General features: G+C 68.5%; 51 protein-coding genes and 5 pseudogenes (2 of these 56 running past the window's edge). 31 read left to right on the top strand and 25 right to left on the bottom strand.

Features of this window, described 5'->3' with window-relative positions; translation table 11 throughout:
- The 3 genes in view from A6A40_RS26880 to A6A40_RS26870 are tightly spaced (at most 16 nt apart) and all read right to left on the bottom strand, a layout consistent with a single transcriptional unit that may run on beyond the window.
- On the bottom strand, positions 1–1,582 hold the 5' portion of the coding sequence (locus A6A40_RS26880) for an ABC transporter ATP-binding protein (protein ID WP_108548875.1). 128 nt of this gene lie to the left of the window's left edge; only the first 1,582 of its 1,710 coding nucleotides appear in the window; the start codon lies at positions 1,580–1,582; its stop codon lies beyond the left edge, outside the window.
- On the bottom strand, positions 1,579–2,385 hold the full coding sequence (locus A6A40_RS26875; RefSeq protein ID WP_108548874.1) for an ABC transporter permease subunit: 807 nt from the start codon (positions 2,383–2,385) through the stop codon (positions 1,579–1,581). Before A6A40_RS26875 ends, A6A40_RS26880 begins: the two co-directional genes overlap by 4 nt.
- A 16-nt stretch (positions 2,386–2,401) precedes the next feature.
- Positions 2,402–3,166 (bottom strand): ABC transporter permease subunit, encoded by a 765-nt coding sequence (locus tag A6A40_RS26870; protein ID WP_108548873.1) that lies wholly within the window; start codon positions 3,164–3,166, stop codon positions 2,402–2,404.
- A gap of 272 nt (positions 3,167–3,438) precedes the next feature.
- Here A6A40_RS26870 and A6A40_RS26865 point away from each other — a divergent pair, with 272 nt between their 5' ends.
- The 3 genes and pseudogenes from A6A40_RS26865 to A6A40_RS26855 all read left to right on the top strand — a co-directional run.
- Positions 3,439–5,715 (top strand): VTT domain-containing protein, encoded by a 2,277-nt coding sequence (locus tag A6A40_RS26865; protein WP_108548872.1) that lies wholly within the window; start codon positions 3,439–3,441, stop codon positions 5,713–5,715.
- Positions 5,712–6,521 carry an endonuclease/exonuclease/phosphatase family protein gene (locus A6A40_RS26860; protein ID WP_108548871.1) on the top strand — a complete coding sequence of 270 codons (810 nt, stop codon included), beginning with the start codon at positions 5,712–5,714 and terminating at the stop codon, positions 6,519–6,521. Before A6A40_RS26865 ends, A6A40_RS26860 begins: the two co-directional genes overlap by 4 nt.
- 252 nt (positions 6,522–6,773) lie before the next feature.
- Positions 6,774–7,992 (top strand): annotated as a pseudogene (locus A6A40_RS26855) (polyhydroxyalkanoate depolymerase); the annotation flags it as partial.
- Positions 7,993–8,048: 56 nt separating this feature from the next.
- Here the strand turns inward: A6A40_RS26855 and eat are convergent.
- The 3 genes from eat to A6A40_RS26840 are packed head-to-tail and all read right to left on the bottom strand — an operon-like array spanning position 8,049 to position 11,667.
- Positions 8,049–9,461, bottom strand: coding sequence for an ethanolamine permease (gene eat, locus A6A40_RS26850; protein ID WP_108548870.1), 1,413 nt, complete (start codon positions 9,459–9,461; stop codon positions 8,049–8,051).
- A 50-nt stretch (positions 9,462–9,511) separates the two neighbouring features.
- Entirely contained in the window at positions 9,512–10,276 is a 765-nt protein-coding gene (gene eutC / locus A6A40_RS26845) for an ethanolamine ammonia-lyase subunit EutC (RefSeq protein ID WP_108548869.1), read from the bottom strand.
- Positions 10,273–11,667, bottom strand: coding sequence for an ethanolamine ammonia-lyase subunit EutB (locus A6A40_RS26840; protein ID WP_108548868.1), 1,395 nt, complete (start codon positions 11,665–11,667; stop codon positions 10,273–10,275). Before A6A40_RS26840 ends, eutC begins: the two co-directional genes overlap by 4 nt.
- 289 nt (positions 11,668–11,956) lie before the next feature.
- Between A6A40_RS26840 and A6A40_RS26835 the strand changes: the two genes are divergently transcribed.
- Positions 11,957–12,145 (top strand): hypothetical protein, encoded by a 189-nt coding sequence (locus tag A6A40_RS26835; protein WP_236784068.1) that lies wholly within the window; start codon positions 11,957–11,959, stop codon positions 12,143–12,145.
- Positions 12,146–12,170: 25 nt separating this feature from the next.
- Here A6A40_RS26835 and A6A40_RS26830 read toward each other — a convergent pair whose 3' ends face one another.
- On the bottom strand, positions 12,171–12,947 hold the full coding sequence (locus A6A40_RS26830) for a DUF1194 domain-containing protein (RefSeq protein WP_108548866.1): 777 nt from the start codon (positions 12,945–12,947) through the stop codon (positions 12,171–12,173).
- Positions 12,948–13,317: 370 nt separating this feature from the next.
- On the opposite strand from A6A40_RS26830, the gene A6A40_RS26820 reads away from it, so the two are divergent.
- From A6A40_RS26820 to A6A40_RS26805, 5 genes and pseudogenes are all read left to right on the top strand, one after another.
- On the top strand, positions 13,318–15,156 hold the full coding sequence (locus tag A6A40_RS26820; RefSeq protein ID WP_236784067.1) for a hypothetical protein: 1,839 nt from the start codon (positions 13,318–13,320) through the stop codon (positions 15,154–15,156).
- A gap of 113 nt (positions 15,157–15,269) precedes the next feature.
- Complete coding sequence (locus A6A40_RS26815; RefSeq protein ID WP_108548865.1) at positions 15,270–15,905, top strand: LysE family translocator; 636 nt, start codon at positions 15,270–15,272, stop codon at positions 15,903–15,905.
- Positions 15,906–16,217: 312 nt separating this feature from the next.
- Positions 16,218–17,976: pseudogene (locus A6A40_RS31895) on the top strand (putative bifunctional diguanylate cyclase/phosphodiesterase); the annotation flags it as partial.
- Between the two features lies 1 nt (position 17,977).
- On the top strand, positions 17,978–18,242 hold a 265-nt coding region (locus A6A40_RS31890), incomplete at its 5' end, for an EAL domain-containing protein (protein WP_236784066.1).
- Positions 18,243–18,512: 270 nt separating this feature from the next.
- Positions 18,513–20,021: an acetyl-CoA hydrolase/transferase family protein gene (locus tag A6A40_RS26805; protein ID WP_108548863.1), complete on the top strand. Its 1,509-nt coding sequence runs from the start codon at positions 18,513–18,515 to the stop codon at positions 20,019–20,021.
- Between the two features lie 61 nt (positions 20,022–20,082).
- Here A6A40_RS26805 and A6A40_RS26800 read toward each other — a convergent pair whose 3' ends face one another.
- A complete protein-coding gene (locus A6A40_RS26800) occupies positions 20,083–20,268 on the bottom strand; it encodes a hypothetical protein (RefSeq protein WP_108548862.1) in 186 nt (61 codons plus the stop codon).
- Positions 20,269–20,598: 330 nt separating this feature from the next.
- On the opposite strand from A6A40_RS26800, the gene A6A40_RS30600 reads away from it, so the two are divergent.
- Entirely contained in the window at positions 20,599–21,699 is a 1,101-nt protein-coding gene (locus A6A40_RS30600; RefSeq protein ID WP_146191653.1) for a hypothetical protein, read from the top strand.
- A gap of 129 nt (positions 21,700–21,828) precedes the next feature.
- Here A6A40_RS30600 and A6A40_RS31885 read toward each other — a convergent pair whose 3' ends face one another.
- The 13 genes and pseudogenes from A6A40_RS31885 to A6A40_RS31035 form a co-directional block, all read right to left on the bottom strand.
- Entirely contained in the window at positions 21,829–22,776 is a 948-nt protein-coding gene (locus tag A6A40_RS31885) for an ATP-binding response regulator (RefSeq protein WP_335645212.1), read from the bottom strand.
- Positions 22,777–22,835: 59 nt separating this feature from the next.
- Positions 22,836–23,615, bottom strand: a 780-nt coding sequence (locus A6A40_RS31880; protein WP_236784065.1) for a PAS-domain containing protein, incomplete at its 3' end; no start/stop codon positions are given.
- Positions 23,616–23,618: 3 nt separating this feature from the next.
- Positions 23,619–24,917 (bottom strand): nitric oxide-sensing protein NosP, encoded by a 1,299-nt coding sequence (nosP, locus tag A6A40_RS26785; protein ID WP_236784064.1) that lies wholly within the window; start codon positions 24,915–24,917, stop codon positions 23,619–23,621.
- A gap of 15 nt (positions 24,918–24,932) precedes the next feature.
- Positions 24,933–25,310 carry a DUF779 domain-containing protein gene (locus A6A40_RS26780; protein WP_108548859.1) on the bottom strand — a complete coding sequence of 126 codons (378 nt, stop codon included), beginning with the start codon at positions 25,308–25,310 and terminating at the stop codon, positions 24,933–24,935.
- Between the two features lie 92 nt (positions 25,311–25,402).
- Entirely contained in the window at positions 25,403–26,923 is a 1,521-nt protein-coding gene (gene adh / locus A6A40_RS26775; RefSeq protein WP_108548858.1) for an aldehyde dehydrogenase, read from the bottom strand.
- Positions 26,924–27,093: 170 nt separating this feature from the next.
- Complete coding sequence (locus A6A40_RS26770; RefSeq protein ID WP_108548857.1) at positions 27,094–28,095, bottom strand: formate dehydrogenase subunit gamma; 1,002 nt, start codon at positions 28,093–28,095, stop codon at positions 27,094–27,096.
- Positions 28,096–28,160: 65 nt separating this feature from the next.
- Positions 28,161–29,333, bottom strand: a 1,173-nt coding sequence (locus A6A40_RS32365) for an aldehyde dehydrogenase family protein (protein WP_335645208.1), incomplete at its 3' end; no start/stop codon positions are given.
- 64 nt (positions 29,334–29,397) lie between these two features.
- Positions 29,398–29,704 (bottom strand): annotated as a pseudogene (locus tag A6A40_RS31870) (molybdopterin dinucleotide binding domain-containing protein); the annotation flags it as partial.
- 1 nt (position 29,705) lies between these two features.
- Positions 29,706–31,570 (bottom strand): annotated as a pseudogene (locus A6A40_RS26755) (molybdopterin-dependent oxidoreductase); the annotation flags it as partial.
- A gap of 1 nt (position 31,571) precedes the next feature.
- Positions 31,572–31,853, bottom strand: a 282-nt coding sequence (locus tag A6A40_RS31865; protein WP_236784063.1) for a twin-arginine translocation signal domain-containing protein, incomplete at its 3' end; no start/stop codon positions are given.
- A gap of 19 nt (positions 31,854–31,872) precedes the next feature.
- On the bottom strand, positions 31,873–32,097 hold the full coding sequence (locus A6A40_RS26750) for a hypothetical protein (protein ID WP_108548856.1): 225 nt from the start codon (positions 32,095–32,097) through the stop codon (positions 31,873–31,875).
- Positions 32,094–32,702: a TorD/DmsD family molecular chaperone gene (locus tag A6A40_RS26745; RefSeq protein WP_108548855.1), complete on the bottom strand. Its 609-nt coding sequence runs from the start codon at positions 32,700–32,702 to the stop codon at positions 32,094–32,096. The genes A6A40_RS26750 and A6A40_RS26745 overlap by 4 nt, the downstream gene beginning before the upstream one ends.
- A 137-nt stretch (positions 32,703–32,839) precedes the next feature.
- Complete coding sequence (locus tag A6A40_RS31035; RefSeq protein WP_167562534.1) at positions 32,840–33,016, bottom strand: hypothetical protein; 177 nt, start codon at positions 33,014–33,016, stop codon at positions 32,840–32,842.
- 135 nt (positions 33,017–33,151) lie between these two features.
- On the opposite strand from A6A40_RS31035, the gene nadA reads away from it, so the two are divergent.
- The 3 genes from nadA (at position 33,152) to nadC (ending at position 36,783) form a co-directional block, all read left to right on the top strand.
- Positions 33,152–34,201: a quinolinate synthase NadA gene (gene nadA / locus A6A40_RS26740; RefSeq protein WP_236784062.1), complete on the top strand. Its 1,050-nt coding sequence runs from the start codon at positions 33,152–33,154 to the stop codon at positions 34,199–34,201.
- A 114-nt stretch (positions 34,202–34,315) separates the two neighbouring features.
- Positions 34,316–35,965 (top strand): L-aspartate oxidase, encoded by a 1,650-nt coding sequence (locus tag A6A40_RS26735; RefSeq protein ID WP_108548853.1) that lies wholly within the window; start codon positions 34,316–34,318, stop codon positions 35,963–35,965.
- Positions 35,950–36,783: a carboxylating nicotinate-nucleotide diphosphorylase gene (gene nadC / locus A6A40_RS26730; protein ID WP_108548852.1), complete on the top strand. Its 834-nt coding sequence runs from the start codon at positions 35,950–35,952 to the stop codon at positions 36,781–36,783. Before A6A40_RS26735 ends, nadC begins: the two co-directional genes overlap by 16 nt.
- 44 nt (positions 36,784–36,827) lie before the next feature.
- Here the strand turns inward: nadC and A6A40_RS26725 are convergent, their stop codons facing one another.
- The gene (locus A6A40_RS26725) at positions 36,828–37,382 is read right to left on the bottom strand and encodes a carbonic anhydrase (RefSeq protein ID WP_108548851.1); all 555 of its coding nucleotides are present in this window, start codon (positions 37,380–37,382) and stop codon (positions 36,828–36,830) included.
- A 564-nt stretch (positions 37,383–37,946) separates the two neighbouring features.
- Entirely contained in the window at positions 37,947–39,119 is a 1,173-nt protein-coding gene (locus A6A40_RS26715; protein WP_108548850.1) for a mandelate racemase/muconate lactonizing enzyme family protein, read from the bottom strand.
- Between the two features lie 172 nt (positions 39,120–39,291).
- Here A6A40_RS26715 and A6A40_RS26710 point away from each other — a divergent pair, with 172 nt between their 5' ends.
- The 5 genes from A6A40_RS26710 (at position 39,292) to A6A40_RS26685 (ending at position 43,646) form a co-directional block, all read left to right on the top strand.
- Positions 39,292–40,284 carry a LysR family transcriptional regulator gene (locus tag A6A40_RS26710; protein WP_108548849.1) on the top strand — a complete coding sequence of 331 codons (993 nt, stop codon included), beginning with the start codon at positions 39,292–39,294 and terminating at the stop codon, positions 40,282–40,284.
- Positions 40,285–40,494: 210 nt separating this feature from the next.
- Positions 40,495–40,725, top strand: a complete 231-nt coding sequence (locus A6A40_RS26705; RefSeq protein WP_108548848.1) for a hypothetical protein — start codon at positions 40,495–40,497, stop codon at positions 40,723–40,725.
- A gap of 94 nt (positions 40,726–40,819) precedes the next feature.
- A complete protein-coding gene (locus A6A40_RS30830; protein WP_158279378.1) occupies positions 40,820–41,449 on the top strand; it encodes a hypothetical protein in 630 nt (209 codons plus the stop codon).
- A 323-nt stretch (positions 41,450–41,772) separates the two neighbouring features.
- Entirely contained in the window at positions 41,773–42,666 is an 894-nt protein-coding gene (locus A6A40_RS26690; protein ID WP_108548847.1) for a hypothetical protein, read from the top strand.
- Entirely contained in the window at positions 42,663–43,646 is a 984-nt protein-coding gene (locus A6A40_RS26685; RefSeq protein WP_236784061.1) for an acetyltransferase domain-containing protein, read from the top strand. Before A6A40_RS26690 ends, A6A40_RS26685 begins: the two co-directional genes overlap by 4 nt.
- 45 nt (positions 43,647–43,691) lie before the next feature.
- On the opposite strand, the gene A6A40_RS26680 is transcribed toward A6A40_RS26685, so the two are convergent.
- Entirely contained in the window at positions 43,692–44,144 is a 453-nt protein-coding gene (locus tag A6A40_RS26680; protein ID WP_108548845.1) for a MarR family winged helix-turn-helix transcriptional regulator, read from the bottom strand.
- Positions 44,145–44,635: 491 nt separating this feature from the next.
- Between A6A40_RS26680 and rimO the strand changes: the two genes are divergently transcribed.
- The 7 genes from rimO to A6A40_RS26650 all read left to right on the top strand — a co-directional run bounded on the left by rimO (position 44,636) and on the right by A6A40_RS26650 (position 51,317).
- A complete protein-coding gene (gene rimO, locus A6A40_RS26675; protein WP_108548997.1) occupies positions 44,636–45,955 on the top strand; it encodes a 30S ribosomal protein S12 methylthiotransferase RimO in 1,320 nt (439 codons plus the stop codon).
- 22 nt (positions 45,956–45,977) lie between these two features.
- The gene (locus tag A6A40_RS26670) at positions 45,978–46,325 is read left to right on the top strand and encodes an HNH endonuclease (protein WP_108548844.1); all 348 of its coding nucleotides are present in this window, start codon (positions 45,978–45,980) and stop codon (positions 46,323–46,325) included.
- A 54-nt stretch (positions 46,326–46,379) separates the two neighbouring features.
- Complete coding sequence (locus tag A6A40_RS31030; protein ID WP_167562533.1) at positions 46,380–46,547, top strand: hypothetical protein; 168 nt, start codon at positions 46,380–46,382, stop codon at positions 46,545–46,547.
- Positions 46,548–46,667: 120 nt separating this feature from the next.
- Entirely contained in the window at positions 46,668–46,919 is a 252-nt protein-coding gene (locus A6A40_RS26665) for a hypothetical protein (RefSeq protein ID WP_042690341.1), read from the top strand.
- A gap of 151 nt (positions 46,920–47,070) precedes the next feature.
- Positions 47,071–47,496, top strand: coding sequence for an OsmC family protein (locus tag A6A40_RS26660; RefSeq protein ID WP_108548843.1), 426 nt, complete (start codon positions 47,071–47,073; stop codon positions 47,494–47,496).
- A 237-nt stretch (positions 47,497–47,733) separates the two neighbouring features.
- Entirely contained in the window at positions 47,734–48,945 is a 1,212-nt protein-coding gene (locus A6A40_RS26655) for an ABC transporter substrate-binding protein (RefSeq protein ID WP_108548842.1), read from the top strand.
- An 8-nt stretch (positions 48,946–48,953) separates the two neighbouring features.
- Positions 48,954–51,317, top strand: coding sequence for an ATP-binding protein (locus A6A40_RS26650; protein WP_236784060.1), 2,364 nt, complete (start codon positions 48,954–48,956; stop codon positions 51,315–51,317).
- A gap of 34 nt (positions 51,318–51,351) precedes the next feature.
- Here A6A40_RS26650 and A6A40_RS26645 read toward each other — a convergent pair whose 3' ends face one another.
- Positions 51,352–51,597, bottom strand: a complete 246-nt coding sequence (locus tag A6A40_RS26645; protein WP_174718555.1) for a hypothetical protein — start codon at positions 51,595–51,597, stop codon at positions 51,352–51,354.
- 252 nt (positions 51,598–51,849) lie between these two features.
- On the opposite strand from A6A40_RS26645, the gene A6A40_RS26640 reads away from it, so the two are divergent.
- The 6 genes and pseudogenes from A6A40_RS26640 to paaE form a co-directional block, all read left to right on the top strand.
- Positions 51,850–52,677, top strand: coding sequence for a Crp/Fnr family transcriptional regulator (locus tag A6A40_RS26640; RefSeq protein ID WP_108548840.1), 828 nt, complete (start codon positions 51,850–51,852; stop codon positions 52,675–52,677).
- Between the two features lie 367 nt (positions 52,678–53,044).
- Complete coding sequence (paaA, locus tag A6A40_RS26635) at positions 53,045–54,058, top strand: 1,2-phenylacetyl-CoA epoxidase subunit PaaA (protein ID WP_108548839.1); 1,014 nt, start codon at positions 53,045–53,047, stop codon at positions 54,056–54,058.
- Between the two features lie 24 nt (positions 54,059–54,082).
- On the top strand, positions 54,083–54,370 hold the full coding sequence (gene paaB, locus A6A40_RS26630; protein WP_108548838.1) for a 1,2-phenylacetyl-CoA epoxidase subunit PaaB: 288 nt from the start codon (positions 54,083–54,085) through the stop codon (positions 54,368–54,370).
- Entirely contained in the window at positions 54,370–55,137 is a 768-nt protein-coding gene (paaC, locus tag A6A40_RS26625; protein WP_108548837.1) for a 1,2-phenylacetyl-CoA epoxidase subunit PaaC, read from the top strand. The genes paaB and paaC overlap by 1 nt, the downstream gene beginning before the upstream one ends.
- Positions 55,138–55,144: 7 nt before the next feature.
- A pseudogene (gene paaD / locus A6A40_RS26620) lies at positions 55,145–55,653 on the top strand (1,2-phenylacetyl-CoA epoxidase subunit PaaD); the annotation flags it as partial.
- Positions 55,654–55,722: 69 nt separating this feature from the next.
- Positions 55,723–56,385 carry the 5' portion of a 1,2-phenylacetyl-CoA epoxidase subunit PaaE gene (paaE, locus tag A6A40_RS26615; RefSeq protein ID WP_108548836.1) on the top strand. Its footprint extends 417 nt past the window's final position, so the window shows 663 of its 1,080 coding nt (coding positions 1–663); it begins with the start codon at positions 55,723–55,725; the stop codon falls past the right edge of the window.

Below are 56,385 nucleotides of genomic sequence, written 5' to 3'. Positions count from 1 at the left end.
AGCGGCGGCGCAGGGCACAGCCGCCGGGCGGGCTGAAGGCCGACGGCGCATCGCCTTCCAGGGCCGGCCGCTCGCCACGGGCCGCGGCCAGCATCGCCCGGCTGTAGGGATGCAGCGGCGCCGTCCGCAGCGTCTCGGAGTCGGCACTCTCCACCACCCGGCCGGACAGCATCACCATGCCGCGATGGGCGTCGCGCAGCCCCTCCAGATAACGGTCGGTCGCCAGCACCAGCGCCAGGCTGCGCCGGTCGCGCACCGCCGTCAGGCGGTCGAGGAACCCCTCGCGCTCCTCCGCCGACAGGCCCGCGGCGGGATCGTCGGCGATCAGTACCCGCGGTTCCGGCAACAAGGCGCGGGCAAGCCCGGCATGGGCGGCCTCCGCCTTGCTGAGCCCGCCGGGCCAGCGGAGCGCCGTGTCGGGGCGCAGCCCGGCCTCTTCCAGCGCCTCGTCGATGCGCAGGTCGCGGCGGTCGGCGGCGATGTCGGGGCGCAGGCTTTCCAGCGCCAGGGCGAACTGGTCGCCAATGGTCATGGCGGGATCGAAGGAGGCGGCCGGGTCGGGGAACAGCGGCTGCAGGTCGCGCCGGGCGCGGCGCAGGCCGCCGGGATCCGCATCCTCCCCAACCGCGTCGGCCAGCGGGGCGGCAGCGGCGGCAAGGTCGCGGCCCATCCACACCACCGCCCCCGCCGTCGGCGGCGGCAGGCACAGCAGCGACCGGGCCAGCGTCGCCTTGGCGCTGCCGGTCTCGCCCAGCAGGGCCAGCGTCTCCCCCAGGCCGAGATCCAGGTCGATGCCGTGCAGCACGGTCAGCGCCCGCGCCTCCCCCTTCGGGCCGGGGGCGAGCGGATAGGCCATTCCGACGCCGCGGGCATGCAGCCGCGCGGTCCCCGGCGCCTCCATCGGCGCCATCGGGGCGATGCGCGGCGGCTCGTAGGGCAGCAGCCGGCCGCGGCGCAGGGACAGCACGCGGTCGGCGGGACCGGCCACGCCATCCTCCGGCCGTCCGGCCAGGATCAGCGCCACCCCGTCCGCCCGCGCCCAGTCGGCCAACCGGTGGAGAAGCCGCAGCCGCACGGTCGGGTCCAGCCCGGCTGCCGGCGCGTCGGCCAGCAGCACCGCCGGCCCCACCGCCACCGCCATGGCGAACAGGCAGGCCCAGCGCAGCGAGTCCGGCAATTGTTCGGGCGGCAGGTCGAACCGGCGGGCGGCGGGCGGCACGCCCATGCGGTCCAGCCCGTCGGCCGTCCGGCGCAGCGCGCCGCGCAGATCCAGTCCCAGGTGATGGCCAACCACCTCCGCCACCTGCAGCGCCAGCGGCCGGCGCGGTGCCAGTTGCCCGCCCTGGGCGATCAGCAGGCGCCCCTCGACACGGGCACCGCCGGCCATGTCCACCCCGGCCAGGGGCTGACCGGCGAGCGCGCCCAACAGGGCGGTCTTGCCGCTGCCGGTGCCGCCGGTGATCGCCAGCACCTCCCCGCGCTCCACCCGCAGGTTGGCGCGGTCGAGCAGCACGCGGTCGCCGACCATCAGGGTCAGCGCCTCGGTCTCCACCGGAACGGCTCTCGGCGCACTGTGGTTCATGGCTTGCGATTTCCCGCAACCGCGGCGTCGGCGACGGCGCAGGCGGCCCAAAGGGCGAGTGCCAGCAGCAGGGCCGGCGGAACGAAGGCCACCGGGTCGCCCAGCCGCGCCGCCAGCCCGACCGTGGCGCCCCAACTGCCGAGCGCCGGCGGCAGGCCGAGGCCGAGCAGGCTGGCGGCACTCTCCGCCGCCAGCACGCGCGGCAGGGCCAGCGTCCCGGCCGCCAGCAGCGGGCGCACCGCATTGGGGATCAGGTGGTGGCGCAACAGGCCGCCTTCGGTCAGGCCGGCGGCGCGGGCGGCGGTCAGGAACTCCGCCCGCAGCAAAGCGGACAGCTCGGCATGAGCGAGCGCCGCAACGGCCGGGGCGGCGGTGAGTGCGGTGACGACGGCCAGCGGCCCGACCTCCCCCACCAGCCCGCCGGCCAACGGCACCAGCAGGGCGAGCGGCAGGCCGGACAGCCGGTGGGCGGCGGCGATGGCCCGCCGCTCCGCCCGGTCGCCCGACAGCCTGCCGAGCAGCCCGGCCAGCAGAGCCCAGCCGATGCCCAGCGCCCCGCCCAGGACCGCGGCCAGCAGCGCGAAGGACAGGCTGCCCCGCCCGTCGAGCAGGGCGGCGGCCACCGGATCGGCGTCCAGCCGGTGGATGGCGGCCCCGTCGGCCATCAGCGGCGCGGCAGCCGAGGCAAGCGCCAGGGCGACCAGCACCGCGGCGCCCGATAGGCCGCGGGCGAAGCCGGCGCGCGGCGCCGCCGGGTGGGACGTCACCGGGTGGGACGGCGGTGATTGGTCGAGCTCGGCCATCGGATCCCTTCGTCCGTCACGCCCCGTCATAGGGCCTGGAGCTGCGGTTGGCCGGATCGATCCAGTCGCGCACGGCGAGGCCGAGAGCACCCAGCAGGACGGTCAGCCCGCAAAGGGCCACCAGCGCCGGCAGCGATCCCGCTGCCGACCCGGCGCGGGCGGCGTCGATCATCAGTGCGCCCGCCCCCGGCAGGTCCAACAGGCTTTCCAGCGCCACCGCCCCGACCACCGCGGCGAGAACCGCGGCACGCAGGCCGCCCATCACCGGGGCGACCGCCTGCGGCAGGGCGTGGTGGCGCAGCACGGTGCGCTCGTCCAGACCCAGGCCGCGGGCCATGCGCACGGCGCCGCCCTCCGGCCCGGCGCCGAGCGCGCGCTCCATCGCCGGGCGCGACAGCCTCGCCGCCTGGCAGGCGGCCGGAATGGCAAGCGTGGTCCAACCCAGCGGTGCGGCAGACGCCCCCGCCCGAACCGCGAGGGCCGCGACGGCCGCCAGCAGGAAGCCAGGGAGCAGCGGACCCGCCCCGGCCAGGAACCGGCCGATCAGTCCGCCCGCCGACCGCGGCGCCACCGCTGACCAGGAGCCTGCCAGGGCGCCCAGCGCGGTGCCCACCGCCAGAGACGGCAGGGTCAGCAGCAGCGTCACCGCCAGCCCGCTCAGCAGCGCCGTCGCGGCGTCCGGCTGCGGCGCCACCAGTGCCGACAACCCCACCCCCGCCGCCATCGGCAGGATGGCGGTCGGCACGGCATCGATCAGGCGGCGGATCAGGAGGCGCGGCATTGAAAGAACGGTATCGGGGGAAGGACGGTATCGGGTGGAAAACGTCGTATCGCGTACGACATGCGACCGTAAGCGTCCCCACCCCCATGGAGCAACAGAATTAGCGCATGCCCTGGAAGTGCGGCGGAAAAGCCTTCGCCTTCCGATTTTTTCGACCGGCAGCGTGGCCGGGGTGGCTGCAATTCCCGGCGGCCTTCACCAAATGGCTGAGGGCGGGGAAGGAAAGGCCTTCCCAGATGTTATGGCCAGGACCCACGAGACGACCGGACCCCATGTACGCCCACTCGCCCCAGCCCCTCCCCTCCGCCGGACCGACGCCCGACGCCGCTGGGCCGGCCGGTGCGCTGCGGCCGATTCTGGATCCGGGACGGACCTGCTGGCGGGTGGAGGAGACGGCCCGGCTGGGCGTCATCGTCGATGGCGAGGATTACTTCGCGCTGGCCAAGGCCGCCATGCGGCGGGCCCGGCGCACCATCTACCTGACCGCCTGGGATCTGGACGCCCGCATCCGCCTGATGCCGCAGACGCGCCGGCCGCGCCGGCCCGACCGGCTGGGCACGCTGCTGAACTGGCTGGCGACGACACGGCCCGATCTGCACATCCATGTGCTGAAATGGGACTATGCCGAACTGTTCGACCTCGCCCGCTGGTCGCACCCCTTCATGCTGCGCAACTGGCTGACCCACCGGCGTCTGCAGTACCGGCTGGACAGCGATCACCCGACCGGCGCCTGCCATCACCAGAAGCTGCTGGTGATCGACGACCGGGTCGCCTTCTGCGGCGGGCTGGACATCACCGCCAACCGCTGGGACACCCGCGCCCATCATGGGCACGACCCGCGGCGGCGCCAGCCCGACGGCAAGCCCTACGAGCCGTTCCACGATGTGATGATGGCAGTGGACGGCAACGCCGCCCACGCGCTGGGCGAGATGTTCCGCGAACGCTGGGCGCGGGCGACCGGCGAGACGCTGCCGCCCCCCGCCCCGTCGCCCGGCCGGCCGCCGCGGCGCCACCCGCTGGCCGCCGACCCCTGGCCGCCGGGCTTCGAGCCGCTGCTGCGCGGCGTGCGTGTCGGCATCGCCCGCACCGATCCCGCCTGCAACGGCCGCGAGGCGGTGCGCGAGGTGGAGGCGCTGTATCTGGAGGCCATAGCCCAGGCGCGCGAGGTCATCTATCTGGAAAGCCAGTATTTCGCCTCCACCGCCGTGGCGGAGGCGCTGAAGGCCCGGCTGGCGGAGGAGGACGGGCCGGAGGTGATCGTCGTCAACCCGGTGCGCACCACCAGCTGGCTTGAGAACACCGTCATGCTGGGCGCCCGCGCCCGCCTGACCCGCGAGCTGCGCGAGGCCGACCGGCACGGCCGCTTCCGCCTGTTCGCCGCGCTGACCGACGGCGGCGCCTGCATCACCGTGCATGCCAAGGTGATGGTGGTCGACGACCGGCTGCTGCGCATCGGCTCCGCCAACCTCAACAACCGCTCCATGGGCCTCGACACCGAATGCGACCTGGCTTTGGAAGCCGGGCCGGGGCCGGAGGACGCCGAGACGCGCCGGGCGATCCGCCACACGCGCGACGATCTGATCGCCGAGCATCTGGGCACCAGCCCGGCTGCGGTGGCGGCGGCGCACCGGCAGCTGGGCTCGCTCGCCGCGGCCATCGAGTCGCTGCGCAAGCCGGTGGGTCGCACGCTGGAGCCGCTGCACGATCCCGAACCGGACGGGCTCGCCGCCGCGGTCGCCGACGCCCGCGTCTTCGATCCCGAACATCCGGTCGATGCGGTGGACATCGTGCGCCGGGTGCTGCCGTCGCGGATCCCGCGCACCCGCCACTGGCTGATGCTGGCCGGCATCCTGGCGATCCTGGGACTGTGGGGGATGTGGCGCTACACCGCCCTGCAGGACTGGGCGACGCTGGACGCCGTGCTGGCGGTCTTCCAGACCCTGCGCGACAGTCCGCTGGCGCCGCTGTGGGTGATCCTGGCCTTTGTCGCGGGCGGCTACGTCATGTTCCCGCTGACCGTGCTGATCGCCGCCACCGCCATCATGATGGGACCGTGGTGGGGCTTCCCCACCGCCATGGGCGGGGCGGTGGCCTCGGCGGTGGCGATGTTCTGGACCGGACGGCTGGCGGGGCGCGACCTGCTGGACCGCCATGGCGGCCCGCTGATCGCACGGCTCAACGACAAGCTGGCCGACAGCGGCATCGCCGCGGTGGCCGGCGTGCGCGCGGTGCCGGTGGCGCCCTACACCGTGGTCAACCTTGCCGCAGGTGCGTCGAAGCTGCGTTTCGGCGATTATGTGATCGGCACCATGGTCGGTCTTGCGCCCGGCATCCTTGCCTTCAATCTGCTCGGGCACCAGCTTGAACGGACCATCGGCAATCCCGGCGCCGCCGACATCGCGCTGCTGGTGGCGATGGGGGCGGTGGCGATCGGGCTCGGCTGGCTGACGGGCCGGCTGCTCGGCCGGTCGGGACGGAAGCCCGGCCGGACGGCAGAGGGACAAGGCCGGCAGGATGACAGGCCAGACGAAAGGATTTTGGAACCGTGATCCGTTTCAGCCGTGAGCGTGTCCAGCGCATCGCCGCCGCGTTGCGCGCAGCCCGTGCCCGCCGTCCCCGCCGTGCCGACAACCGCAGTTCCCCCGTTCCGGACGGCATGGCCGCCTTCAGCGTCGCCACCTGGAACATCCACAGCTGCGTCGGGCTGGATGCCCGATTCGCGCCCGACCGCATCGCCCAGGTGATCCGCGACCTCGACGTCGACCTCGTCGGCCTGCAGGAGGTCGGCTGGCACCATCGCGGCGAATCGGGGATGGACCAGTTCGCCTTCCTGGAACAGCACACCGGGCTGAAGGCCTATGCCGGCCCGACCAAGCACAGCGAACGCGCCCATTACGGCAATTGCCTGCTGACCCGCCTGCCGGTGCGCTCGATGGAGACGATGGACCTCTCCGTCGGCAAGCGCGAGCCGCGCGGCGGCATCGACGCGGTGGTGGAGGTGGAGGGCCGCCCGGTTCGGGTGATCGTCGCCCATCTCGGCCTCGACCCCTGGGAACGGGCCAAGCAGGTCGGCGACATAGTGTCGCGGGTGGAGCGGCAACCGGAGCTGCCCACCCTGTTCATGGGCGATCTCAACGAATGGACGCCCAGTTCCCCCCGGCTGCGCCAGTTGGCGTCCTCCTTCGCCGACGTCGCCAATCCGCGCAGCTTCCACGCCCGCATGCCGACCCTGCGGCTCGACCGCATCTATGTGACGGGAGGCTTGCAGATCCCCGCTTTCGAGGTGGTCCGCACCATCCTCACCCGTCGGGCATCGGACCATCTGCCGGTCCGCGCGGTGCTGGCCGTTCCCTGATCGTCGGAAGCCGTCACAAAACGTCAGTATGACCAACGGAATCCTGCGCGGAGGTCATAGGGGAATTGTTGCGGTTGATAATTTTTTGTGCACCGCAATGTTCTTTTAACAACAGAGCTTTGCAATCGCGAAAAGGCTCTTGACCTATACGCGATCCCCGACGAAGGATATGGTTGGTAATACGATCAATAAGTGGTCGAAGGAATGACCGACCCTGGCCGACCGGGGGTAGCCGTGACGTGAGGATCTGACTTGCTGTATCACCTGTACGACATGCAACACGCTGCCATGCGGCCGATGCGTTTCTGGGCCGAAGCCGCCCAGCACACCTTCCAGAATCCGCTGATGCCGTTGTCCTACACCAAGCTGGGCCGGGCGGTCGCCGCCGGGGCGGAACTGGTGGAGCGGACGACCCGCCGCTTCGGCAAGCCGGCCTTCGGGCTTCCGGAAACGGTGGTCGACGGGCAGACCGTTCCAGTCACCGAGCGCTTCGTCTGGCAATCGCCCTTCTGCAAGCTGCTGAACTTCGCCAAGCCGGAAGGCACGCCGGCCCAGCCGAAGGTGCTGCTGGTCGCCCCGATGTCCGGCCACCACGCCACGCTGCTGCGCGGCACGGTGGAGGCACTGATGCGCGACCATGACGTGTACATCACGGATTGGATCGACGTGCGGCTGGTGCCGATGTCGGCCGGGCGCTTCGATCTCGACGACTACATCGACACGGTGGCGGAACTGATCCGCTTCCTGGGGCCGAACACCCACGTCATCGCGGTGTGCCAACCCGCCGTGCCGGTGATGGCGGCTGTGTCGCTGATGGCGGCGGCGGACGAACCGGTACAGGCCCGCAGCATGACCCTGATGGGCGGTCCCATCGACCCGATGGCCAACCCGACGACCCCGGTCAAGCTGGCGATGGAACACCCGCTGAAGTGGTTCGAGCGCAGCGTGATCACCACGGTCCCGGTCTATTATCCGGGCGCCTTCCGCCGCGTGTATCCGGGCTTCATCCAACTGTCGGGCTTCATGTCGATGAACCTCGACCGCCACATCAACGAGCATGTCGGGCTGTTCCGCCACCTCGTCCGCGGCGACGGCGATTCGGCCGAGCAGCACCGCCGCTTCTACGACGAATATCTGTCGGTGATGGACCTGTCGGCGGAGTTCTACCTCCAGACCATCGAGACGGTTTTCCAGAAGCACGCCCTGCCCAACGGCACCATGGTCTCCCGTGGCCGCAAGGTGGAGCCGGCTGCGATCGCCAAGACCGCAGTGATGACGGTGGAAGGCGAGCTGGACGACATCTCCGCCCCCGGCCAGACCATCGCGGCGCAGCGGCTGTGCTCGTCCCTGCCGGACGGGATGCGCAAGACGCATTTCCAGAAGGGTGTCGGCCATTACGGCATCTTCAACGGCCGCCGCTGGCGCGAAAGCATCCTGCCGGAGATCCGCAGCTTCATCCGGAGCCACGACGNCAGGTGGGGGAGGGTTAGGGAGGGGGCACCACTCAGCCAGTACCCCCACCACCCCTCAATCCACCATCGTCCGCGCTTCGGTGAAGGCATCCATGTGCCCCAGCCCGGACGTGCCGCCGGCCTGCGCCCGCATGCCGGCGGTGGCGATGTGGAACAGGTAGCCCAGGGCGAACAGCGCGACGAACAGCCCGAACACCAGCGCGTTGTAATAGATCATCGTCAGCAGGGCGAGCACCGCCAGCACCAGCGAGATCGCCGGGAAGACCGGATAGAAGGGCGCGCGGTACGGCCGCTCCAGCGCCGGTTCGACGACGCGCAGGCGGAACAGCGCGGCCATGCTCATGATGTACATGACGATGGCGCCGAACACCGACATGGTGACGATGTTGGCGGTCAGCGGCAGGCCGCCGATCTGGATGAACTCGTCGGAATAGATGGCGGCGATGCCGACCACGCCGCCGGCCAGCACGGCCCAATGGGGCGTCTTGCGCGTCGGGTGCAGCCGGGCGAACACCGGCGGCAGGAAGCCGGCGCGGGACAGCGCGAAGATCTGGCGCGAATAGCCCATGATGATGCCGTGGAAGGAGGCGATCAGGCCGAACAGGCCGATCCACACCAGCATGTGCAGCCAGCCGCTCGACTCGCCGACCACCGCCTTCATCGCCTGCGGCAGCGGATCGTTGATGTTGGACAGCGCGGTCCAGTCGCCGACGCCGCCGGCGAAGATCATGGTGCCGAAGGCCAGCACCACCAGCGTCAGGATGCCGCCGATATAGGCGCGCGGCACGGTGCGCTTGGGATCCTTGGTCTCCTCGGCCGCCATCGCGGCGCCCTCGATCGCCAGGAAGAACCAGATGGCGAAGGGGATCGCGGCGAAGATGCCGCCGAAGGCATCCATGCCGAAGCTGTTCGACCCGGCCCAACCGTTGGCGGTGAAGTTGGCCCAGGAGAATCCGGGGAACACCACGCCCATGAACACCACCAGCTCGAAGATCGCCAGCAGCGTCACGAACAGCTCGAAGGTGGCGGCGATGGACACGCCGGCGATGTTCAGCCCCATGAAGATGACATAGGCGCCGACCGCCGCCAGCTTGGGGTCGAGCCCCGGAAACTGCACGTTCAGATAGGCGCCGATGGCGAGCGCGATGGCCGGCGGCGCGAAGACGAACTCGATCAGCGTGGCGAATCCGGCGACGAAGCCCCCCTTCGGTCCGAAGGCGCGGTAGCTGTAGGCGAAGGGACCGCCGGCATGGGGAATGGCGGTGGTCAGCTCGGTGAAGCTGAAGATGAAGGTGGTGTACATCGCCGCGATCAGGATCGTGGTGACGAGGAAGCCCAGCGTCCCCGCCGCCGCCCAGCCGTAGCTCCAGCCGAAATATTCGCCGGAGATCACCAGCCCCACGGCGATCCCCCACAGATGGAGCCCGCTCAGGCTCTTGCTCAATTCAGGCTTCGTGTTCCCAGACATGTTGCCTCCTGCCCCTGTTCAAAGGCGTTGGTTTGGATGGCGGCGCTCTCTCAAGACCGGTCGGTCAGTTGGTTTTTCTCGTTGTCCGGACCGGCCAGGGACGGGGCGTCCTCCTTCAGGGCGACCCCCGTCAGTTTCAGCCGCGCCGCCTCGGTTGCGAGCCAGCACAGCTTGTCGGCGGCCGTCTGGATCGACAGGCCGTCGGCATGGATGTTGGAAATGCAGTTGCGTTCGGAATCGGCGCGGCCGGGCTTCGGGTCCCAGGTCAGATAGACCCCCAGCGATTCCGCCGCCGACAGGCCCGGCCGCTCCCCCACCAGCAGCGCGACGAGACGGGCGCCCATCGCCGACGCCACCTCGTCGCCCAATGCCACGCGCGCCTGTGCGGCCAGCACCACCGGGCCGATGCGCAGATGCGGGAGCCGTGCCGCGCAGGCATGGACCAGCGGGGCCGCATTGACCTGCACGGCGGCGGCCGACAGCCCGTCGGCGATCACGAACAGCAGGTCCCACTCCCCGCCGGACAGGGTCGCCGCACTGGCCGGATCCAGCCGGCGGCCCAGATCGGGCCGGCGCAGGTAAATCGGGCGGTCGGGCGCGGCGCTGTGGACGCGGATCGTCTCCAGCGGAGCGAGATCGGCGGCCAGCCGGTCGAAATCGACCGCGCTGTGCACCGCGTCGCGGGCGCGGGCATGGGCCAGCTGGAACTCCAGCAGCGCCCTGGTCGGCAGGCCGTCGCCGCTGCGGCCCAGCGCGATGCGGGCACGGGTGGCGCCGCGGAAGCGCGCCCACGGATCCTTCTGGGTATCGCTCATCGGCCCGCACTCCCCAGCAGGGCTGAGACGACGAGGCTCTGGTCGGGCCAGGGCGGCAGGCGGCGCTGCTCGTCGAGCCAGCCGGCCTTCTCCAGCCACGCCTCGAACTCGGGCGCCGGCGGGCGTTTCAGCAGATGCCGCAGGCCCAGCACGTCGTGGTAGGACAGGCTCTGGTAATTCAGCATGACGTCGTCGGCGCCGGGCACCGCGATCAGGAAATTGACGCCCGCGGTCGCCAGCATCGTCATCAGGACGTCCATGTCGTCCTGGTCGGCCTCGGCATGGTTGGTGTAGCAGACGTCGCAGCCCATCGGCACGCCCAGCAGCTTGGCGCAGAAATGGTCTTCCAGCCCGGCCCGCGTGATCTGCTTGGCATCGTAGAGATATTCCGGGCCGATGAAGCCGACCACCGTGTTGACCAGCAACGGGTCGAAGGCGCGGGCAACCGCATAGGCGCGGGTTTCCACCGTCTGCTGGTCGACGCCGAAATGGGCGTCGGCCGACAGGGCCGATCCCTGCCCGGTCTCGAAATACATCACATTGTCGCCGATGGTGCCGCGCTTCAGCGATCTGGCCGCCTCCTGCGCCTCGGCCAGCAGCGACAGGGTGACGCCGAAACCGGCATTGGCCTTCTCGGTGCCGGCGATGGACTGGAAGACCAGATCGACCGGCGCCCCGCGCTCCATCGCCTGCATCGTCGTGGTGACATGGGCCAGCACGCAGGACTGGACCGGGATGTCGAAGCGGGTGCGCACCGCGTCCAGCATCTCCAGCAACGCGATGCAGGCCGGCACATTGTCGGTCGCCGGGTTGATGCCGATCACCGCATCGCCGATGCCGTAGAGCAGCCCGTCGAGCGTGGAGGCGGCGATGCCGGTCGGGTCATCGGTCGGATGGTTGGGCTGCAGCCGGCTCGACAGCCGCCCCGGCAGCCCGACCGTGGTGCGGAAGCGGGTGACGACCGAGCATTTGGCGGCGACGCAGACCAGATCGTGGTTGCGCATCAGCTTGGACACCGCCGCCGCCATCTCCGGCGTCAGGCCGGGGGCGAGCGCCGTCAGCGCCGCGGTGTCGGCCTCGTAGGACAGCAGCCAGTCGCGGAATTGCCCGACCGTCATGTGCGCCACCGGCCGGAAGGCCTCGGCATCATGGCGGTCGATGATCAGGCGCGTCACCTCGTCGGTCTCGTAGGGGACCAGCGCCTCGCTCAGGAAGGTCTTCAACGGCAGGTCGGCCAGCACCATGCGCGCCGCCACCCGCCGCTCGTCGCTGTCGGCGGCGATGCCCGCCAGTTCGTCTCCCGACCGCCGCGGCGAGGCGCACGCCATCACCGCCCTCAGATCGGTGAAACGGTGGCGCTGCCGCCCCAGATCGCAATGGTATCCAGCCATCCCGGCCTCCCGCCCGTCTCATCCCTCGGGCGAGAGTGGCACGGGACGGACGGCGGGCAGTTGACCGTAGAACACAAAATGCGGGCGGGTCCGATTCTCGGGAGCAGCCCCGCTCTCAGGGCGGAAGAGGAAGGAATAGCCCATCCGGGCCGGCTCCGGCCCAAGCGCGACCTTCAGCGGTTCAATCGGATAGCCGGCCGAACCTCGAACCCGGCCATACCGTTCATCTCGCACCGCAGCGCGCCGCCCGCCACCGGACGCCGCGCGCCACGCAAGAATGGAGACCGTCATGCTGACGCTGTTGCGCACCGCCATCCTGGTCCTGCCGCTGGCCGCCGTGGCCGCCTGCCACAATGAAGGCCCGGCCGAGCGCGCCGGCGAGTCCATCGACAATGCCGGCCAGAGCATCAAGGACGCCATCGATCCGCCGGGTCCGGCGGAAAAGGCCGGCCGCGCCATCGACCGCGCGGTGGACTGACGCCTCTCCGGTCCGGACGGTCCGCTCAGCGGGACGCGAGGTCCCGCTCCCGCCCGGCCGGCTGGATGCCCGACACCTCCAGCAGCAGTTTGCTGAGGATCGCATCGGCGAAGGCATCGAAGTCGCGGGCGGGGACCAGGAAGGCGCCGGGACCGCCGATGACATGATCGCGGTAATAGCCCTCCAGGTCGTTCGGCGGCGCTCCGCCCCAGGGGTTGGGCCGGTCGTTCAGGATCGGCAGCCCGTTGATGGTGATACCGCGGGCGACGGCGGCATCGCGGGCCTCCTCCACCGGGCGGCCGCGGTTGTTCTCGCCGTCGCCCGACAGGTCGATGACCCGGCGCGTGCCCTCGAACCCGTTGTTCTCGAACAGCGGGACGGAATAGTCGATGGCGGCGCTGATGGAGGTCCATTGCTCCGTCATCATCGGCGCCTCCGCCACCATGCCGGCGAAGCGTTCGACGCTGGCCCGGTCGCTCAGTTCGGTCCAGCCGACGACGGTGTGCTGGTGCCCCTCCCCCGCCCACTCCACATAGGTGGCGCCGATCCGGCCGAAGGGCCCGCCGCGGATCGCCGCCTGCACCTTCGGATTCAACAGCGCCTGCACATAGCCGTTGCGCTGCAGCTTCGCCTCGTCCGGATCGACGCTGCCGGACACATCCACCGCCAGGACCAGCTCCAGATCCACCGGAGTCTGGGCCGCGGCCGGAACCGCGGACAAGGACAGGCATAAGGGGGTGAGAATCAGGACGCAGGCCCGGATACCGGCAAGGAGTTGGGCCAAAAGACGGTATGCACGCATACGCACCCCCCTTCGCCTCGGCTGTCCGGACGCCTGGCGTCGGACGAAGGATTGAGGATTGGTATGCGAACGGTCCCTGTCCATGCCCGGCCGGGAGATTCCGGCGGCTATGAAAGGCCAAGGCGGAGTACTCCGCTGCCATCGCACGCCGGAATGATGGACGCAATCCGTGACGGCGGCACTGGTAACGGATGACAAAAGCCCGATTGCCTGCGTAGCTTAAGCCATAAGGGGTAAGCCGACCGGCGGAACCCCCCTCGTGTCCGCCCCCTCGTGTCCGCCCCACGTCCGGCAGTTCATGTCCGCATCAGCCTTCGACGCGCCTACAGGCCGCCCGCCCTCCGCCGCTTTGCCGCGGCCGACATCGACCATGTGCGCTCTCCTGGCCATCCTGGCCGTCGGCTGGCCCGGCGGCTGGTTTGGCGGCTGGTTTGGAGCTGCGGCGGCACAGACCGTGCCTGCGCCGCTGCATTCGGCCGAACTGATGGCGCCCGACCTGCCCAAGCTGCAGGCTCCCGCGGTCCGCGCCATCGACACGAACACGGCTTGCGCCGACCACGAGCCGGCGGGCAAGCCCGTTCTCGACGCGCTGTTCGGCGGGGATGCGGCCTTCGCCGAACTGGCCCGCAGCAACCCGGCCGAGGCCTTCCGCTGTTCCAGCCTGTTCCCCGGCGAGGCGGCGCTGGGCGCCCTGCGCGAGGCGGCCATGCTCGCCCCCTTCGATGCCGTGGCTGCCGCGGACCAGCTCTCCACCCGTCCCGGCGGAGCGGAGATCGTCGCCCGTGCGTTGGAGATCGGGCTGCTGACGCGCTCGCTCGACAGCGGCATGCCCTTCTACGAGACCCGGCACGAACTGCGCAAACGCCTGCCAAAGGACGCTCTGCGGCAGCTGGAATCCCAGGCGGCCAAGGCGCTGCGGGCTTCCCTGGCGCGCGACCCGGCGTTGATGGCGCCGAAGATCGGCCTGCTGCTGGACGACATGGTGGACGACCCGCCGGCCGACCGCTTCCGCATCACCCTGGCGCTGTCGTCGGAGGATCTGTTCGGCCTGATCGCCCGGATCGGGCCGCAGCTCTACACCTCGTCGCTCGACGGGCTGGTCAACATCCTCCAGATTCAATTGAAGCAGGAGCGGCGCGGCATCCTCGACCTCGCCCGCGGGGCGCGCACCCGGCCGCTGTGGGCGGACTTCTTCATCGCCGTCGTCGGCGGCGGGCGGGCCGGCAGCCTGTTCGGCACCAACCCAGCCACCGCGCGGGAGCTGATGCGCGAGAGCATCCAGGCCCTGCTGCCGGCCATCCGGACGCCGCAGCCTCCGGCGGCGGGCGGCATGCCGGATCCCGCGGTGGCCATCGGGGTGCTGGCCGACGCCATGGACCTCGACAATCATGCGGTCCGCTCCGCGCTGGAGGATGAGCTGGCGGCCTGGTACCGCAACGCGGGCGACGGCACCGTCAAGGCCATGGCCGGGCTGGCGGGCAGCCTGCACGCGACGCGCCTCTCCGGCCGGCCGGCCAGCCCCGCTTTCGAAGCGGAACGCTTCCTTCAGCGCCATTCGCTGGGCACACCGCCCGTCCTGACGGCGGAACGCCTGTTCCGCAACGGCATCAACGTGCAGCGGATGACCTTCTACGACGATCCCGACGGACGCGCGTCCTTCCGCGGCTTCCTGCGGCAGCACCGGATGCAGGGCTGGGCGCTGCACAGCCGCTCCGGCTTCGTCGTCGCCGTCAGCCCCGACCGCCATGGCCGCCGCATCGTCATCGTGGCCGATATGCCCGGCGCCGGCGACGCCGGACGCGCCGCGGCCTGGGATTGGATGGCGCGCGAGGGGCTGACCCCGTCCATCGTCATCCACCGCGGCCACAGCTATCACGAGGACGGCACGATGACGGAGATCGCGCCGGCCACGGCGCTGGTCTTCTGGGGGTCCTGCGGCGGCCACACGCGGCTCCGCGCCACGCTGGAGCGGGCGCCCGACGCGCTGGTTCTGGCGACGCAGAACATCGGCGTGTCGGCCGTCAACGAGGCGCTGCTGGGCATCATCGAGGAACGGTTGCTGGCCGACGGCACCATCGACTGGAGCGTGGTGTGGACCAACGCCCGCGCCCGCATCCGCGACCGCCGCTTTGCCGCCTACAAGCGTCCCGACCAGGATTCGGCCAACCTCGCCTTCCGGGCCTGGCGGGTCCAGGCGGCCTTTCCGTAATCCGCCCGGCAAGGCATGGCAGTGTTTCGCCGGCACCGCTTGCGGCGGAACGGCGCGCATGGTGCTGTGGTGCCTCCGATTGTTGCCCATCCCCGTAGTCGAGGCCCCAGACCATGACGTGGCAGACGCTCGCCTTCTTCTTCGCCACCGCCTTCGTGATCTCGATGACGCCGGGGCCGAACATGCTGCTGGCGATGAGCCTGGGCCTGCGCTTCGGCGCACGGCGCGCCGCCTGGGGCGGGGCCGGCATGTGCGCGGCGCTGGCGGTGATGGCGGCGCTGTCGGCCTTCGGGCTGGGCGCCCTGCTCTCCACCTCCGTTCTCGCCTTCGAAATCGTGCGCTGGGCCGGCGTCGCCTATCTGACCTGGCTCGGCATCGCCGCGTGGCGGGCGCCGGTGGAGCCGGCCGTCAACCGCGATGCCGCGGCGTCCGCGACCGGCGAAGGGTCGGCGGCGCGGCTGTTCCTGCGCGGCGCCCTGGTCGCCTTCAGCAACCCGAAGGCGCTGGTCTTCATGGGCGCGCTGTTCCCGCAATTCATCGATGCCGGCGCGCCGCTGGCGCCGCAGCTGATCGCCCTGGTCGCCACCATGGTGGTGATCGAGTTCGGCTGGATCATGGCCTATGCCACCGGCGGCGACCGGCTGGCGGCGAAGCTGACGACGGCGTCGGCGGCGAAGTCGCTGAACCGGCTGACCGGCGGCCTGATGATCGGCGCCGGCGGCCTGCTGGCGCTCGCCCGCCGGGTCTGACGCACCCGCCCGGCCCCTTTTCCGTTCCCCAAAGAAAAAGGGCCGCGCAAATGCGCGGCCCTGAAGTTTAGGGAGGAAACGCCCCGAGAATGGGCAAGGCCAAGATATGCTGCGCCGCACACGAACTGGTATTACCAATGCTGAATGGTAGCCATGCGTCACGGGAATGGCGCTATGCAGCAATATGCATTGTCAGCAATAAGCCGGACTCCCGGTTACAAAAATTTCACAGAACCGCCGCGTTCCAGTCATCGCCCGCCCCATTAATGCATCGGTTTGCCACACCCTCCGAAGGGTTACCTCCGGAGTTGCATGGCGATGCGAAACACGCGGTCGAGGAACGGTACGATGGCGATCCCAGTCCTGCGCAGCCTGACGCTGAAGCAGGCGATTCATGCGGTCCTCGCCGCCTTCGTCATCGGATTCGCCATCACCGCGGCGGAATTCGCCTGGACCGCATCGCGTGAGCGGGAGGCGGCGCTGGACCGGATCGGGCAGGTCGCCAATCTGGTGGAAGGGCCGGCCGCCACCGCCGCCTGGCTGATCGACGGCGATCTGGCCGGTCAGGTGCTGGACGGCGTGGTGCGCGCGCATGCCGGCTGGGCGGAGATCCGGCTGGGAGACGGCACGCTGCTGGCCCGTCGCGAACAGGCTGCATCGCCGATGTCGCTGCTGGGCCGGGCGGCGACCGCGCTGCTCTTCACCGACACGCCGATCCTTGTTCATGACCTCCCCATCCCCGCAGCCGACCGCAGCACGCCGGCGGACGGCGGCCGGATCGTCGGCCGGTTGGCGGTCGGGATCGACACCGGGCGCGCGGCGGCCGGCTTCCTTGCCTATGTCTCCGCGGCGCTGGTTGCCGGAACCCTGCGCAACCTCCTGATCGGGCTGGCGATGGCGGCGGTGTTCCACCGGTTGCTGACCCGCCCGCTTCTGCAGATCGGCCGCGCGGTGGCGCGCATCGATCCGGAGAAGCCCTATGGACAGCCGCTGGTCGTGCCGCGCGGCCATGCCGACGACGAGCTCGGCTTCGTCATCGCCCGCTTCAACCACACCCTGACCCTGCTGGAGCAGGAGCATGACGAGCTGCGCCGGCTGGCGACCCGCTGCCCGCTGACCGGGCTGGCCAACCGCGCGCTGCTGCTCGACCGGCTGGACCATGCCATCGACCTGGCCGAGCGCGCGCGCGGGCCGGGCGCCGGACGGCTGGCGCTGCTCCATATCGATCTCGACCGCTTCAAGCGGGTCAACGACAGCCTGGGGCACGGGGTGGGCGACCTGCTGCTCTGCCGGGTGGCGGAGCGGCTCGGCGCCTGCGTGCGGCGCTGCGACACGGTCGGACGGCTGGGCGGCGACGAGTTCGTGGTGATGCTGGAGCATGTCGCCGACCGCGATGAGGCGGCGATGGTGGCGCAGCGGCTGCTGGACGGCCTGTCCACTCTGCGCGAGGTGGGCGACCACCGCGTCCATGTCACCGCCAGCATCGGCATCGTCCTCCACCCCATGGACGTTGCGGGCGTCGGGGGCTCCCCGGACGGTGCCGGGCTGATGCGGATGGCCGATTCGGCGATGCAGGCGGCCAAGGCGGCGGGCGGCGACCGTTTCGTCTTCCACACCCGCGACATGACCGACCGCGCCGAGACCCGCCTGCGGCTGGAGGCCGGATTGCGCGAGGCGGTGGCGGCCAAGTCCTTCGAACTGGTCTACCAGCCGAAGATCGAGGCGGTGGGCGGCCGCTTGACCGGCTTCGAGGCGCTGATCCGCTGGCGGCACGAGGGGTCGGCGATCTCCCCCGCCGATTTCATCCCGGTCGCCGAGGACACCGGCCTGATCATCGAGATCGGGCATTGGGTGCTGGAGGAGGCGTGCCGGACCGCCACCCGCTGGGCGCTGGACCACGGCCCGGTGCCGGTGGCGGTCAACGTCTCCGCCCGACAGCTCGCCGATCCCGCCTTCGCCCGGCTGGTCGAACAGGTGCTCCAACGCCACGGCACTCCGCCCGACCTGCTGGAGCTGGAGATCACCGAGACCGTCATCATGAAGGACGTGCGCCACCATCTGCCGACGTTGANTGTGCTGAAGATCGACCGCAGCTTCGTCAACGACCTGCCGCACGCTCCCGACATCGCCTCCACCGTCATCGCCCTGGCCCAGAAGCTGCTGCTGTCCACCGTGGCGGAGGGGGTCGAGACCGCCGAACAGCGGCACTGGCTGGCCGAGGCGGGATGCAACTGCCTGCAGGGCTTTCTGATCTCGCGCCCGCTGTCGGCCGATGCCGCCGAGGCGATGGTGATGACGGCCTTCGCCCGCAACGAGGCATTGCCCCTGACGGCGTGAAGAAAGCAGAGACCAAGTAACCCCTTAGAATCCTGAAAAATGGAATTCAATTTCATTTATCGGATTCCTTTCTCTTCAAATTTCCGTCCGCATCCCGCACAAAGTTGCCGATATTCGCCCACCCATTCACATCAGGATGACCTGATATTCCGGACGAACAATTGCCGCACCGGACAGCACCTCCTTATGAGTATTTTCAAACAAGAAATATGACCGCATGGGAACGGATCGTTCTCCATTCGCAAAAAGCACTCATAAAAGGAACGCCCGATGTACCGAGATCGCATCCGCCTGAAGTCGCTGTGGGGCAAGGTGGTGCCGGCGGAAGAGGCCGCCTTCCTCATCAAGGACGGCATGACCGTGGGCATGAGCGGCTTCACCCGCGCCGGCGACGCCAAGGCGGTGCCGCTGGCGCTGGCCGAGCGCGCCGCATCCGAAAAGCTGAAGATCACGCTGATGACCGGCGCCTCGCTGGGCAACGACGTGGACCGCATCCTGACCGAGGCCGGAGTTCTGTCCCGCCGCCTGCCCTTCCAGGCCGATCCGGTGCTGCGCAAGGCGATCAACCGCGGCGAGGTGATGTTCGTCGACCAGCATCTGTCGGAGACGGTGGAACTGCTGCGCTCGCGCCAGATGGGGCCGGTCGACATCGCGGTGATCGAGGCCTGCGCCATCACCGAGAACGGCGGGATCGTGCCGACCACCTCCATCGGCAATTCGGCGACCTTCGCCATCCTGGCCGAGAAGATCATCATCGAGCTGAACCTGACCCAGCCGCTTGATCTGGAGGGGATGCACGACGTCTACATCCCGACGCGCCGCCCCTTCCGCGAGCCGATCCCGGTGGTGACGGCGGAAAGCCGCGCCGGCCTGCCCTATATCCCGATCGACCCGTCGCGGATCGCGGCCATCGTGGTGACGCGCAAGCAGGACAGCTCCGCCAGCATCCTGCCGCCGGACGACGAAACCAACGCCATCGCCGGCCACCTGATCGAGTTCCTGGGCCGGGAGGTGAAGCAGGGCCGGATGGGGCGCTCGCTGGCGCCGCTGCAGGCCGGCATCGGCACCATCGCCAACGCCGTGCTGCATGGGTTGATCGACGGGCCGTTCCACGACCTGACCATGTACAGCGAGGTGCTGCAGGACAGCACCTTCGAGCTTTTCGACGCCGGCAAGCTGACCTTCGCGTCGGGATCCTCGATCACGCTCAGCGCCGGCAAATATGCCGAGGTGCTGCCGAAGATCGGCTCCTACAAGGGCCGGCTGCTGCTGCGGCCGCAGGAGATCTCCAACCATCCGGAGGTGATCAGGCGGCTGGGCGTCATCGGCATCAACACGGCGCTGGAGTGCGACATCTACGGCAACGTCAACTCCACCCATGTCAACGGCACGCAGATGATGAACGGCATCGGCGGTTCCGGCGACTTCGCCCGCAACAGCCATCTCGCCATCTTCGTCACCAAGTCGCTGGCAAAGGGCGGCGCCATCTCCAGCGTCGTGCCGATGGTCAGCCATGTCGACCACAACGAACATGACGTGGACGTCCTGGTGACGGAGGTCGGTCTGGCCGACCTGCGCGGGCTGGCACCGCGCGAGCGGGCGGAGACCATCATCCGCAACTGCGTCCATCCCAGCTACCGCGAACTGGCGGCAGACTATCATCGCCGGGCGCTTCAGCGCGGCGGCCACACCCCGCATTTGCTGGAGGAGGCCTTCGCCTGGCACACCCGTTTCCAGCAGACCGGCAGCATGATGCCGAAGCCTCTGGCCGCCGAATAGAGCCTCTCAAAAACGGGCGGGCCGCGGAAATCCGCGGCCCGTTCCCGTTACCCATATGCCGTCATACGTGCTGCCCGCCATTGCGCTCCAAATAGAGAAGCAGGGCGGGATAGTAGTGTTTGCGGCCAACCGAAATCTTTTCGCAGAAGCGCTTGGCAGCTCCGCTCTTGAACCACTCATCGAGTTGGCCATTTTCGCGCTTTTCCGCAACCGCCTTGTCGATGGCGTCCAAAATCTTGTGAATCACCTCAGGCCTCGTCTTATGAAGATCGGAGCGGCGTCTTCGTCGCTCTCACAATCTTATATGCGCTCAGATGGTGGTGATCGGCCCTGCATTCTGGGAATGGCAGCGTGCTGCAATGCACAAAACCGCCGGGGGAGTGTTGAATGACCGGCCGTCGTCAGCCTCGGTCGCCCCAACAGCCACGGGATGTGTAGGTTTCGAACCAACTGATGTATTTCGACCAGAATTTTGAATCGTCTTTCCCTAAACGAGAATTTTGTTATGCTGGATACGCCGTTTTCGCGAGCCCGCTGCTCTTCTTCACTCATTTGCCTGCCAAGCCAGGAGACCGTCATGTCTCTCAACACGAACCGCCTGTTTTCCACCGTTTCTTCCGCTCAGGCCGAAATCTGGAAGCCGGTTAGATCGGGCAGCGGCTCAGGCAAAAGTTCCGTCGCAACCGCCTTTTCAGCACCGTCGGCGCAAGAGGCAGACAGTGTGGATGTCAGTCCGCTCGGCAAAGCACTGACCGGCGTTGCCGCCAAGGTCTTTGAGAAGTTGGATGGCAAGGCGCGCGGCATGCTGGAAAATTATGTCAAGGCCGGCATCATGACGGCTGAGGAAGTTGTCGGTGGTCTGAGGGCCATCGGTAAAGAAGCTGTACAAAGCCGATATATGACCAAGTTATCCGATGAGAACGGCGGGCCAGCGGCATCGGCCAGCGATATAAGAGAGGATCTCTATAACAAGCAGATGAAGTTTATGAGCGGCGCGGCCGATCTCATGAAGACTCTGGAGAAATCCGGCATAGAGGACTCCAGTGAGGCGGCTTCAAAAGGAAAAGAAACCTTTGAATCTCTGGGAAAATATGAACAGGAATTCATAAAAGAAAATGGCGATTTTGAAGAGATAGATTACAGCCAAGATCAAAGTTATATTGCGATATCCGCCCGCGACCTTAAAGAATCGAATTTGTTTTCAGATGAAGGGGATGGTCAATTTTTCTCGAAATCCGACACCGCATCCTTAAGCAAATTGATTGACCTCGGCTTTGATACGTCGGTCTATACGAGCGCCGCGAAAGCCGCTGTCAGTGAAATAGACCTCAGCGGGATACAGCGGTCCTCTTACGCCAATGCCGCGACGACTGCGGCCAACGCAATTCCATCGACAAATGAAAGGCAGGCCTCGTCGCAATCGTCTACATCGCAGACCGAGGTTGGATCGGCCGGACTGGCTGCTCCCGCAATGAAAACTCCGGAAAATGACGCGATGCTTGCGTTGTTGAAAGCCACGGCCGAGAACACCCCTGACCGACAGCGGGCGCCGGGCGTTCAGCCACGTCCTATGGTATCTGGTACCGGCGGCAATGATGCCGTTCTGGCGGCCTTGACCCAAGCGCTGAAAACCGGCGACACACCAGCCGGCTCAGGACGAACCGACACCATTGTTTGAACGGTCTCCGCCGACATCTGCTTGAAGAGACCGAGCGCCTTGTCACGCAACGCAAAGGGGTCGGTCATGCAACTGCCGGATGGGTAAGGCGTTACCGGTAAATCATTGGCCCGGTTCTCCAGCCCCGCGCTACCCCACCAATCCCGACATCACCGCGCGCAGCTGCGCCGGCTTCACCGGCTTGTTCAGCACCAGACAGCCCGCCGCCTTGGCCTCGTCCGCCAGTTCCGGGGTGCGGTTGGCGGTGACGATCACCGCGGGCAGGATGCGGCCGCAGGCGGCGCGCAGCCGCGCCACCTCGTTGACGCCCAGCGCCCCGTCGTCGAGGTGATAGTCGGCGATCAGCAAATCCGGCGGCTGCGGCATGCCGGACAGCAGGGCCAGCGCCTCGTCGCCATTGGTGGCCGACACCACGTCGCAGGCCCAGCCGCGCAGCAGCGCCTCCATCCCCGCCACCACCGCCGGCTCGTTGTCCAGCACCAGAACGGAGGTCCCGGCCAGCCGGTTGGTCATCGGCCTTGCGGCGACGCTGGCCGGGCGCACGGCGCGGCGCTCGGTGCCGCGCGGCACGGTGACGGCGAAGACGGAGCCTCGGCCCGGCTCCGACCGCACGGTGATGGGATGGTCCAGCATGCGGGCGACGCGGTCGACGATGGCGAGGCCAAGCCCCATGCCGCGATCCCTCCCCTTGGTGACGGGGGTGTCGAGCCGGCGGAATTCCTGGAAGATCTCGGTGATCTTGTCGCGCGGGATGCCGGGGCCGTTGTCCCACACCTCGATCCGGATGCTGCCGTCGCCGGTCCGGCGGCAGCCGACCACCACCCGGCCGCCCTGGACATAGCGCAGGGCATTGGACAGGAAATTCTGCACGATCCGGCGCAACAGCCGCATGTCGCTGCGCACCACCGCCCCCGACCCGACGACCTTCAGGTCGATGCCGCGTTCCGCCGCCACCGCGGCATATTCGGTGGCGAGCGGCGCCAGGATGCCGCGCAGCGGGAAGTCGGTGAGCTCCGGCGTGACCGCCCCGGCATCGAGCTTGGAGATGTCCAGCAGCGCCGACAGCAGATCCTCCACCGACGCCAAAGCCACGTCGATGTTCTCCACCAGCTCGACATTGGCGTCCGGCTGCTCCNCAGCAGGTCGTGGCTGGCGGCGGCGATGAAGCGGGTCTTCGACAAATTGGCCTGATCGGCCTGGGATTTGGCCTGCTGGAGCTGGTCGTTCAGCATCATCAGGGCGGATTTCTCCGCCTGTTCGGATTCGCGCCGCCGCTCCTCCTCATGCTTGATGACGGTGATGTCGGTATAGACGCCGACGATGCCGCCGTCGCGGGTGCGCCGCTCGTTCACCTGGATCCAGCGGCCGTCCGAAAGCCGATTGAGGAAGACGCCCTTCAGGTCGTGGCGATGCTCCATCCGCTCGCGCAGCCAGACGTCGGGCGGCGGCTCGCTGACCGCGCCGGCGGCGGCGACCATGGCGACCAGATCGTTGAAGCGGATGCCGGCCTGGATGCGCCCGGCCACCGACGGCCAGTAGGACAGGTATTTGCGGTTGCACAGCACCAGCCGGTCGGCAGAGTCGAACAGGGCGAATCCCTCGTTCACCGATTCGATCGCCTCGAACAGGCGGGTGCGCATGGTGTCCGCCAGTTCCTTGGCGCGGGCGAGGTCGCGGTTGCTGTCCTCCAGCTTGTGCAGGGCGCGTTCCAGCTCCAGCGTGCGTTCGCGGATCTTCTGTTCCAGCACGATGGCGGTCTGGAACAGCGAGAAGGCGCCGCCCTGGAAATCCATCGACCGCTCGACGCGGTCCATCAGCACCTTGTTGATGCGCTGGAGCTTGGCATTCTCGCGCTCCAGCTCAGCGATGCGGTCGGCGGGGTCGAGTGTCCAGCTGCGGGTTTGGATGCCGGCCATGGCTTAACGCCCTCCGATGGCGACGCCCGTGAAGGTCTGGTTGACGTGCATGCCGTTCACCTGTTCGCCATAGGCGCAGAAACCGACGACGCGGTGGCGGGCCAGCCGGTCGGACATGACGGCGTTCAGCTGCCGCTGCTCCATCTCCAGCCGGCGCAGGATGCAATCGCAGCCGAGGATCAGGTCGGGCGCACCGACCTCCGCCTCGATGCCCTCGATCAGCCCGTCGAAGTTGGCGACCGGATCGACCCCCTCCGCCACCGTCAGGACGATGCCCTCGTCGATGGCGCAGAAGAAGGTCAGGCTCTCGTCGTCGTTCACCTTCTGGATCGAGCGGACATGGTATTGGCCGCCGACCCGAACCACCACCGGATGGGAGGCGAAGATCATCGGCGTCAGCGGCTCCCCCTCCAGCCCGACCAGACGGGCATATTCGCGGCCAGCCGGCTCGGCATTGATCTCATGGACGATGCGGTGCTGCGGATCGGCGCCGGTGACCACCATCTTGCGGTCGGAGCTGACGAAATGCTGGGTGCGGAAGACGGTGAAGGGCCGCGTCGTGGTGAACAGCGTCACCACCGCGGCATTGGGATGGAAGGCGCCCTCATGCAGGACGAAGGTGCGCTCGAAATGCAGGTCGTCGCCGGCCGAGGCTCCGAACAGCGGGATGTCGATCAGCGCATTGTGCAGCGCACTGACCACCGTCTCCTCGCTCATCGACAGCCCGTCGATCAGCAGCATGGCGAAGCTGCGGGCGTCCTCGCCCAGCGGCACCGGCCGCGAGGCCAGCGCCCGGTCGCGCCGAGACAGCAGGGAACGCGCGATGGCCGTGCTGTCGGCGATCTCGAAACGGTCGACATGGTCGACCAGCGCAGTGACGATGCAGAAATCCTCACTCGGGAAGCCCACCGCCACCAGCGCGTTGGTGGTATAGCCGCCGGGACCGATCTCCCCCGCCGTGGTGCAGCCGATGACCGGAACCATGCCGAACTCCGCCGCCAGCGCATCGGCCAGGGCATGGCGGTCGTAACTGGGCGCACAGAAGACCACCACCAGCTCCAGCGCCGTCTCGCCCAGCCCGGCGCGCAGGTCACGCGCGGCGTCCTCCGGCCGTTCGGCATGGGTGACGGCGCGCGGCATGCCATCGCCGGACGCCGTTCTCACCGGACCTTCCGCGGAGTTCTCCCGTGCGGACATGCCTGCCCCCTGCACCTCCCGCTCCACCCGCGGAGGCGATCCGGCAAGGGTACTCCAGGGATGGCGGCGGGCAAGACCAATCCGCGGGCCGGTGAAGGACGACATGATGCAGGGCGGCTCCTAAACGGTCTCGGCCGGTTGGGGATCGGAAAGCCCGGCCAGTTCCTCGTCGGTGAACAGGCGGGCCCTGGCGGTGAAGCGCACCCCGTCCGGCGCCTCCAGCGAGAAGCCGCCGCCACGCGCATGGATAACATCCAATATGACCTGGCTGTTGCGCCACCATTGAAAAGTGTCGTCGGACATGCAGAAGGGCGCGCCGGCGACCGTGCCGAGTTGAAGGTCGCGCCCGCCCAGACGGAACTCCCCCAGCGGCAGGCAGAGCGGCGCCGACCCGTCGCAGCAGCCACCCGACAGATGCAGCATCAGCGGCCCGTGCTTGGCCGACAGGCGGTCGAGCAGGGCGACGGCTTCGGGAGTGGCGGTCACGCGGTCGGTCATGGCGGTCCTTTATCACGAAACCACGCGGGGAAAGAAAAAAGGCCGGGGGACGTGCCCCCGGCCCAGGTTTGCCCGATAGGGAGGAGCGGGGCTCAGAAGAAGCCGAGCGCTTTCGGGCTGTAGCTGACCAGCAGGCACTTGGTCTGCTGGTAGTGGTCGAGCATCATCTTGTGCGTCTCGCGGCCGATGCCGGACTTCTTGTAACCACCGAAGGCGGCATGCGCCGGGTACAGGTGGTAGCAGTTGGTCCACACGCGGCCGGCCTGGATGGCGCGGCCCATGCGGAAGTACCGACTGCCGTCACGGGTCCAGACACCGGCGCCCAGGCCGAACTCGCTGTCGTTGGCGATGGCCAGCGCCTCTTCCTCGGTCTCGAAGGTGGTCACGGCGACGACCGGACCGAAGATTTCCTCCTGGAAGATGCGCATCTTGTTGTGGCCTTCCAGGATGGTCGGCTGAACATAGTAGCCGCCCTCCAGCTCGCCGCCCAGATGGGCGCGCTCGCCGCCGAGCAGCACCTTGGCGCCCTCGGCCTTGCCGATCTCGATGTAGGAGAGGATCTTCTCCAGCTGCTCCTGCGAGGCCTGGGCGCCGATCATCGTGCCGCCGTCCAGCGGATGGCCCTGCGCGATCTTGGCGACGCGCTCGACCGCCAGCTTGATGAAGCGGTCGTAGATCGACTTCTGGATGAGGACGCGGCTCGGGCAGGTGCAGACCTCGCCCTGGTTCAGCGCGAACATCGCGAAGCCTTCCAGCGCCTTGTCCAGGAACTCGTCGTCTTCGGCCATCACGTCTTCGAAGAAGATGTTCGGCGACTTGCCGCCCAGCTCGACGGTCGACGGGATGATGTTTTCCGCGGCGTATTGCAGGATCAGACGGCCGGTCGAGGTCTCGCCGGTGAAGGCGATCTTGGCGATGCGCTTGTTGGTGGCGAGCGGCTTGCCGGCCTCGAGGCCGAAGCCGTTGACGATGTTCAGCACGCCGGGCGGCAGCAGATCGCCGATGATCTCGGCCAGCACCATGATCGCCATCGGGGTCTGCTCGGCCGGCTTCAGCACGATGCAGTTGCCGGCGGCCAGCGCCGGGGCCAGCTTCCAGGCCGCCATCAGCAGCGGGAAGTTCCAGGGAATGATCTGGCCGACGACGCCCAGCGGCTCATGGAAATGGTAGGCGTAGGTGTGGTGGTCGATCTCGCCGATCGAGCCTTCCTGGGCGCGGATGCAGCCGGCATAGTAACGGAAATGGTCGATGGCGAGCGGCACGTCGGCGGCGCGGGTCTCGCGGATCGGCTTGCCGTTGTCCAGCGTCTCGGCCAGCGCGATGACCTCCAGCCGCTCCTCCATGCGGTCGGCGATCTTCAGCAGGATGTTCGAGCGCTCGGTCGGCGAGGTGCGGCCCCAGGCGGTTCTGGCGGCGTGGGCGGCGTCGAGCGCCAGCTCGATGTCGGCGGCCTGGGAACGGGCGACCTCGCACAGCGGCTTGCCGGTGATCGGGGTCAGATTGGTGAAGTATTGGCCGTCCACCGGAGCAACCCACTGGCCGCCGATATAGTTGTCATAGCGGGGGCGGAGGGCGATCTGCTTCTGAAGCGTGTCGAGAGCCTGGTGGAGCATTTGGGCCGTTCCTCTCAGTGTGGTGAACCGGTCAGGTCTCCGGTCCAGCGCGTTTGTCTGCACCATTCAGCCACTCTGGGAGGTGGAGGGTAAATTGTACTATGGAAGGAGACGGTGCGGGGGTGTGATTGTTCGCTCATCACCCTATGCGGCTCCCCCCACCGGACCGCTCACTCCGCCGGCTGCCGTCCCTCGACATACCCCTTGCGCAGTTGCTCCTCGTACCAGCGGCGGTGATGCTCGATGGCCCAGGCCTCGTCGACATTGCCGCTGCCCATGGCGTCGAAGGCGCCTTCCATGCCGATGGTGCCGATATAGATGTGGCCGATCACCACCGCGATCAGCACGGCGGCCAGCAGCCCGTGGGCGACGTGCATGATCTGCATGCCGCCGATGCCGGAGACGGTGAAGGGCACCATCAGCAGATAGCCGGTGACGATCATGCCGGTCCCGCCCAGCACGATTCCCCAGAACACCCCCTTCTGTCCGGCGTTGAAGCGCCCGGCTTCCGGATGGTGGCCGCCGGCCTTGGAAAACAGGCCGCCGCCGGTCTTGATCCACTGCCAGTCCGATTTTTCGGGAATGTTGTCGCGCATCCACAACGCCACGATCATCAGCAGCCCGACGACGAAAGGCACGCTGACGAAGTTGTGGATCGACTTGGAAAACTCCGCCAGCGGCGTGAAGGCCTGATGGCCGATCAGCGGGATCAGCAGCGTCCGGCCGAAGGTCAGGATCGCGCCGGTCAGCGCCATCGCCAGGAAGCTGACCGCCGTCGTCCAATGGGCGAAGCGGTCCAGCCCGTTGAAGCGCAGGACCAGCCGTCCCGCCTTGCCGCCATGGATGCGGATGGTGCCGCGATAGAGGAAGAAGCCCGCCAGCACCGCCGTCATGCCGATGGCGAGCCCGCCGATGGCCAGCCGCAGCGTGTGGCTGCGCCATTCCCGCCACTCCCGCCCTTCCGGCTGGATCAGCACGGCCAGCCTCTCGTCGGGGATGCTGACGCGGCCGATCACCTTGCCGTCCTGCGGGACGTAGAGCGGCACCTGCTCCTTGGTGGTGGGCGAGTTGGGGCCGGGCACCTGGGTGAGCTGCGCTTGTGCGAAAGTCGGAGCGGCCAGACAGGAAACGGCCAGCAGGGCGATCAGAAGCAGGGCGTGCAGGGGGTGCATGGTGGTCTCCCAGTATGGTCCTTCATATGAGGGAGGCGCCGGTTGCCCCCTCCCTAACCCTCCCNCTCTCCCGCGGAGCGGGGAAGGGAGGGGGAGGGGGCAACCGCCGCGACGCTCACGCCCCTCCCGTCCCCGGCCCGCCGGGCGCGACGGGGGAGCCGCGGTCGTTGCGGCCGTAGGCGGTGGACCAGCCCGGCGCGCCGGAGCCATAGCCGCGGCGCAGCGAGCGTTCCTGGTAGATGTCGGCCAGCACGGCGCCGTCGCCGCCCATCAGCGCGCGGGTGGAGCACATCTCCGCACACAAGGGCAGCTTGCCTTCCGCCAAGCGGTTGGAGCCGTATTTCCGGTATTCCTCGGCGCTGTTGTCCTCCTCGGGGCCCCCGGCGCAGAAGGTGCATTTGTCCATCTTGCCGCGGCTGCCGAAATCGGTGGTGCGTGGGAATTGCGGTGCGCCGAACGGGCAGGCGTAGAAGCAGTAGCTGGGCGCCGATCATCGTGCCGCCGTCCAGCGGATGGCCCTGCGCGATCTTGGCGACGCGCTCGACCGCCAGCTTGATGAAGCGGTCGTAGATCGACTTCTGGATGAGGACGCGGCTCGGGCAGGTGCAGACCTCGCCCTGGTTCAGCGCGAACATCGCGAAGCCTTCCAGCGCCTTGTCCAGGAACTCGTCGTCTTCGGCCATCACGTCTTCGAAGAAGATGTTCGGCGACTTGCCGCCCAGCTCGACGGTCGACGGGATGATGTTTTCCGCGGCGTATTGCAGGATCAGACGGCCGGTCGAGGTCTCGCCGGTGAAGGCGATCTTGGCGATGCGCTTGTTGGTGGCGAGCGGCTTGCCGGCCTCGAGGCCGAAGCCGTTGACGATGTTCAGCACGCCGGGCGGCAGCAGATCGCCGATGATCTCGGCCAGCACCATGATCGCCATCGGGGTCTGCTCGGCCGGCTTCAGCACGATGCAGTTGCCGGCGGCCAGCGCCGGGGCCAGCTTCCAGGCCGCCATCAGCAGCGGGAAGTTCCAGGGAATGATCTGGCCGACGACGCCCAGCGGCTCATGGAAATGGTAGGCGTAGGTGTGGTGGTCGATCTCGCCGATCGAGCCTTCCTGGGCGCGGATGCAGCCGGCATAGTAACGGAAATGGTCGATGGCGAGCGGCACGTCGGCGGCGCGGGTCTCGCGGATCGGCTTGCCGTTGTCCAGCGTCTCGGCCAGCGCGATGACCTCCAGCCGCTCCTCCATGCGGTNGCATCGCACAGGAACTTCATCCGGGCCATGTTCTACCTGCTTCCCTGTCGCATTCCGCTCACGCCGGCTCGACCCGGCAGAGGGTGACCTTGGTTTCCTGCATGAAGGTGACGGGGTCGTAGCCGTAGGTCGTCACCCCGTTCACCGGTTCGCCCAGCACGATGGGGTCGGTGTCGGGCGGGTAGTTGCCGCGCAAGGATTCGCCCTGCCAGAAGCCGGAGAAGTGGAAGGGCATGAACACCGTGCCGCCGCCGACGCGGTCGGTCACCAGCGCCTTCACCTTGGCCTTGCCGCCATCCTCCGGCCCATGGACCCAGACCCAGGCGCCATCCCTGATGCCCAGCCGTTCGGCGTCCGCGCTGTTGNGCCCTGCAGCTCGGCCAGCCACGGGTTGGACCGGGTTTCCTCGCCGCCGCCCTCATATTCGACCAGCCGGCCGGAGGTCAGCACCATGGGGAAGCGCTGGCGCAGGTCGCTGTCGGCCACCTTGAACTGCAGCGAGCGGGCAAGCTGGACCAGCCGGAAGTCGCGCCGGTCCTCGATGGCCGGATAGGCCTTCACCAGATCGGGGCGCGGAGAATAGATCGGCTCGCGGTGGATCGGCACCGGGTCGGGCAGGTTCCAGGCGACGGCGCGCGCCTTGGCGTTGCCGTGCGGCACGCAGCCATGCTTCAGCGCGACGCGGATGATTCCCATCGACAGGTCGGTCTGCCAGCTGACGCTGTCCACCTCGTTGCCGCCGATGGCCTGGATGACGCGCATCTCCTCCGGCGTCAGATCCTTGTCCCAGCCCAGCTTCTTCAGTACGGCCATGGTGAATTCGGGATAGCCGTCCTCGATCTCCGACCCCTTCGAGAAGGAACCGTCGGCCAGCAGCGAGACGCCGTTGCGCTCCACCCCGAAGCGGGCGCGGAAGACGCCGCCGCCCTCCATGACGTGGCGGGAGGTGTCGTAGAGCACCGCCGATCCCGGATGCCGGATCTCCGGATGGCCCCAGCTGGGCCAGGGCAGGCCGTAATAGTCGCCGGCACAGGGACCGGAGGCAGCCCGCATGGTGATCTTGTCGAAGTCGGCCTGATGCTTCATGTGCATCTTCAGCCGTTCCGGCGACTGGCCGGTGGCGCCGATGGACAGGCAGCCGCGGTTCATCTCGCGCAGGATGTCCTCCGGCACCGGGCGCGTGTTCTCCACCGTGATGTGCTTGAACATCTCGTCGGCGAAGCCCAGCTTGCGGGCCAGCAGATACATGATGGTGTAGTCGTCCCTCGACTCGAAGATCGGCTCCACCACCTTCTCCCCCCACTGCATCGAGCGGTTGGAGCAGGTGCGCGACCCGTCGGTCTCGAACTGGGTGCAGGCCGGCAGGATGTAGGTGCCGTTGCGCCGCTCCTTGATGGCGGCGAAGGTGGTCGGATGCGGGTCGGCGACCACCAGCAGGCTCAACTTCTCCAGCCCCTTCACCATCTCCGGCATGCGGGTGACGGTGTTGCCGCCATGGCCGAAGCACATCATGGCTCGGAGCGGACTCGGCTGGTCGATGTCGCCCGGCTTGGCCAGCACCGCATCGAACCAGCGGGTGGTCGGGATGCCCTTGGCCTCCATCAGGTCCTTGGAGCCGAAACGACCCCTCAGATAATCGTACCCGACATCCCAGACGCGGGCGAAATGCTTCCAGGCCCCTTCGGCCAGCCCGTAATAGGCCGGCAGGGTGCTGACATCGAGGCCGAAGTCGGTGGCGCCCTGCACGTTGCAATGGCCGCGGTAGATGTTGGCGCCGCCGCCGGCGATCCCGATGTTGCCCAGCGCCAGCTGCAGGATCGACAGCGCGCGGACATTGGCGGTGCCCACCGTGTGCTGGGTCACTCCCATGCACCAGATCACGGTGCTGGGCTTGTTCTTCGCCAGCACTTCCGCCACCCGGCGCAGCTGGGATCCGGGAACGCCGGTCACCCGCTCCACCTCCTCAGGCGTCCATTTCCTCACCTCGGCGCGGATCTCGTCCATGCCGTAGACGCGCTGGCGGATATACTCCTTGTCCTCCCAGCCATTCTCGAAGATGTGCCACAGCAGGCCCCAGGCGATGGGAATGTCGGTGCCGGGGCGGATGCGGACATATTCGGTGGCGTGCGCCGCGGTGCGGGTAAAGCGCGGATCGATGACGATGAAGGGGGCGCGGTTGTGCTCCTTGCCGCGCAGCATGTGCTGCATCGACACCGGATGCGCCTCGGCCGNGCCGTTCTGCACCTCCGCGATCACGGTGCAGCCGACCGAGCAGTGGGTGCAGACGTTCTTGCGCGTCACCACCTCGATGTTCGGCAGGATCGGCCCGGCCTCCGCCTTGCGGATCATGGCGCCCGGCAGCGCACCGACGGCGGCGATGCCGCCGGCGGCAAGGCCGGACCGGCGCAGGAAACCGCGGCGGCTGACACCGTACTCCAGGCTCTCGGCCAGCGCGCCGACCAGACCGGAGCGTTTGCCGCGCGCGGCTTTCGCTGAGGAGCGTTTGACCAGCATTGGAACTCTCCCGGCCACTCTAGAGGCGGTTCAGCGCGTAGAAGCGCTTGACGTGTTCGGTTTCGCGGTAGCGGGCCTTCACCTGCTCCTGCGGCGATTCCTTCGCCTGCGCCTCGTCGCCCGCCGGCAGCAGGGTGGCCGCGGCGGTGCCGGCCGCCCCCAGCCCCAGCGTCTTCAGGATGTCGCGGCGTTGCAGCGGGTTGCGTATGGGGGGATTGCGGGGCGGGTCTTGCGGCGTCCTCATGCGTCGGCTCCCTCCAGCGGGTCGGTTTGTCGGTCGAGCGCTTCCTGTTCGATCTCCAGGAACAGGCGGCCAATGGTGCCGACCGGGCGGTAGAGCCCGGCCGCCTCCGCCCCTTCCAGGTCCTGGAAGAAGCGCCCGGCCCAGGGCGTCAAATGGCTGTCCAGCATGTGCCGCTGCACAGCATGGGCGGCCCCTTCGCGGATCAGCACCGCCATCACGTCGCAGAGTGCGGCGATGTGGTCCTCCGGCTCCGACACGTCGGGGGCGCGTTCAAGTCCCAGCGCCTGGAGGTCGGCGCGCAGGGCCGACAGCGGCCGGTCGGTCAGGAATCCCGTGCGGTAGTAGGAGGCGTAGGGGACCAGTTCGCCCTGGACGACACCGATGAACAGCGCGTTGAATTCCCGCTCCGCCCGCTGCGGACCGGTGGCGCGGGCCCGAGAGGCGAGGTCGTCGAAGGCGCGGCCGATCGCCGTGGCGTCCCCCCTCAGGCCGCCGATCAGCTCCAGCAGGTCGGCGGAGGGCGGGGCCGCCAGCGTCAGCGCCAGCAGCCGGTAGAGGTCGGCGCGCAAGGCATCCGCGCCGCTTTCCGGATCATGAACCGTCATCGCACTCCCGCAAGCCGCTCCGGAGTTCCCGTTTGGGCCATGGGTGGCCCGAACTGGGTTAACGGCCGGCGCGGGCAAAGGTTGCCTTACCCGGTCGGGGCTACCCTGCCGGGGTCATCCCTTTTCCCGCCAGCGGCCTACTGCTGCGGACGGCCGGAGAAATTGCGGTGCGCGATCGACGCCTCCTCTCCCACCCGGGCGCCGGTCGACGCGAAGGTCTCGTCGGCGCTGCGGGCGAACAGCGTCGGCAAGACCGCCCAGGCGCCACCCGCCAGCACGGCGATGGCGCAAAGCGCGGCGAGGAAGGCTTTCATCGGCATTTCTCCTGACAGCACGACACGGGGGGGCAAGGCCGCGCGGCCGACCCCATCCACGACCGCCACAACACCGTCGGGCCTGGAATGTTTCCGCATCCACTTTTCCGCTTGATATGCTCTAACAGAGCACATATGGTTTTGCTCAGAAAGAGCATACAGCGGAGCAGCCCAATGCCCGAGGTCGCCGAACTCGCCTACACCCCCGCCGTCGCCGCGGCGACCGCGCCGATCTTTGAGCGCATGAAGCGTGTCGTGCCGGCCATCGAATGGCCCTTCCACGCACCGCTGGTCCACGCCATCAACGAGCTGAAGCGTGAGCGCAACGCCGTCATCCTGGCCCACAACTACCAGACGCCGGAGATCTTCCACGGCGTGGCCGACATCGTCGGCGACAGTCTGGCGCTCGCCGCCAGGGCGACCCAGACCGACGCCGACGTGATCGTTCTGGCCGGCGTGCATTTCATGGCAGAGACGGCGAAGCTGCTGAACCCGGCCAAAACGGTGCTGATCCCCAGCCGCAACGCCGGCTGCTCGCTGGCCGACAGCATCACCGCCGCCGATGTCCGCCTTCTGCGCGAGGCGCATCCCGGCGTGCCGGTGGTCGCCTACGTCAACACCTCGGCCGAGGTGAAGGCGGAGGTCGACATCTGCTGCACCTCGGGCAATGCGGTGGAGGTGGTGGAATCGCTGGGCGTCGACCGGGTGATCTTCCTGCCCGACGAATATCTGGCGAAGTATGTCGCGACCCAGACCAAGGTCGAGATCATCGCCTGGAAGGGCCATTGCGAGGTGCATGAGCGCTTCACCGGCGCGGAGATCGAGGATTTCCGCCGCCGTTTCGACCGGCTGACCGTGATCGCCCATCCCGAATGCCCGCCCGACGTGCTGGAGGCTGCCGATTTCGTCGGCTCCACCGCCCGCATGATCGACTACGTCGGCTCGGAGAAGCCGCCGCGGGTGCTGATGGTCACCGAATGCTCGATGAGCGACAACGTCGCCGCCGCCTCGCCCGAGACGGAGTTCGTGCGGCCCTGCAACCTCTGCCCGCACATGAAGACGGTGACGCTGTCGAGCATCCTGGAGTCGCTGCAGACCCTGGAACCGCGGGTGGAAATCCCCGACGCGCTGGCCGTCCGCGCCCGCCGCTCGGTGGAACGCATGCTGGCGGTGAAGCCGAAGTGAGTGCTTAGAAACGCCCTCTCCCGGGGCTCTCAGCGGATCTTTGATCCGCCTGACGCCGTCAGCACAAACGAAGTTTGTGCGAGAGGCGGGAGAGGGAGAGTCAGGAGTCCCCCCATGACCTCCAGCACGCCTTACGATGTCCGTGATGCCGAGGTGATCGTCGTCGGCTCCGGCCTTGCCGGGATGACCGCGGCGCTGCAACTCGCCCCACGCGCCGTCACCCTCATCACCAAGACCGCCGGACTGCCGGGCGGCTCCAGCCTCTACGCCCAGGGCGGCATCGCCGCCGCCGTCGGTCCCGGCGACCGGCCGGAGGACCATGCCACCGACACCGTCGCCGCCGGGGCCGGGCTGGTCGATGCCGCGATGGCGGCCCTGCTGACCCGCGACGGCGCCGCCCTGGTCCGCCGCCTGCTGGAGGACGGCCTGCCCTTCGACCGCGCCGCCGACGGCTCGCCGCTGCTGGGCCGCGAGGCCGCCCATGGTGCCGCGCGCATCGTCCATGCCGGGGGCGACGCCACCGGGAGGACGCTTGTCACCGCCATGGCCGGTCGCCTGCGCGATACCCCATCGGTGCGGGTGGAGACCGATGCCTTCGCGGTCGATCTCGTGCTGCGCAACGGGCGGGTCTGCGGCCTGCTGGCCTGCCATGCCCAGGGCTGGGTTCTGCACCGCGCTCCCCGCGTCATCCTGGCGACCGGCGGGATCGGCGCCGCCTTCGCCCGCACCACCAATCCGGCGGAGGCCACCGGCGACGGGCTTGCCATCGCCGCGCGGGCCGGCGCCCGGCTGGCCGACCTGGAATTCGTGCAGTTCCATCCCACGGCGCTCGCCGTCGATGCCGACCCGGTGCCGCTGTTGACCGAGGCGCTGCGCGGAGCCGGCGCCCTGCTGCTCGACCGGGATGGCCACCGCTTCATGCCGGACGAGCATCCGCTGGCGGAGCTGGCGCCGCGCGACGTGGTCGCCCGCGCCATCGGCCGGCGTGTCGCGGCGGGAGAGCCGGTGTTCCTCGACCTGCGGCCGGCGCTGGCCGCCAAGCCCGGCGGCTTCCCCACCGTGCTGGCGCTCTGCGCCGAGCATGGGCTCGACCCGTTCGCGGAGCCGATGCCGGTGGCGCCCGCCGCCCACTACCACATGGGCGGCGTGGTCACCGACGCCGACGGGCGCACCAGCCTGGAGGGGCTGTGGGCCTGCGGCGAGGTCGCCTGCACCGGCGTCCACGGCGCCAACCGGCTGGCGAGCAATTCCCTGCTGGAGGCGCTGGTCTTCGGCGCCCGCGTCGCCCGCGACGTGGCGGAACGGCCGCTTGCTCCGCTGCCGCCCTTCGCCCTGCCCCGCCCGCCGGCGGTTGCCGCCGATGTCGGCCATGCCCTGCTCGACGCCATCGGGGCGGAGGCGCGGACGGCGCTCTATGACGGGGCCGGTCTGGTCCGCAACGGGCTGGGGCTGCTGGCCGCCCGGCGCAAGCTCGACCGGCTGGCGGCGGCGCTCGACACGCTCCGCTGCGAGGACGGCGACACCCACGACACTGTCCAGGCTCCGCCGGACATCGTCCGGCACTGGGGCGAGGCGCGCAACCGGCTGCTGGTCGGCCGTCTGGTCGTCCATGCCGCCCTGGCGCGGGAGGAAAGCCGCGGCGCCCATTGCCGAAGCGACCATCCCTTGCCGAATCCCGCATCCCTCTCCCGCACCCTGACCCTCAGCGATCTGGCCGGCACCGCCGGTCCCCTGCCCGGAGACGCCGCATGCTGCATCCTCTGACCGTCGAGCCCATCGTCCGCGCCGCCCTGGCGGAGGATCTGGGCCGGGCCGGCGACATCACCACCGACAGCATCATCCCGGCCGACGCGGTGGCAACCGCCCGCATCGCCGCCCGCAAGGACGGCCGCGTCGCCGGGCTGGAGGCGGCGCTGATCGCCTTCCGCCTGCTCGACCCCGCCGTCTCCGTGACCGTCGAGCGCGCCGACGGCGACGACATTCCTCCCGGCGGCACCATCGCCACCCTGACCGGCAAGGCCCGCGCCCTGCTGACGGCGGAGCGCACCGCGCTGAACCTGATGGGCCGGCTGTCTGGCATCGCCACCGCCACCCGCGCGCTGGTGCGCGAGGTTGAGGGGACCAAGGCCCGCATCGTCTGCACCCGCAAGACCACCCCCGGCCTGCGCGTGCTGGAAAAGCATGCGGTCAGGCTGGGCGGCGGCTTCAACCACCGCTTCGGGCTGGATGACGCCGTGCTGATCAAGGACAACCACATCGCCGTCGCCGGCGGCGTGCGACCGGCGGTGGAGCGAGTCCGCGCCGCCATCGGCCACATGGTGAAGGTGGAGGTCGAGGTCGACACGCTCGACCAGCTGGACGAGCTGCTGGGCCTGCCGGTCGATGTCGTGCTGCTCGACAACATGGACCCGGACAGGCTGCGCCGCGCCGTGCGGATGGTGGACGGCCGGCTGCTGACCGAAGCCTCGGGCAACGTCACGCTCGCCACCGTCCGCGCCATCGCGGAGACTGGCGTCGACATGATCAGCTGCGGCTGGCTGACCCACAGCGCCCCGAATTTGGATCTGGGGCTGGATATGTGACTTAAAAATACCCTCTCCCGGAGCGGGAGAGGGGTCTTTTCCCCTTACGCCGCCAGCTTCTCGACCGTGCCGTCCAGGCCCATCAGAAGCAGCTCGACCTCGAGGTCGGGGTGGCGTTCCTTGACCATCGCCTTCAGCTTGGTCAGGTACTGGCCGTGAACCGCGGTCTCCTTGGCGGGATCGGACGCCACGTCCATGCCGAGGAAGACCTTGTAGGCACCGCAGTCGCGGTGATCCATGACGATCAGACGCTTGATATGGTGCAGTTCCTTGGCGACCGCGACATGGTCCCAGAAGGCCTCGCCCCAGGCCGGCTTCTTGTCGGTCAGCGCGCCCAGGCTGGCGCCGGCCAGGATGACATGGTCGTAGTTCGCCTGCATGTTGCGGGCGTTCATGTAGCTGGCGACATGGCCCATCAGGCGATAGTCCATGCAGGACAGCAGAAGCGTGTCGACACTGCCGGCCTGGGCCGGGCGGCTCATCATCATCGGCGCCATCAGCGTCACGCCGGCACCCAGCGTCGCCAGCTTCAGGAACCCGCGGCGCGAGCTGTGTTCGCCCTGGCAGCAGCCATGGTGAGGACCGGTCGAGTGATCCATTGTGCTCTCCCACACGCCCCGAACCCATATCGGGGGTTTCGTGCGCGATGGTGGCAGGGAAATGTTAAAAATTCCAATGCCTGCCCTTCCACCAAACGGAAAAGCAATAATTTGTCAGCGTTGTAGCATCTTTCGGAAAGCCAAGCCCAAATCCGGGAAGCCATGCACCGCGGGGCACACAGGAAACGGGCCGCCCGGTGAGGGGCGGCCCGTTCCAAAGCATGGACGTTCCTGGTCGTCAGCGTCCGGCGATCACCCGCCGCGCGTGCTGCTGGGCGCCGGGGTTCCGACCGATCCGACGGTGCTGGAGGCCGGCGGCGGCGACGCGCTCGCGCTATGGCTGGACGAACACTCCGCGTTGGCGATCCCCGCCGTCAGGAGTGCGGCGAGACCGAACAATGCGGCGACAACCGGACTGGCTCCATGAGACATTGGATCACCTCCTTTCTGAAACGTTGCGACCGACAATAGATTGACACAGCAAATCAGTTGGTCAATGGCCGATTCGATTCACGGCGCTCCGTCTCCCAAAGGAACAGGTTTGGAGTCCATACCTGATAATTTTTATCGGGTTTCCAGCAGGCCGCTCATCGTCGCGAACAGCTCCGACTTGGCCTCGAACCCGATGCCGGGCAGGTCGGGCAGGCGCACCCGGCCGTCCTCCACCGCGATGCCGTCGGCGAAGCCGCAGAAGGGCTTGAAGACGTCGGGATAGGATTCGTTGCCGCCCAGATGCAGCCCGGCGGCGATGTTCAGCGACATCTGGTGACCGCCATGCGGCACCACCCGGCGGCTGGACCAGCCGTTCTCCTTCAGCATGTCCAGCGTGCGCATATACTCCACCAGACCGTAGCTCAACGCGCAGTCGAACTGCAGCCAGTCGCGGTCTGGGCGCATGCCGCCATGGCGGATCAGGTTGCGGGCGTCCTGGTGGGAGAACAGGTTCTCGCCGGTCGCCATCGGGCGCTCGTAATGGTGGGCGAGTTCGGCCTGCAGCGCATAGTCCAGCGGATCGCCGGCCTCCTCGTACCAGAACAGGCCGTAGGGCTTCAGCGCCTCGGCGTATGCGATGGCGGTGTCGAGGTCGAAGCGGCCGTTGGCGTCGACGCACAGGTTCCCGCCCGATCCCACAACCTCCAGCACCGCGTCGATCCGGCGCAGATCCTCTTCCAGCGACGCGCCGCCGATCTTCATCTTCACGACCTTGTAGCCGCGGTCGCGATAGCTGCGCATCTCGTCCTGCAGCGCCGTCACATCCTTGCCGGGATAGTAGTAGCCGCCGGCCGCATAGACCCAGACGCTGTCATCGGCCACCCCGCCGCGGAAGCGGTCGGCCAGCAGGCGGTAGAGCGGCACGCCGGCGATCTTCGCCACGGCATCCCACACCGCCATGTCGATGGTGCCGACGGCGACGGAGCGCTCGCCATGGCCGCCCGGCTTCTCGTTGGTCATCAGCCGGGCCCAGATGCGGAACGGGTCCAGGTTTTCGCCCGTATCGTCCAGCAGGCTGTCTGGAGCGGCCGACATCAGCCGGGGAATGAAGCGCTCGCGCAGCAGCCCGCCCGCGGCATAGCGCCCATTGGAGTTGAAGCCGTAGCCGATCACCGGCCTGCCGTCGCGCACCACGTCGGTGACGACCGCCACCACGCTGCAGGTCATCTGGCTGAAATCGATGAAGGCGTTGGCGATGTCGGACTTGATGCCGGCGGTCTGCTCGCGGATTTCGATGATGCGCATGGCGGTTCCTCTTGCAGCGTGGTGGCGCGTTTCGTTCCGGCACTGTAGGGATGGTGCGGGCCGCCGGGCCAATGCCAAGGCCGGAACGCATCATGCGGGTTCGGCATGGGATGGCCTCGCACGGGTCCCGGCCCGCCAGACGCGACGAAGAACCCGTGACGAAGATTGGGCGATGGAACTTTCCTGGCTCGACGATTTCCTGGCGCTGGTGGATTGCGGCAATTTTTCCCGCGCCGCCGACGCGCGCCACCTGACCCAGCCGGCCTTCAGCCGCCGCATCCGCGCGCTGGAGGATTGGGCCGGCACCCCGCTGTTCGACCGCAGCGGCCAGCCGGTGACGCTGACCGAGGCCGGGCGCCGCTTCCGCCCCTTCGCCGACGAGACGGTGCGCCGCCTGCTGCAAGGACGCGAGGAGGCGCGGCTCGCCGCCCAGTCGGAAGCCGCGACCCTGCGCTTCGCCGCGACGCACGCGCTGTCGCTGACCTTCTTCCCCGCCTGGCTGCGGGCGCTGGAGGCGCGGGCGCGGCTGGGCGCCATCACCCTGTCCTCGGACAGCATGGAGGCGTGCGAGCGGCTGATGCTGGCGGGCCAGGCGCAGTTCCTGCTGTGCCATGCCCACCCGGCGGCGGCGGGGCGGCTCGACGCGGACTCCTTCCGCTCCGTCGTCGTCGGCGGCGACCGGCTGCTGGCGGTGACCGCCCCGGATGCCGAGGGCCGGCCCCGCCATCTGCTGGCCGATGGGGAAGGCACGACCCTGCCGCACCTGTCCTACAGCCGCGAGTCCGGCATGGGCCGCATCCTGGAGGCGGTGCGGGCGGTGCAACCGCTTCCAAACGCGCTCGACACCGTCTTCACCTCCCATCTGGCGGCGGTTCTGCGCACGCTGGCGCGCGACGGGCGCGGGGTGGCCTGGCTGCCGGAAAGCCTGATCGCCGAGGATCTGGCCCGCGGAACCCTGGTTCGGGCCGGCCAGCCGGCGGGCGACCCACGCTGGACCGTGCCGGTGCAGATCCGGCTGGTCCGTCCCCGCGCCCGCCAGAGCAAAGCAGCGGAGAGCTTCTGGACGCTGGCGGTGGAGGCCGCGCTGTGGCGCAATGCCGAGTCGCCGCCTGAGCCCGGCATTGCGGTTGCCGAGCTGGAACACCCCATGGAAAAAGAGTTGTGACGCTCACCCGCTAAGGCATTTTGTTCATTGACATTCCCGCCGATGATTGTTCAACGCGTCGATTTCGCTGGCGCTCCCCCTTTCTATCGGGCAAAATTTGCCTAGTTTGGGGTGCAGCCGGGCCCCGACGCACCCGGTCGGTCGGCCGGAACCATCACCTGTTCGCCGGCTGGTCCAAAAAGCGTCGCACCAGCGACCGGAGGAACCATCATGGGCGTGAGCAGCATCGGCGGTATCGGCGGCTATCAGCAGCAGCCCTACGTCACCCCGCTCAGCAGCGGTCCGGCCGCGGCGCAGCGGTCCACCTCGCAGGTCGAGTCCGCACAGGAAGACCAGGACGAACGCACCCGCCGCCAGCAGGAGGCACAGAACGTCCAGTCCGGTTCCAGCGGCGGCAACACCACCCCGACCCGCGGCCAGAACCTGAACATCACGGTCTGACCGGGATCCGGATCGGAACGGCGGGAGAGCGGAGCGGGGCGGCAGCCGGAAAAGGCCCGCTCCAGTCAGCGGACAACAGACGCGGGAGGCACCGATGGAGATCCGTGGCGTTTCCAGCACGACGCCAGTCCGCCCGACTGCCTTCCAACCGACGGAGGCCGGCGTCGCCGTTTCTTCGGCCAGTTCCAGCCAATCCACCCCGATCCAGACCGGCGGCACCGCCACCGGGACGGAGGCGGAAAAAGCGTCCGGCGCCGGCTATATCAGCCCCTATATGCGCTACGACCAGGGTGCGCGGGTCGCTGTGCTCTATTTCCGCGACTTCGAAACCGGTGAAACCCAGGACCAGATTCCGTCCCAGCGCGTCGTCGAGGAATATCGCCGCGCCGCCGGCCGTCTTGCACAGGACGACCAGAAGAAATCCGCCGCCGCGACGCAAACGGCAAGCGGCGATGCGGCCGATGCGGCCGCCGGTCCCAGCGGCGGAACGGCCGGGACGGCATCGGGAACAGGCTCTGCGACGAACCCAAGCACCGGCGGGACCGGATCGGGCGCCGGCACCTCCCTTGGCGTGTCCTTCGCCAGCGCCACCGGCAGCAGCGGATCGGCAGCCCCCGCAAGCGTCTCCACCGGCACATCGCCGGCGGCGGGCGGCGTCACGCCCGTCGCGGCGGCCGGCGGCTTTGGCGGTTCGCCGGGCGGCCTCGTGTCCGTCACCGTCTGAGCGCTTCCGCCTCCGTCCGGCGGACAATCCCCACTTGCGATGATGACGGCTGCGGCGATGGATCCGCGACGGTTTCCGCATCGACCGTCTGGCGAAGGACAGCCTGCGCCTCGCCGACGATGCCGGCGGCGGCTCTGTGCGATACAGTGCAGGTTGAACACCTGACGCAGGCTTCCCACTGGGTGCAGCATGAGGAACCCGAAGCGGTCAACCGGGTGTTGGCCGACTTGCTCCACTCCGATCTTCCGGCTGACGGCCAGGGCCGGCAAGCGGCAACGACGGCGCGCGCCCCCGCCCTCTGACCGGCACGGCCGGTGTGCTGCATGATGGCCGCGTCATCGGCGGCACCGGCCTTTCCCCGCTTCATCGCCATCGACTGGTCGGGCGCCCGCGGCAAGCGCTATGCCGGCATCGCGGTGGCGGAGTGCCGGGGCGGCGATGCGGCGCCCAGTCTGGTGAATGGCCCCGGCGGCTGGTGGTCGCGGACGGCTCTGTTCGGCTGGCTCAGGGCGGAACTGGCGCGCGAACCGGCCTTGGTCGGCATCGACTGCGCCTTCTCCCTGCCCTTCGCGGTGGCGGCCCGCGGCTTTTCCGGCCGGGAGGCCACCGCCTTCGAGCTGTGGGATGCGGTGGAGGAGGTCTGCGCCAATGAGCCGGATTTCGGCGGCGGCCCTTTCGCCGTCCATCCGCTGCATGGCGCCGGCTTCTGGCATCGCGGCCCGCAGCCGGATTGGTACGAGGACCCGCACCGGGCGACCGAATGGGCCTGCCGCGCCGATGGGCTCGGCCATCCGCAGAGTCCCTACAAGCTGATCGGCTCGCGTCAGGTCGGCAAGGGCGCGCTCGCCGGCATGCGGGTGCTGCGCGCCCTGCGCGCGGCCCTGCCCGGACGGCTGGCGGTCTGGCCCTTCGACGACCCGGCGCCGGGCGGCAGCGCGATGGTGGAGATCTACCCGCGCCTGTTCCTGAAACACACCGGCTTCGGCCAGCGCAAGATCCGCGACGCCGCCGAACTGGACGAGGCACTTCACAGGCTGGGCTCGCGTCCGCTGGAACGGACCGGCATCATCAGCGATCATGACAGCGACGCGTTGGTTTCGGCCGCCGGTCTCCGTTGGCTGAGCGGAAACCCGTTTGCCTGGTCGCCGCCGGGGCTGGACGAAACGGCGCGGCGGCAGGAAGGATGGATTTTCGGCGTGGGGATGACAGGATCATGAGTGCGGTCGACGGTGTGCCGGTGGAAGGTTCAACTCAAGGCACGGCAGGCGGATCCAAAGCGGGCGGATCACGCCGACCGGCGATCGACGCCGCGCGTGGGCTGGCGCTGGTCGCGATGGCGCTTTATCACGCCAGCTGGGACGCCACCTATTTCGGGCTCGCCCGCTTCGACCTGCTGGGCGACCCGCTCTGGCTCGCCGCCCGCACGGCGATCCTGTCCAGCTTCCTGCTGCTGGTGGGCATCGGACTGGTGCTGGCCACCGGCGACGGGCTCGACATCGCACGCTTCCTGCGCCGGTTGGGACGGGTGGCCGCCGGTGCGGCAGCGGTGTCGGCCGCGTCCTACGCCCTGTTCCCCGACAGCCCGATCTTCTTCGGCGTGCTGCACCACATCGTGCTGGCGAGCATCGTCGGCCTCGCCTTCGTCCGCCTGCCGGCGGCGCTGACCCTGACGACGGCCGCGGCGGCGGTGCTGGCCGGCAGTTTTCTGTCCTTCCCCATCTTCGACAGCCCATGGCTGCGCTGGATCGGCCTGACGACGGTGGCACCGGATTCCAACGATTTCGTGCCGGTCCTGCCCTGGATCGGCGCCGTGCTGGCGGGGATCGGGCTGGCACGGCTAAGGCCGGGGATCGGCGGGCGCGCCGCGATGACCGGCGCTGCCGGGCGGACACTGGCGCTGGCCGGACGGCACAGTCTTGCTGTCTATCTGCTGCATCAGCCGCTGCTGTTCGGCATTGCCTGGGCGACGGCACAGCTTCTGCCGGTGGAGGCGCCGGCGGTGCGCGATTTCCAGGCCGCCTGCGTGGCGAACTGCGAGCGCGCCGGCGTGGCATCGGCGACCTGCACGGCCAACTGCCGGTGCGTGCAGTCGGAACTGGCGCGGAATGGGCTGTGGGAAGGTTTCGTCGCCAATCGCCTGAGCGAGCGCGAACAGCGCGGGCTCGAAGACGCGGTTGCCATCTGCCGCAAGCCCTGAGCGATGCGGCCGGCAGGCCGCCCCGGAAGGATCAGACCGGAAGGATCAGACCGACTGCCGCTTTTCCAGCAGGCCGCGCAGCAGGCTGGTCAGCGTCTCGGCCAGACGATACTGGTCGTCGGCCGGCAAGGTGCCGATGACGCCGGCGAAGTCGTTGAGAGGATCGTGCCGAAGCAGTTCCAGCGCCTTGGGTGTCGGATGCAGCTGGGTGACGCGGCGATCTTCGGGAACCGGTACGCGGACCAGCAATTCCTTGCCCACCAGCACTTCCACCATCTGCGAGGCAGCGCCGCGCGTGGTGGCGTGGAAGTCGGCAAAGGCCGACACGGTGCGCTGGCTGTGGTTGGCGCCGGCAAAATAGCGCAACGCCGTCCACTGCGACGGCTTCAGTCCGTGGGTATAGCCAAGGCTGTCTGCGATGTGGGCAATCTGCAGCATCACGTCGGCGATGGCCTGCGGCGATGCGCCCCCGGTGTGATCCGAGTGGGAGAAATCCATTCCGGCTCCAATGGGCCCGGCTCCGATCGAACCCGCCCCGGCGGGAGAGGCGAGCGGAGCGCGGACCAGCGCACCATTCTTCCTCACCGACATCCGGCCCGCAGCAACGCCGCGCACTTTTGCAAAGTCCATTTTTTCCACTCTATAAAGTATAGTGGCTATACGATGGCCATACAAAGGGGCCGGCAGCTATCGCTGAAAGGCGGCAGCCACTTCGATCATGAGACCGTGACTTATTGTAGCGCGACTGAACTGAAAACGGAACCGCGAACACTTCACTCGTTTGTTGCGAATTGTCGCATGCTCCGAGAGGAGCAGGCCAAGCCTCGACCACAGAAATTCTTGCGGATCACAGGCGGAATCGGCATATCGGCCATGCCGACTCGCCTCGCCCCCATGTTTCGCTGGCGCAATCTCTGATTCGGCGGTATACGCGCGCGATGACCATATCCCCCGTTCCGAAGTCCGCATCGCCGGCCGCCGCCCAGACCATGGGCGCCCCGAAGGTCGGCATCGTCAGCCTCGGCTGTCCCAAGGCGCTCGTCGATTCAGAGCGCATCCTGACGCGCCTGCGCGCGGAGGGCTACGAGATCTCCCCCAGCTACGACGGCGCCGACGTCGTTCTGGTCAACACCTGCGGCTTCCTCGACAGCGCCAAGAAGGAATCGCTGGACGCCATCGGCGAGGCGATCAAGGAGAACGGGCGGGTCATCGTCACCGGCTGCATGGGCGTGGAATCGGACCTGATCCGGCAGATCCACCCGGACGTGCTGGCCGTCACCGGCCCGCACCAGTATGAGCAGGTGGTCAACGCCGTGCATGACGCCGTGCCGCCGACGCACAACCCCTTCACCGATCTGGTGCCGCCGGAAGGGCTGCGGCTGACCCCGCGCCACTACGCCTACCTGAAGATTTCCGAAGGCTGCAACAACCGGTGCAGCTTCTGCATCATCCCCAGCCTTCGCGGCGATCTGGTCAGCCGGCCGATCCATTCCGTCCTGCGCGAGGCGGAGAAGCTGGCGGTGGCCGGCGTCAAGGAACTGCTGGTCATCTCTCAGGACACCAGCGCCTATGGCGTCGACGTGAAGTACAAGACGGAGAAATGGTACGACCGCGAGGTCCGCACCCGCTTCTTTGACCTGTGCAACGAGCTGGCGAACTTCGACCTGTGGGTCCGCCTGCATTACGTCTACCCCTATCCGCATGTGGACGAGGTCATCCCGCTGATGGCGGAGGGGAAGATCCTCCCCTATCTCGACATCCCGTTCCAGCATGCCTCGCCCACCGTCCTGAAGGCGATGCGCCGCCCGGCCGCCCAGGAAAAGCAGCTGGACCGCATCCGCAAATGGCGCGACGAGTGCCCGCATCTGGTGCTGCGCTCCACCTTCATCACCGGCTTCCCCGGCGAGACGGAGGAGGATTTCCAGTTCATGCTGGACTGGCTGAAGGAGGCCCAGCTCGACCGCGTCGGCTGCTTCAAGTACGAGCCGGTGGAGGGCGCCACCGCCAACGACCTGCCGGGCGCCGTCCCGGAAGAGGTCAAGCAGGAGCGCTGGGAACGCTTCATGGAGACGCAGAAGGCGATCAGCGCCGAACGGCTCCAGCAGAAGGTGGGCTGGACGCTGGGCGTGCTGATCGACGAGGTCGACGAGGACGGGGCCATCGGCCGTTCCTACGCCGACGCGCCGGAGATCGACGGCAACGTCTTCCTGAACGGCGAGACCGGGCTGAAGCCGGGCGACATGGTTGACGTCACCATCGAGCATGCCGACGAGTACGACCTGTGGGGCAGCGTCGAGCGCGACCTGTAACCACGGCCGAGAGGAGAGCGCCATGCCCGTCACGCCGGACGATGCCACGCTGATGGACGTCCAGCAGGGCGGGCGCTGCTTCTTCTGCGACGGGCCGGTGGGGGCGAAGGCGACCGTCGACCATCTGATCCCCCAGGCCTATGGCGGGATCGACGGTCCGGCCAACGCCGTGCTGGCGCACCGCCGCTGCAACCAGCGCAAGGGCGACCGGCTGCCGACCGGCGAGGAGCTCGACCGCTTCTTCGCGCTGCGCCGTTCCAGCCGGCTCGGCGTCTGGCCTCCCCTGCAGGCTCTGCGCGAGGTGGCAGACTGGAGCGGCGACACTGAGCGGTGGATGGCGGTGGCACAGGCGATCGCACGGGAACGCTAGGGCGCCCGATCCGGTTGAGGGAAGGACACCTTATAGAATGGGAGCTTCCCCCCGATGACCGGTTCGCAGAACAAGCAGCCCCACACCGAAGAGACCGTCCGCCACACCGAGGGCGAGCAGAACACCGGCAATCACAAGAAGCCCGATGCCCCCGACGCCAAGGGCGCCGACCGCTTCGGCGGCACCCGCGCCGGTGCCGAGAATGTCGAACCCAAGACGTAAGCCGCGGGGATAAGGCCTTTTCGGGCTGGCATCGCATGCCCGGCCTGTGCGAGATCCGGGGGCCGGCGCCCAAAGACGCCCTGTCCGAGGCAACCGCCCCCACCCCGCACCCGTGACCCGATGGCCCCTTCGATCTTCAAACGCTACAAGCTGCATTTCACCCGTCCCCTGCCGGGCCTTCGCCCCGGCCGGCCGGAACGGGACGCCATGGTGGAGCGCGTGCGGCGGCTGGCCAGCGAGAACGGCATGGCCGGCGACCTGCACACCATCGCCCCCAATGCCGGCTTCGGCATCCTGGAGGTCCGCTGCACCGAACGGCTGGCCCGCCGCCTGTCCGACCTGTCGGAAATAGAGACGGTCCAGGAAGCCTGACTGCCGCACTGGACTGCCGCACCTGACCGGCGCCGGTTGAACGCGAAGGTGTTATGCCGCTGGCCGCTGCGTCCCGCCGCCCTAGGTCAGGCCCGACCGGTCCCGACTTGCGGGCCGGAACCACCATGACCTGAGAGGGGGAGACACCGACATGACGATGCGGCAATCGGACGCCGAATGGCGCGGCGACCTGAAATCGGGCAGCGGCAAGATGCGGCTGGGCAGCGGCGCCTTCGAGGGGGCCTATTCCTTCCCGTCGCGGTTCGAAAACGGACAGGGCACCAATCCGGAGGAGCTGATCGCCGCGGCGCATGCCGGCTGCTTCTCGATGGCGCTGTCCGCCGGGCTCGCCCAGGCCGGTCACACCCCGACCCGCGTCCACACCACCGCCAGGGTCCATCTGGAAAAGGCCGGCGCCGGCTTCGCCATCAGCCGGATCGAGCTGGCGTGCGAGGCGGAGATCCCCGGCATCGACGAGGCCGCCTTCCAGGAACAGGCAGCCGGCGCCAAGGCCAACTGTCCGGTGTCGAAGGCGCTTGCCGGCACCGAGATCAGTCTGACCGCCAAGCTGGTCTGACACCGCAGCGACCGATGCACCGCGCTTGACCGGGCGGCGCATCGGTCTCCTCGGCGTAGCGCCTGGGATAATAAAAGCCCCAGCGAAGATGAAGCCGGCGGAAAGGCAAGGGAGTCCTCCCCGCCGCCGCTCGGCCGAAGGACAGATTGACCCAGCAGCTTCCGCCCACCCATAGTGCCGCGTTCCGCGCGCGGAAGCCCCCGTCTTCCGTCCGCCGTATCGATCGAACGACGGACAATGTTTGCCGCAGCCACCCGCCTTCTTAAGCCAGCCCTTCTTCTGCTTGCCCTCGCGTGGGCTGCATCGGCGGCTGCAGCCGAGGCCGTCGGGCCGGCGACCGGACAGGACCCGGTCATCCTGGCGCTTGACGGCGAATTCGGGCTGACCAACAGCACCTCGGCCGAAGCCATCGAGCGCGGCATCCTGACCGCCATCGACGACATCAACCGCGGCGGCGGCGTGCTGGGCGGCCGGCCGCTGGCCCTGATCACGCGCGAACACCGGTCGATCTCCGCCCGCGGCATCAAGAACATCCGGGAACTCGCCACCATCCCCGATCTGATCGCGGTGTTCGGCGGCCGGTTCAGCCCGGTGGTGATCGAGCAGCTGCCGGTCCTGCAGCAGACCCGCACCCTGTTCCTGGCGCCCTGGTCGTCGGCGGACGGCATCGTCGACAACGGGATGGAGCCCAACTACATCTTCCGCCTGTCCCTGCGCGACGGGCTGGCCATGCCCTTCCTGCTGACGCGCGCCGCCGACCGCGGCCTGACCCGCGTCGGGCTTCTGCTGACGAACACCGCCTGGGGGCGCTCCAACCTGGAGGCGGCCAAGCGCCATCTCGCCGGGCGCGACAGCCCGGCGATGGTCGGCACCGCCTGGTACAACTGGCGCGACCGCTCGCTGATCGACAAGTATGAGGGGTTGGCGGCCGCCGGCGCCCAGGCGATCCTGCTCGTCGCCAACGACGACGAGGCCGCCGTGCTGGTGCGCGAGGTGGCGGCTCTGCCGCCCGGCCGGCGGCTGCCGATCCTCAGCCATTGGGGCGTCACCGGCGGCGATTTCACAGGCCAGGCCGGACCGGCCCTGCAGGAGGTCGACTTCAGCGTGATCCAGACGGTCAGCCCCTTCCGCATCCCGCCCGAACGGCTGGCTCCGGTGCTGGAGACGGCGGGGCGCCTGTTTGGCATCCACCGGCCGGAGGACATCGTGTCGCCGGTCGGCTTCCTGCACGCCTACGACCTGACCCGCATCCTGGCGCTGGCGATCGACCGCGCCGGCACCACCGATCGGGCCGCCGTCCGCGACGCGCTGGAGCAGGTCGGCCCCTATCGCGGGGTGATCCGCGATTTCGAGCGCCCTTTCGCTCCCGGCCGGCACGAGGCGCTGGGACCGCAAGACCTGCTGATGGCGCGTTTCCGCGCCGACGGCGTGCTGGTCCCGGTGGAATGAGGGCGCGGATGACCGGACCCGATCCCCACCGCTTCCCGAGCGCCATCCCCCCGAGCGCCATTCCAAGCGCGACACAGCGGATGCTGACCTCCGGGCGTCTGGCCCGCCGTTTCGCGCTGGTGTCGCTGATGCTGGGCGTGCTGATCGCCATCCTGATCGGCGCCAGCCTCTATGTGGTGTCGAGCCGCCATCTGGCGCGCCAGCATCTCGCCAATGTGGAGGCGAACGCAAGCCTCGCCGCCCGCCAGACCGAAGGGCTGCTCGACACGCTGGTCACCACCATGCGCGATTTGGCCGGCAACAGCGTGCTCGCCACGGCGCTGGTCGATTCCGCGGGCAAGGAAACCTATCTGGTCCCCTTCCTGGGCAGCTTCAACCACATCGCCAGCGTGCCGGTGGCCATCCTCTTCACCGATTTCGAAGGGGAGCGGATCGCCGACAACGGGCGTCGGTCAGGCACGCTGTCCATGGTTCCCGCCGACATGACCTGGCTGCGTGCGGCCATCGCCGCCGGGAAACCGGCCGCCACCGTGATCCGCCAGGACGATACCGAGTACCTGCTGGCGGCGGAGATGCTGATCTATTCCCGCACGAGGTCGCCGGAAGGGGCACTGCTCTACAAGGTGCCGCTCGACTCCCTTGTGCTGCATCCGGAAGCGGACCTACTGCACGCTTCTGAAGAGCCGCCGCCGCTGGCCCCGGACATGATCGCGGTGACCGTCCCGCTCACCGTGCCGGACCGGCTTTCGGCGCTTGGATTGCAGTTGCGGCTGAAGGCACCGGGCACGCGGGCCGCCACCCTGCTGTCCTGGATGCTGCCGGCATACGGGCTGGTCGCCGCCGCTGCCCTGCTGGCGATCTATATCGGCAGCCGCGCCGTCGGCACCCACATGACACGGTCCCTGCGCGAGCTGGAAAGGCTGGCGGGCGCCATCGCCACCGACGGTTTCACCGGTCAGCGCGCCCAGGTGCGCGGCAACGACGAGGTGTCGGCACTGGCCCGCGGCTTCAACGCCATGCTGGACCATATCGCGGCGATCCAGCGCGAGCGCGAGATGCGCGCGGCGGAGGAGATCACCATCCAGCGCACGCTGGCCGAACGGGCCGAACAGGCGCGCGCCGAGGCCGAGAGCGCCCGCAACGAGGAGGAACGCTCGCGGCAGGAGGCGGTGATGGCGCTGATGGTGGCCGAGCGCGCCAACGCCGCCAAGACCCATTTCCTGGCCGCCGCCAGCCACGATCTGCGTCAGCCGGTGCAGTCGCTGGTCCTGCTGACCTCGGCGCTGGCGCTGAGACTGGGCGACCATCCCGCCTCCGCACTGGTCGGCAGCATCGAGGCGTCGATGGATGCGCTGTGCCGGCTGCTCGACGCCATCCTGGACATCTCGAAACTGGATGCCGGCACCGTCTCCCCCAACGTGCAGACGGTGTCGCTCGGCGCCATCTTCGCCCGGCTGGAAGAGGAGTACCGGCTCCGTGCCGCGGAGAAGGGCATCGCCTTCCGCAGCGTGCCCACCGGCGTGACGCTGACCGCCGACCCGGCCCTGCTGGAGCGGATCATCCGCAATCTGGTGGAGAACGCGCTGCGCTACACCGACCGGGGCCGCATCCTGCTGGGGTGCCGTCACGGCCGCGGGCGCTTGCGCATCCAGATCTTCGACACCGGCATCGGCATCCCGCCGGAGCATCTGGAACGCATCTTCCACGAGTTCTACCAGATCTCCAACCCCACCCGGGACCGCGGCAAGGGGCTGGGGCTGGGGCTCGCCATCGTCGACCGGCTGGCCCGGCTGCTGGGATACCGGGTGCATGTCGCATCCCGGCCCAACCGCGGCTCCTGCTTCACGCTGGAAATCCCGATGCCGGCCCTGCCCCCGAAGCCCGCCGCCCCTGCGGCGGAAACCGCGGCCGATGCCCCGCAACCGGGACGCGGCATCGCGCTGGTGATCGACGACGACCCGCTGGTGCGCGAGGGGCTGACCCTGCTGATCGAGGATCTCGGCTGGCGGGCGATCGCGGCGGACAGCGCCGGCCATGCGCTCCACCTGTTGCGGGACCAGCCGCGCCCGCCCGACCTGGTGATCGCCGACTACCGTTTGGAGGCGGGGGCCACCGGGCTGCAGGCCATCCACGCGGTGGAGGCGGCGCTGACGGAACAGGGGCAGGCATCGCCGCTCAGCGTCGTCCTGACCGGCGACACGGCGCCCGAACGCATCGCCGATGCCCAGGCCAGCGGCTACCGCATCCTGCACAAGCCCATCGCCGCCAAGGAGGTGGCCCAACTGCTGAGCGACGCGCTGCTGGATGGGCCCGGTCGCGATCCCGCACCAGAGGGCGCCGGCCGCCGCAACCCAGCCATCCTGCCGGGCTGAGCGCGCCGGCCGGCCGCTTCCCGTCCTCTGCGCGCTAACCGCTCCGTGACTGCGTAGCGGCATCGACCTGGAGGGCGAGCCGCTCTATGGCGCGCACCGCCATGTCCTGGGGGCGGGCCGGATCTCGTGTCTCCTGCCGCTGATGGGCCGCCGCGGCATCCTCCAGCGCGCCCCGAGCCTCCTCGACCGTGAAGAGGCCCTTTTCAACCATCGCGATCACCAGCGATTCACAAATCGAGAGAGCGGCCATGCCCGCCGCCTCTTCCTCCGCCGTCATCATACCCCCCGTCCGGTTGTTCCTTGCACCACCCCGATGTCGGCGCTGCCTATCCGACATCGCAAAAGGCATAGGATCAACAGAGGGGCCTGTGGCGCGTCACACCACGTTCGAAGAAAATCTCAGGGCGATTAACCTATGTTGTAGCCCGTTTTGACGAAAGCCCTAAACGTTCGACACCACGCGGAACCGGTTGAACTTCGCATGTGTTCATCAAGATGCCAATATTAGGACAAAGAAGGCAAAGAGACGATCATGACTCGCGCCCTGGCGAGCCGCGCCCTCGAGCCCACTCCATTGTGGCTCAAATTGAGCAGCTACCTCGTTCTGTCGGATGAGGAAAAATTGTACCTTTCCGATCTTGAGAGGACAATCGTGCGTGAGCCGCCCCGGACGGATCTTCTCCAGCAGGGCGAAAGATACCGGGATGTCCGTATCATGCGCGACGGCTGGGCGATCCGTCACAAAGCCTTGCCCGACGGCCGCCGCCAGGTGGTGAACTTCGTCCTGCCCGGCGATCTCATCGGCATGTATTGCACGCTGTTCGAATCCGCCGACCACAGCGTCACCACCCTGACCGCGGTGGAAGTGGCGAGCTTTCCGCCCGAACGGATCGGCGAACTTTTCCGCTCCTTTCCCCGCCTTGCCGCCGCCCTCGCCTGGTCGGGCGCGCGGGAGGAGGCCATCGTCGCCGAACGGCTGCTCAGCCTGGGCCGGCGCACCGCTCTGGAGCGCACCGCCCACCTGATCGTGGAGCTTCTGCGCCGGCTCAGCATCGTCAACATGGCGACCGACGGACATTTCGTGCTGCCGGTGACCCAGGAGATCCTGGCCGACGCGCTGGGACTCAGCATCGTCCACATCAACCGCACCCTCCGCCGCCTGCGCGAAAGCGGCCTGATCGAATTGAACGGCCAGCGCATCACCGTCAACGACGTGCGGCAGTTGGCCTCCATCGGCCAGTTCGACGAGCTCTACCTGCACCTGATCCGTGCGCCCCGCCGCCTGGAACGCGCCTTCTCCGCCGCCCACCATCACCAGAACGGCGCCCGCCCGGACGGCGATGAGCGCGCGAAGGCTTGAAGNCATGCGTCCCCCTCACCCTAACCCTCTCCCGGGGGGGGGAGAGGGAAATACCCAACCCCTTCGCTAACCCATCCCCACGGTAGCGCCCCTCCCCATCCGGCGCGCCTTTTCCGCATCGCACAAATTCCGGAAAACCATACCGTCCGTGTATCGGCGAATGCCTCCACCCATCCTTTTCCAGCAGGACGCAGCCCCGGCTCCATCCCGCCAATAGAATCTAACTATTTGATAAAAAATGCTTTCCTCCACTCGCACCACCCCACGCCAGAAGCGACACATAATTCTGCTTTACAGTCGTTGATCTGTATCATATTTTTCCTTCAGAAATTGTTCGCTGGACGCGCAATCCATTTCGGGGATGCCGATGTACACGCAAGGCTTGGATGCCAAGACCGACCAGGGCGCTCAACCGTCTCCCCGGCTGGTGACGGAGCAGGAAGCCGCTCTCCAGGGCCGCTTCCAGGAGCGCGTCGACGCCGAGGAGAAGATCGAGCCGCGCGACTGGATGCCGGAAGGCTACCGCCGCACGCTGGTCCGCCAGATCTCGCAGCACGCCCATTCGGAAATCGTCGGCATGCTGCCGGAAGGCAACTGGATCACCCGCGCGCCGACGCTGCGCCGCAAGGTGGCCCTGCTGGCCAAGGTGCAGGACGAGGGCGGGCACGGCCTCTACCTCTACAGCGCCGCCGAGACGCTGGGCGTGTCGCGCGACGAGCTGGTCGGGCAACTGCTGTCGGGCAAGGCCAAGTACTCCAGCATCTTCAACTACCCGACCCCGACCTGGGCCGACATCGGCGCCATCGGCTGGCTGGTCGACGGTGCGGCGATCATGAACCAGGTGCCGCTCTGCCGCTGCTCCTACGGGCCCTATGCCCGCGCCATGGTCCGCATCTGCCGGGAGGAAAGCTTCCACCAGCGCCAGGGCTACGAGCTGATGCTGGCGCTGGCCCAGGGCACGGCGGCGCAGAAGCGGATGGCGCAGGACGCGCTGAACCGCTGGTGGTGGCCGTCGCTGATGATGTTCGGCCCGTCGGACGACCAGTCGGCCCACTCCGCCCAGAACATGGCCTGGAAGATCAAGCGCTTCTCCAACGACGAGCTGCGCCAGCGCTTCGTCGACGCCACGGTGCCGCAGGCGGAGTTCCTGGGATTGACCATCCCGGACCCGGAGCTGCGCTTCAACGCCGAAACCGGCCATTACGAATTCGGCGCCATCGACTGGACCGAGTTCAACGAGATCCTGAAGGGCAACGGCCCCTGCAACCGCGAGCGCATCGAGGCCCGCCGCAAGGCGTGGGACGACGGCGCCTGGGTGCGCGAGGCCGCCGTCGCCCATGCGACCAAACGCAAGCAGCGCGCCCTCAAGAAGGCCGGCTGACAAGACTCCCGAGGGGAAGAGACCATGGATCGCAAGGACTGGCCGCTGTTCGAGATCTTCATCCGGCCGAAGAACGGATTGTCCCACAAGCATGTCGGCAGCCTGCACGCCGCCGACGCCCGCATGGCGCTGGACAACGCCCGCGACGTCTACACCCGCCGCGGCGAGGGCGTCAGCATCTGGGCGGTCCCCGCAGCCAGCATCGCGGCGTCGGACCCGGCGGAGAAGGCCAGCCTGTTCGATCCGGCCGACGACAAAATCTACCGCCACCCGACCTTCTACGACATCCCCGCAGACGTGAAGAACATCTGATGAGCACAGATCTTCTCAAAGAAGCCCTGTTCGCATACACGCTGCGGCTGGGCGACAGCTCGCTGGTGCTGGGGCACCGGCTGTCGGAATGGTGCGGCCATGCGCCGGAGCTGGAAGAGGACATCGCGCTGACCAACGTCGCGCTCGACCTCGTCGGCCATGCCCGCATGCTGCTGACCTATGCCGGCGAGTTGGAGGGCAAGGGCCGCGACGAGGACCGCCTCGCCTACCGCCGCGACGTCTTCGACTACCGCAACCATCTGCTGGTCGAGCAGCCCAACCGCGACTTCGGCCACACCATCGTCCGCCAGTTCCTGCATGATGCCTGGGCGGTGGAGCTGTATGAGCGGCTCTGCGCCTCCAAGGACGCCACGCTGGCCGGCATCGCCGCCAAGGCGGTGAAGGAGGTGAGCTACCATGTCCGCCACAGCGGCGACTGGCTGGTGCGGCTGGGCGACGGCACCGACGTCAGCCACGCCAAGGTGGCCGACGCGCTGGGTCGCCTCTGGCCCTACACCGGCGAGATGTTCGAACGCGACGAGGCCGAACAGGCTCTGGTCGCCGCCGGCATCGTCCCCGACCCGGCCGGGCTGAAGGCCGCTTGGGCCGCCCGCGTCGAAGCGGTGCTTGAGGAGGCCACCCTCGACCGCCCGGCCGACGGCTGGATGCAGAAGGGCGGCCGCCGCGGCGAGCACAGCGAGCATCTCGGCTATCTGCTGGCCGAGATGCAGTTCCTGCCGCGCGCCTATCCCGACGCGAACTGGTGAGGATGCCATGCCGGATGTAGCGGGCTGCTGGGGACCGGAGCCGGGCGCCGATGCGGTCGTGAAAGCCGCCTGGGACGCGCTGGCCGGGGTGATGGATCCGGAGATTCCGGTGCTGAGCATCGTCGATCTCGGCATCGTCCGCGCGGTGTCCGCCGATGCGGACGGCCGGCTGGCGGTGGCGCTGACGCCGACCTATTCCGGCTGTCCCGCCACCAACGTCATCGTGCTGGAGGCGGAAACCGCGCTGGCCCGTGCCCACCTCGACGCCCGCGTCTCGGTGGTGATCGCCCCGCCCTGGACGACCGACTGGATCAGCGACACCGGCCGGGAAAAGCTGGCCGAGGTCGGCATCGTCCCACCGCCGCACTCCGGCAAGCGCGCCCTGACGGCACCGGACGAGGTGATCGCCTGCCCGCGCTGCGGCTCGCAGGACACCCGGCAGATCAGCCGCTTCGGCTCCACCGCCTGCAAGGCGCTGCACGCCTGCAACGCCTGCCTCGAACCGTTCGACGTGTTNAGGTGGGGGAGGGTTAGGGAGGGGGCAAACGCTTCAACCACTCAACCGGCCCGACCGAGGACCACCCCATGACCAGCCCCAGCTTCCACCCGCTGACCATCCGCGAGTGCCGCCGGGAGACCGCGGACACCGTGTCGATCGCCTTCGACGTGCCGGCCGATCTCGCCGACCGCTTCCGCTTCGTCCAGGGCCAGTACCTGACGCTCAAGACCCGCATCGGCGAGGAGGAGGTGCGGCGCTCCTACTCCATCTGCTCCGGCGTGGGTGACGGCGAGCTGCGCGTGGCGGTGAAGAAGGTCGATGGCGGCCTGTTCTCCACCCACGCCAACCAGTCGTTGGCGCCGGGCGCGGTGCTGGAGGTGATGACGCCGATGGGGCGCTTCCACACCCCCGTCGATCCGGACGCGTCCCGCACCTATGTCGCCTTCGCCGCCGGCAGCGGCATCACCCCGGTGATGTCGATCCTGAAGACCGTGCTGGCGCAGGAGCCGAAGAGCCGCTTCGTGCTGGTCTACGGCAACCGCACCGTCTCCTCCATCATCTTCCGCGAAGAACTGGAGGATCTGAAGAACCGCTACATCGGCCGGCTTGTCATCCACCATGTGCTGAGCCGCGAGCCGGAAGAGGCCGGGCTGCTCGGCGGGCGCATCGGCGCCGGTCTGGTGCGCGAACTCTGCGCCGGTCCCTTGAAGGCGGAGGACATCGACGCCGCCTTCCTCTGCGGCCCCCAG

The sequence above is a fragment of the Azospirillum humicireducens genome, assembly GCF_001639105.2.
Taxonomy (GTDB): domain Bacteria; phylum Pseudomonadota; class Alphaproteobacteria; order Azospirillales; family Azospirillaceae; genus Azospirillum; species Azospirillum humicireducens.
Note: the sequence above shows the minus strand (reverse complement) of the source record. Positions and strands in the feature narration are given on the sequence as shown.

Excerpts from the sequence above, each read along its gene's own strand:
- A6A40_RS26875 (WP_108548874.1), bottom strand. The coding sequence starts at position 2,385 with ATGGCCGAGCTCGACCAATCACCGCCGTCCCACCCGGTGACGTCCCAC.
- A6A40_RS26870 (WP_108548873.1), bottom strand. The coding sequence starts at position 3,166 with ATGCCGCGCCTCCTGATCCGCCGCCTGATCGATGCCGTGCCGACCGCC.
- A6A40_RS26865 (WP_108548872.1), top strand. The coding sequence starts at position 3,439 with ATGTACGCCCACTCGCCCCAGCCCCTCCCCTCCGCCGGACCGACGCCC.
- eat (WP_108548870.1), bottom strand. The coding sequence starts at position 9,461 with ATGTCTGGGAACACGAAGCCTGAATTGAGCAAGAGCCTGAGCGGGCTC.
- eutC (WP_108548869.1), bottom strand. The coding sequence starts at position 10,276 with ATGAGCGATACCCAGAAGGATCCGTGGGCGCGCTTCCGCGGCGCCACC.
- A6A40_RS26840 (WP_108548868.1), bottom strand. The coding sequence starts at position 11,667 with ATGGCTGGATACCATTGCGATCTGGGGCGGCAGCGCCACCGTTTCACC.
- A6A40_RS26835 (WP_236784068.1), top strand. The coding sequence starts at position 11,957 with ATGCTGACGCTGTTGCGCACCGCCATCCTGGTCCTGCCGCTGGCCGCC.
- A6A40_RS26830 (WP_108548866.1), bottom strand. The coding sequence starts at position 12,947 with ATGCGTGCATACCGTCTTTTGGCCCAACTCCTTGCCGGTATCCGGGCC.
- A6A40_RS26820 (WP_236784067.1), top strand. The coding sequence starts at position 13,318 with ATGTGCGCTCTCCTGGCCATCCTGGCCGTCGGCTGGCCCGGCGGCTGG.
- A6A40_RS26815 (WP_108548865.1), top strand. The coding sequence starts at position 15,270 with ATGACGTGGCAGACGCTCGCCTTCTTCTTCGCCACCGCCTTCGTGATC.
- A6A40_RS26805 (WP_108548863.1), top strand. The coding sequence starts at position 18,513 with ATGTACCGAGATCGCATCCGCCTGAAGTCGCTGTGGGGCAAGGTGGTG.
- A6A40_RS30600 (WP_146191653.1), top strand. The coding sequence starts at position 20,599 with ATGTCTCTCAACACGAACCGCCTGTTTTCCACCGTTTCTTCCGCTCAG.
- nosP (WP_236784064.1), bottom strand. The coding sequence starts at position 24,917 with ATGTCGTCCTTCACCGGCCCGCGGATTGGTCTTGCCCGCCGCCATCCC.
- A6A40_RS26780 (WP_108548859.1), bottom strand. The coding sequence starts at position 25,310 with ATGACCGACCGCGTGACCGCCACTCCCGAAGCCGTCGCCCTGCTCGAC.
- adh (WP_108548858.1), bottom strand. The coding sequence starts at position 26,923 with ATGCTCCACCAGGCTCTCGACACGCTTCAGAAGCAGATCGCCCTCCGC.
- A6A40_RS26770 (WP_108548857.1), bottom strand. The coding sequence starts at position 28,095 with ATGCACCCCCTGCACGCCCTGCTTCTGATCGCCCTGCTGGCCGTTTCC.
- A6A40_RS26750 (WP_108548856.1), bottom strand. The coding sequence starts at position 32,097 with ATGAGGACGCCGCAAGACCCGCCCCGCAATCCCCCCATACGCAACCCG.
- A6A40_RS26745 (WP_108548855.1), bottom strand. The coding sequence starts at position 32,702 with ATGACGGTTCATGATCCGGAAAGCGGCGCGGATGCCTTGCGCGCCGAC.
- A6A40_RS31035 (WP_167562534.1), bottom strand. The coding sequence starts at position 33,016 with ATGAAAGCCTTCCTCGCCGCGCTTTGCGCCATCGCCGTGCTGGCGGGT.
- nadA (WP_236784062.1), top strand. The coding sequence starts at position 33,152 with ATGGTTTTGCTCAGAAAGAGCATACAGCGGAGCAGCCCAATGCCCGAG.
- A6A40_RS26735 (WP_108548853.1), top strand. The coding sequence starts at position 34,316 with ATGACCTCCAGCACGCCTTACGATGTCCGTGATGCCGAGGTGATCGTC.
- nadC (WP_108548852.1), top strand. The coding sequence starts at position 35,950 with ATGCTGCATCCTCTGACCGTCGAGCCCATCGTCCGCGCCGCCCTGGCG.
- A6A40_RS26725 (WP_108548851.1), bottom strand. The coding sequence starts at position 37,382 with ATGGATCACTCGACCGGTCCTCACCATGGCTGCTGCCAGGGCGAACAC.
- A6A40_RS26715 (WP_108548850.1), bottom strand. The coding sequence starts at position 39,119 with ATGCGCATCATCGAAATCCGCGAGCAGACCGCCGGCATCAAGTCCGAC.
- A6A40_RS26710 (WP_108548849.1), top strand. The coding sequence starts at position 39,292 with ATGGAACTTTCCTGGCTCGACGATTTCCTGGCGCTGGTGGATTGCGGC.
- A6A40_RS26705 (WP_108548848.1), top strand. The coding sequence starts at position 40,495 with ATGGGCGTGAGCAGCATCGGCGGTATCGGCGGCTATCAGCAGCAGCCC.
- A6A40_RS30830 (WP_158279378.1), top strand. The coding sequence starts at position 40,820 with ATGGAGATCCGTGGCGTTTCCAGCACGACGCCAGTCCGCCCGACTGCC.
- A6A40_RS26690 (WP_108548847.1), top strand. The coding sequence starts at position 41,773 with ATGATGGCCGCGTCATCGGCGGCACCGGCCTTTCCCCGCTTCATCGCC.
- A6A40_RS26685 (WP_236784061.1), top strand. The coding sequence starts at position 42,663 with ATGAGTGCGGTCGACGGTGTGCCGGTGGAAGGTTCAACTCAAGGCACG.
- A6A40_RS26680 (WP_108548845.1), bottom strand. The coding sequence starts at position 44,144 with ATGGATTTCTCCCACTCGGATCACACCGGGGGCGCATCGCCGCAGGCC.
- rimO (WP_108548997.1), top strand. The coding sequence starts at position 44,636 with ATGGGCGCCCCGAAGGTCGGCATCGTCAGCCTCGGCTGTCCCAAGGCG.
- A6A40_RS26670 (WP_108548844.1), top strand. The coding sequence starts at position 45,978 with ATGCCCGTCACGCCGGACGATGCCACGCTGATGGACGTCCAGCAGGGC.
- A6A40_RS31030 (WP_167562533.1), top strand. The coding sequence starts at position 46,380 with ATGACCGGTTCGCAGAACAAGCAGCCCCACACCGAAGAGACCGTCCGC.
- A6A40_RS26665 (WP_042690341.1), top strand. The coding sequence starts at position 46,668 with ATGGCCCCTTCGATCTTCAAACGCTACAAGCTGCATTTCACCCGTCCC.
- A6A40_RS26660 (WP_108548843.1), top strand. The coding sequence starts at position 47,071 with ATGACGATGCGGCAATCGGACGCCGAATGGCGCGGCGACCTGAAATCG.
- A6A40_RS26655 (WP_108548842.1), top strand. The coding sequence starts at position 47,734 with ATGTTTGCCGCAGCCACCCGCCTTCTTAAGCCAGCCCTTCTTCTGCTT.
- A6A40_RS26650 (WP_236784060.1), top strand. The coding sequence starts at position 48,954 with ATGACCGGACCCGATCCCCACCGCTTCCCGAGCGCCATCCCCCCGAGC.
- A6A40_RS26645 (WP_174718555.1), bottom strand. The coding sequence starts at position 51,597 with ATGATGACGGCGGAGGAAGAGGCGGCGGGCATGGCCGCTCTCTCGATT.
- A6A40_RS26640 (WP_108548840.1), top strand. The coding sequence starts at position 51,850 with ATGACTCGCGCCCTGGCGAGCCGCGCCCTCGAGCCCACTCCATTGTGG.
- paaA (WP_108548839.1), top strand. The coding sequence starts at position 53,045 with ATGTACACGCAAGGCTTGGATGCCAAGACCGACCAGGGCGCTCAACCG.
- paaB (WP_108548838.1), top strand. The coding sequence starts at position 54,083 with ATGGATCGCAAGGACTGGCCGCTGTTCGAGATCTTCATCCGGCCGAAG.
- paaC (WP_108548837.1), top strand. The coding sequence starts at position 54,370 with ATGAGCACAGATCTTCTCAAAGAAGCCCTGTTCGCATACACGCTGCGG.